49 protein-coding genes (2 of these 49 only partly in view) are annotated in these 57,671 nt (G+C 69.2%); 29 read left to right on the top strand and 20 right to left on the bottom strand.

The genetic code is table 11. From position 1 onward, the window contains the following. A protein-coding gene (locus AW272_RS12680; RefSeq protein ID WP_083958251.1) for a DEAD/DEAH box helicase crosses the window boundary here: on the bottom strand, positions 1 to 1,608 show its 5' portion. It extends 1,212 nt beyond the left edge of the window; only the first 1,608 of its 2,820 coding nucleotides appear in the window; it begins with the start codon at positions 1,606 to 1,608; its stop codon lies beyond the left edge, outside the window. 146 nt (positions 1,609 to 1,754) lie between these two features. Here AW272_RS12680 and AW272_RS12675 point away from each other — a divergent pair, with 146 nt between their 5' ends. The 10 genes from AW272_RS12675 (at position 1,755) to AW272_RS12635 (ending at position 12,853) form a co-directional block, all read left to right on the top strand. Next, positions 1,755 to 2,147, top strand: coding sequence for a hypothetical protein (locus tag AW272_RS12675; protein WP_066364008.1), 393 nt, complete (start codon positions 1,755 to 1,757; stop codon positions 2,145 to 2,147). 1 nt (position 2,148) lies between these two features. Beyond that, positions 2,149 to 4,557, top strand: coding sequence for a DUF4132 domain-containing protein (locus AW272_RS12670; RefSeq protein ID WP_066364007.1), 2,409 nt, complete (start codon positions 2,149 to 2,151; stop codon positions 4,555 to 4,557). A gap of 5 nt (positions 4,558 to 4,562) precedes the next feature. Then, the gene (locus AW272_RS12665) at positions 4,563 to 6,590 is read left to right on the top strand and encodes a DUF4132 domain-containing protein (protein WP_157518515.1); all 2,028 of its coding nucleotides are present in this window, start codon (positions 4,563 to 4,565) and stop codon (positions 6,588 to 6,590) included. A 34-nt stretch (positions 6,591 to 6,624) separates the two neighbouring features. After that, positions 6,625 to 6,861, top strand: coding sequence for a hypothetical protein (locus AW272_RS41985; protein WP_157518514.1), 237 nt, complete (start codon positions 6,625 to 6,627; stop codon positions 6,859 to 6,861). 53 nt (positions 6,862 to 6,914) lie between these two features. Continuing rightward, positions 6,915 to 8,126 carry an ROK family protein gene (locus tag AW272_RS12660; protein ID WP_157518513.1) on the top strand — a complete coding sequence of 404 codons (1,212 nt, stop codon included), beginning with the start codon at positions 6,915 to 6,917 and terminating at the stop codon, positions 8,124 to 8,126. Between the two features lie 152 nt (positions 8,127 to 8,278). Further along, complete coding sequence (locus AW272_RS12655) at positions 8,279 to 9,550, top strand: extracellular solute-binding protein (protein WP_066364001.1); 1,272 nt, start codon at positions 8,279 to 8,281, stop codon at positions 9,548 to 9,550. A 14-nt stretch (positions 9,551 to 9,564) separates the two neighbouring features. Then, a complete protein-coding gene (locus tag AW272_RS12650; RefSeq protein WP_218010873.1) occupies positions 9,565 to 10,443 on the top strand; it encodes a carbohydrate ABC transporter permease in 879 nt (292 codons plus the stop codon). Next, the gene (locus AW272_RS12645; RefSeq protein ID WP_066363997.1) at positions 10,440 to 11,252 is read left to right on the top strand and encodes a carbohydrate ABC transporter permease; all 813 of its coding nucleotides are present in this window, start codon (positions 10,440 to 10,442) and stop codon (positions 11,250 to 11,252) included. The genes AW272_RS12650 and AW272_RS12645 overlap by 4 nt, the downstream gene beginning before the upstream one ends. A 12-nt stretch (positions 11,253 to 11,264) precedes the next feature. After that, entirely contained in the window at positions 11,265 to 12,245 is a 981-nt protein-coding gene (locus tag AW272_RS12640; protein WP_439649142.1) for an aldo/keto reductase, read from the top strand. Continuing rightward, on the top strand, positions 12,242 to 12,853 hold the full coding sequence (locus AW272_RS12635; protein ID WP_157518512.1) for a carbohydrate-binding protein: 612 nt from the start codon (positions 12,242 to 12,244) through the stop codon (positions 12,851 to 12,853). The genes AW272_RS12640 and AW272_RS12635 overlap by 4 nt, the downstream gene beginning before the upstream one ends. Here the strand turns inward: AW272_RS12635 and AW272_RS41980 are convergent, their stop codons facing one another. Further along, positions 12,854 to 13,393, bottom strand: coding sequence for a hypothetical protein (locus AW272_RS41980; protein WP_157518511.1), 540 nt, complete (start codon positions 13,391 to 13,393; stop codon positions 12,854 to 12,856). It abuts the gene before it with no gap. Positions 13,394 to 13,665: 272 nt separating this feature from the next. Here AW272_RS41980 and AW272_RS12625 point away from each other — a divergent pair, with 272 nt between their 5' ends. Next, a complete protein-coding gene (locus AW272_RS12625) occupies positions 13,666 to 13,938 on the top strand; it encodes a hypothetical protein (RefSeq protein ID WP_066363991.1) in 273 nt (90 codons plus the stop codon). Here the strand turns inward: AW272_RS12625 and AW272_RS12620 are convergent. Both AW272_RS12620 and AW272_RS12615 read right to left on the bottom strand, forming a co-directional pair. Then, entirely contained in the window at positions 13,924 to 14,622 is a 699-nt protein-coding gene (locus tag AW272_RS12620; RefSeq protein WP_066363990.1) for a hypothetical protein, read from the bottom strand. The two genes, AW272_RS12625 and AW272_RS12620, sit on opposite strands and share 15 nt — an antisense overlap. 20 nt (positions 14,623 to 14,642) lie before the next feature. Next, on the bottom strand, positions 14,643 to 15,044 hold the full coding sequence (locus AW272_RS12615; protein WP_066363988.1) for an ATP-binding protein: 402 nt from the start codon (positions 15,042 to 15,044) through the stop codon (positions 14,643 to 14,645). Between the two features lie 149 nt (positions 15,045 to 15,193). Here AW272_RS12615 and AW272_RS12610 point away from each other — a divergent pair, with 149 nt between their 5' ends. Further along, the gene (locus AW272_RS12610) at positions 15,194 to 16,594 is read left to right on the top strand and encodes an NsdA family TPR-like regulatory protein (protein WP_066363986.1); all 1,401 of its coding nucleotides are present in this window, start codon (positions 15,194 to 15,196) and stop codon (positions 16,592 to 16,594) included. Here AW272_RS12610 and AW272_RS12605 read toward each other — a convergent pair. From AW272_RS12605 to AW272_RS12575, 7 genes are all read right to left on the bottom strand, one after another. Continuing rightward, entirely contained in the window at positions 16,545 to 17,105 is a 561-nt protein-coding gene (locus AW272_RS12605; protein ID WP_066363985.1) for an NUDIX domain-containing protein, read from the bottom strand. The genes AW272_RS12610 and AW272_RS12605 overlap by 50 nt on opposite strands. Beyond that, complete coding sequence (locus tag AW272_RS12600; RefSeq protein ID WP_066364688.1) at positions 17,089 to 18,540, bottom strand: glycoside hydrolase family 130 protein; 1,452 nt, start codon at positions 18,538 to 18,540, stop codon at positions 17,089 to 17,091. Before AW272_RS12600 ends, AW272_RS12605 begins: the two co-directional genes overlap by 17 nt. A gap of 35 nt (positions 18,541 to 18,575) precedes the next feature. Further along, complete coding sequence (locus AW272_RS12595; RefSeq protein WP_066363984.1) at positions 18,576 to 19,580, bottom strand: glycosyltransferase; 1,005 nt, start codon at positions 19,578 to 19,580, stop codon at positions 18,576 to 18,578. Next, positions 19,577 to 20,692, bottom strand: a complete 1,116-nt coding sequence (locus tag AW272_RS12590) for a glycosyltransferase (RefSeq protein ID WP_066363982.1) — start codon at positions 20,690 to 20,692, stop codon at positions 19,577 to 19,579. Before AW272_RS12590 ends, AW272_RS12595 begins: the two co-directional genes overlap by 4 nt. A 178-nt stretch (positions 20,693 to 20,870) precedes the next feature. After that, positions 20,871 to 21,887, bottom strand: a complete 1,017-nt coding sequence (locus AW272_RS12585; protein ID WP_066363981.1) for a glycosyltransferase family 4 protein — start codon at positions 21,885 to 21,887, stop codon at positions 20,871 to 20,873. A 177-nt stretch (positions 21,888 to 22,064) separates the two neighbouring features. Then, positions 22,065 to 24,431 carry a glycoside hydrolase family 9 protein gene (locus tag AW272_RS12580; protein ID WP_066363980.1) on the bottom strand — a complete coding sequence of 789 codons (2,367 nt, stop codon included), beginning with the start codon at positions 24,429 to 24,431 and terminating at the stop codon, positions 22,065 to 22,067. 350 nt (positions 24,432 to 24,781) lie between these two features. Next, the gene (locus AW272_RS12575; protein WP_083958249.1) at positions 24,782 to 27,553 is read right to left on the bottom strand and encodes a glycoside hydrolase family 48 protein; all 2,772 of its coding nucleotides are present in this window, start codon (positions 27,551 to 27,553) and stop codon (positions 24,782 to 24,784) included. Positions 27,554 to 27,768: 215 nt separating this feature from the next. Between AW272_RS12575 and AW272_RS12570 the strand changes: the two genes are divergently transcribed. After that, positions 27,769 to 28,110, top strand: coding sequence for a hypothetical protein (locus tag AW272_RS12570; protein WP_157518510.1), 342 nt, complete (start codon positions 27,769 to 27,771; stop codon positions 28,108 to 28,110). A gap of 72 nt (positions 28,111 to 28,182) precedes the next feature. Here AW272_RS12570 and AW272_RS12565 read toward each other — a convergent pair whose 3' ends face one another. From AW272_RS12565 to AW272_RS12550, 4 genes are all read right to left on the bottom strand, one after another. Continuing rightward, entirely contained in the window at positions 28,183 to 31,077 is a 2,895-nt protein-coding gene (locus tag AW272_RS12565) for a carbohydrate-binding protein (protein ID WP_066363977.1), read from the bottom strand. A gap of 267 nt (positions 31,078 to 31,344) precedes the next feature. Further along, positions 31,345 to 32,931: a hypothetical protein gene (locus AW272_RS12560; protein ID WP_066363976.1), complete on the bottom strand. Its 1,587-nt coding sequence runs from the start codon at positions 32,929 to 32,931 to the stop codon at positions 31,345 to 31,347. A 13-nt stretch (positions 32,932 to 32,944) separates the two neighbouring features. Beyond that, positions 32,945 to 33,577 carry a DUF47 domain-containing protein gene (locus AW272_RS12555; RefSeq protein ID WP_066363975.1) on the bottom strand — a complete coding sequence of 211 codons (633 nt, stop codon included), beginning with the start codon at positions 33,575 to 33,577 and terminating at the stop codon, positions 32,945 to 32,947. Further along, positions 33,574 to 34,494 carry an inorganic phosphate transporter gene (locus AW272_RS12550; RefSeq protein ID WP_245657472.1) on the bottom strand — a complete coding sequence of 307 codons (921 nt, stop codon included), beginning with the start codon at positions 34,492 to 34,494 and terminating at the stop codon, positions 33,574 to 33,576. The genes AW272_RS12555 and AW272_RS12550 overlap by 4 nt, the downstream gene beginning before the upstream one ends. Positions 34,495 to 34,603: 109 nt before the next feature. Between AW272_RS12550 and AW272_RS12545 the strand changes: the two genes are divergently transcribed. Together AW272_RS12545 and AW272_RS12540 are read left to right on the top strand one after the other, a co-directional pair. Continuing rightward, entirely contained in the window at positions 34,604 to 35,119 is a 516-nt protein-coding gene (locus tag AW272_RS12545) for a MaoC family dehydratase (RefSeq protein WP_066363973.1), read from the top strand. After that, a complete protein-coding gene (locus AW272_RS12540; RefSeq protein ID WP_066363972.1) occupies positions 35,116 to 36,270 on the top strand; it encodes an acyl-CoA dehydrogenase family protein in 1,155 nt (384 codons plus the stop codon). The genes AW272_RS12545 and AW272_RS12540 overlap by 4 nt, the downstream gene beginning before the upstream one ends. 117 nt (positions 36,271 to 36,387) lie before the next feature. On the opposite strand, the gene AW272_RS12535 is transcribed toward AW272_RS12540, so the two are convergent. Further along, positions 36,388 to 38,634 carry a hypothetical protein gene (locus AW272_RS12535; RefSeq protein WP_066363970.1) on the bottom strand — a complete coding sequence of 749 codons (2,247 nt, stop codon included), beginning with the start codon at positions 38,632 to 38,634 and terminating at the stop codon, positions 36,388 to 36,390. A gap of 274 nt (positions 38,635 to 38,908) precedes the next feature. Here AW272_RS12535 and AW272_RS12530 point away from each other — a divergent pair, with 274 nt between their 5' ends. The 3 genes from AW272_RS12530 (at position 38,909) to AW272_RS12520 (ending at position 41,706) form a co-directional block, all read left to right on the top strand. Then, positions 38,909 to 40,192: a glycosyltransferase family protein gene (locus AW272_RS12530; RefSeq protein WP_157518509.1), complete on the top strand. Its 1,284-nt coding sequence runs from the start codon at positions 38,909 to 38,911 to the stop codon at positions 40,190 to 40,192. A gap of 473 nt (positions 40,193 to 40,665) precedes the next feature. Next, complete coding sequence (locus AW272_RS12525; RefSeq protein WP_157518508.1) at positions 40,666 to 41,184, top strand: hypothetical protein; 519 nt, start codon at positions 40,666 to 40,668, stop codon at positions 41,182 to 41,184. Between the two features lie 114 nt (positions 41,185 to 41,298). Then, positions 41,299 to 41,706 carry an HIT family protein gene (locus AW272_RS12520; RefSeq protein WP_157518507.1) on the top strand — a complete coding sequence of 136 codons (408 nt, stop codon included), beginning with the start codon at positions 41,299 to 41,301 and terminating at the stop codon, positions 41,704 to 41,706. Here AW272_RS12520 and AW272_RS12515 read toward each other — a convergent pair. After that, positions 41,694 to 42,365 carry a response regulator gene (locus AW272_RS12515; protein WP_066363965.1) on the bottom strand — a complete coding sequence of 224 codons (672 nt, stop codon included), beginning with the start codon at positions 42,363 to 42,365 and terminating at the stop codon, positions 41,694 to 41,696. The two genes, AW272_RS12520 and AW272_RS12515, sit on opposite strands and share 13 nt — an antisense overlap. Before the next feature lie 100 nt (positions 42,366 to 42,465). After that, positions 42,466 to 44,031: a sensor histidine kinase gene (locus AW272_RS12510; RefSeq protein ID WP_066363964.1), complete on the bottom strand. Its 1,566-nt coding sequence runs from the start codon at positions 44,029 to 44,031 to the stop codon at positions 42,466 to 42,468. 113 nt (positions 44,032 to 44,144) lie between these two features. Here AW272_RS12510 and AW272_RS12505 point away from each other — a divergent pair, with 113 nt between their 5' ends. From AW272_RS12505 to AW272_RS12465, 9 genes are all read left to right on the top strand, one after another. Further along, on the top strand, positions 44,145 to 45,512 hold the full coding sequence (locus AW272_RS12505; RefSeq protein WP_066363963.1) for a cation:dicarboxylate symporter family transporter: 1,368 nt from the start codon (positions 44,145 to 44,147) through the stop codon (positions 45,510 to 45,512). Between the two features lie 10 nt (positions 45,513 to 45,522). Next, positions 45,523 to 46,698, top strand: coding sequence for a sensor histidine kinase (locus tag AW272_RS12500; protein ID WP_218010872.1), 1,176 nt, complete (start codon positions 45,523 to 45,525; stop codon positions 46,696 to 46,698). Between the two features lie 210 nt (positions 46,699 to 46,908). Then, positions 46,909 to 47,661 carry a LytR/AlgR family response regulator transcription factor gene (locus AW272_RS12495; RefSeq protein WP_066363962.1) on the top strand — a complete coding sequence of 251 codons (753 nt, stop codon included), beginning with the start codon at positions 46,909 to 46,911 and terminating at the stop codon, positions 47,659 to 47,661. Further along, positions 47,658 to 48,026, top strand: coding sequence for a hypothetical protein (locus tag AW272_RS12490; protein WP_066363961.1), 369 nt, complete (start codon positions 47,658 to 47,660; stop codon positions 48,024 to 48,026). Before AW272_RS12495 ends, AW272_RS12490 begins: the two co-directional genes overlap by 4 nt. Beyond that, positions 48,023 to 49,510 (top strand): sodium/solute symporter, encoded by a 1,488-nt coding sequence (locus tag AW272_RS12485; RefSeq protein ID WP_066363959.1) that lies wholly within the window; start codon positions 48,023 to 48,025, stop codon positions 49,508 to 49,510. Before AW272_RS12490 ends, AW272_RS12485 begins: the two co-directional genes overlap by 4 nt. Positions 49,511 to 49,694: 184 nt before the next feature. After that, positions 49,695 to 50,024 carry a DUF485 domain-containing protein gene (locus tag AW272_RS12480; RefSeq protein WP_083958247.1) on the top strand — a complete coding sequence of 110 codons (330 nt, stop codon included), beginning with the start codon at positions 49,695 to 49,697 and terminating at the stop codon, positions 50,022 to 50,024. After that, entirely contained in the window at positions 50,025 to 51,635 is a 1,611-nt protein-coding gene (locus tag AW272_RS12475; RefSeq protein ID WP_066363955.1) for a monocarboxylic acid transporter, read from the top strand. It begins immediately after the preceding gene. Between the two features lie 119 nt (positions 51,636 to 51,754). Continuing rightward, on the top strand, positions 51,755 to 52,303 hold the full coding sequence (locus AW272_RS12470; protein ID WP_066363954.1) for a TetR/AcrR family transcriptional regulator: 549 nt from the start codon (positions 51,755 to 51,757) through the stop codon (positions 52,301 to 52,303). A gap of 48 nt (positions 52,304 to 52,351) precedes the next feature. After that, on the top strand, positions 52,352 to 52,942 hold the full coding sequence (locus AW272_RS12465; protein ID WP_066363953.1) for a DUF998 domain-containing protein: 591 nt from the start codon (positions 52,352 to 52,354) through the stop codon (positions 52,940 to 52,942). On the opposite strand, the gene AW272_RS12460 is transcribed toward AW272_RS12465, so the two are convergent. After that, a complete protein-coding gene (locus tag AW272_RS12460) occupies positions 52,907 to 54,010 on the bottom strand; it encodes a glycoside hydrolase family 53 protein (protein ID WP_066363952.1) in 1,104 nt (367 codons plus the stop codon). The genes AW272_RS12465 and AW272_RS12460 overlap by 36 nt on opposite strands. A gap of 21 nt (positions 54,011 to 54,031) precedes the next feature. Beyond that, the gene (locus AW272_RS12455) at positions 54,032 to 55,975 is read right to left on the bottom strand and encodes a beta-galactosidase (RefSeq protein ID WP_066363948.1); all 1,944 of its coding nucleotides are present in this window, start codon (positions 55,973 to 55,975) and stop codon (positions 54,032 to 54,034) included. A 149-nt stretch (positions 55,976 to 56,124) separates the two neighbouring features. On the opposite strand from AW272_RS12455, the gene AW272_RS12450 reads away from it, so the two are divergent. Next, entirely contained in the window at positions 56,125 to 57,423 is a 1,299-nt protein-coding gene (locus AW272_RS12450; RefSeq protein WP_066363947.1) for an ABC transporter substrate-binding protein, read from the top strand. Continuing rightward, a protein-coding gene (locus AW272_RS12445; protein WP_083958246.1) for a carbohydrate ABC transporter permease crosses the window boundary here: on the top strand, positions 57,424 to 57,671 show its beginning. The gene runs 706 nt beyond the window's last position; the window shows 248 of its 954 coding nt (coding positions 1–248); the start codon lies at positions 57,424 to 57,426; its stop codon lies off the right edge, out of view.

The raw sequence follows: 57,671 nt of genomic DNA, 5'->3' as shown, positions 1-57,671 counted from the left end.
GCTGAGCAGCGACATCGGGCAGACCAGCAGCGTCGGCGCCGGTTCCCCGCGCTCCCGCTCGGCCAGCAACAACGACAGCGTCGTGATCGTCTTGCCGAGACCCATGTCGTCGGCCAGCACCCCGCCCAGCCCCAGGTCGGACAGGAAGCTCAGCCAGGACAGACCTCTCTGCTGGTACGGCCGGAGCGTCGCCGTCAGCGTCTTGGGCACCGGAACCGGCTCCAGCCGCCGATCGGCCTCGCCCGACAGCAGGTCGCCGAGCAGCCCGTCGGCGTCGACCGCCGTGATCGGGAGGTCGTCGTCACCGCCGAGCACGACCTCGTTGATGACCTCACGCGCGGACAGCTCACCCTCTCTCCGCTGCTCCAGGATCTTCAACGCGGCTTTGAGCTGCCGGTCGTCTAGCTCGACCCACTGGCCGCGTATCCGCACTAACGGGACTTTCAGCCGGGCCAGCTCGGCCAGTTCGGCCTCGGAGATGATCTCGTCGCCCACGGCGAGATCGACCCGGAAGTCGACGATCTGGTCGAGCCCGAACCCCTGGCCTCCCACCGCCTTCGGTCCCTGTCGGGTACGAGTGGTGAGCTTGAGCCCCAGCCTCGTCTTGCCCGCCCAGACGGGCAGACGCACCCCGAACCCGGCCGCGCTCAGCAGCGGCGCGGCGTTCTTGAGGAAGGCGAACGCGCCCCGGGTGTCGAGCGGGAGCCCCTCCGGCTGGGGGTCGCGGAGCGCCCGGTCGAGCTCCGGATAGAGCCGCACCGCCCGGCCCAGCCCCGCGAGCAGCTCGTCTTCCGCGACGGCCCCCGGGAGACGCGCCCCGCGCCAGACCTCGGCGGCCGGAAGGTCGAGGCTCGGATCCTCGGACGACTGGAGCGAGAAACCGATCTCCCACCCGTCGTCGCCGATTTCTTTGAGCGTGAAGGCGGCCCTGGCCGGACCGTCGAAGGCGTGGGCCGCGTCGTGCCACCGGTCGAGCTCCCCGCGCAGGTCGGCGAGGTCGCCCTCCAGGTGCGTGTCGTCGCCGATGAGCTTCACGGCCCACTGGTCGGCGACGGGACTGCGCCTGCCCGGCCGGTGGCCCATGAGGATGCGGTCGGGGAGGTCTTTCCTGACGGCCCGGTCGGCCAGGCGCATCAGCGCCTCGGCCAGCAGTTCCCGGACCGGCCGGGTGTCGGCCGCCCGGAACACGGGCGGCATCGCGGCGGCGAGTTCGGCGGCCCTGGTCGCGTCGGCGCCGGTCAGCACGGGCCGCCAGCGGGCCTCACGCCCCACCAGGCCCGGCAGCACGCGCCCGCGTCTGACGAGGTCACGCGCGAAGTCGTCGAGGGCGGCGAGGAAACGTACCGAACCGGAAGGCTCTTCCAGCTCGGGCGAGGTGTCGGGGAAGACCGCCGGCAGGGACCACTCGCGGAGATGGGTCGCCGTGGTGAACGAGGAGTGCACCGGCCCGTCGGCGTCGGACGGGAGCCGGAGAACGATCTCCTCGGGCACCCCGTCGAGCTCCTGCGGCGGCTCGGCGAAGGGATGGTGTTCGGACGTCGCGGGGCGCGGCGAACCTTCCGCCCAGAATCCGGCCCGCCCCCCGGCCCAGACCGCGTGCACTGGCATCAGGCCAAGTTACCTCCCGTCCAGACCCCTTCGAGTACGGCGGCGACGGGCTGTGCGGGCTGACCAGGCCGGGTGCTTTTTTGTCGGTCGGCGCTGTTATCAATTGCGGCATCACATGATCGCTTCACGAGGACGGATGCCCCCCGATGGCCTTGGTGACGTTTCGAGATGAGACCGCGACCGGTCGCGCGCTGGCCGAGTTCTCCCTCCCTGACCTGCCCGAGCGCATCTCGGCCCGGGAACTGGTCCGGTTGCGCGTGCGGGAGGAGGTGGCGCGCTACAACGCCGCCCCTACCGATCACTTTCGCGGCCTGGTGAAGCCGACCGAGGCCGAGGCCGAGCTGAACGGCTACCGGATGCGGTCGGCGCGGCGGCTCGACTGGGAGAAGCAGGCCGACGCGGCCGAGGTGGCGTTCGGCCGCAACGGCTTCCTGCTGTTGATCGGCGACCGCCAGATCCTCGACCTGGATGTGGAGATCGACCTGATCGCCGACCCGATCGTGTCCTTCGTCAAGCTGGTGCCTCTGGTGGGCGGCTGACATGGGCGTGCTCGACGGTCTTCCGGCCCGGCACCGCGACTGGCTCGACGAAATCGACCCGGCGACGCTGGAGCTGTTCGCCGCTTTCGACGACACACTGCTGTGCGCCCAGGACCGCCACCTCTTCGTCGACCACCGTCTCCTGAAAGAGCACTCCGCCGCCTGGGGCGAGATCGAGTGGCGGACGATGGCCCTGTGGGCGCATCTGCTCGCCCACACCGCCAACGGCGTCGCCACCGAGGACATCGTCTGGAGACTGGCTCAGCGGAAGCTGCGCTGGACTCCACAGCAACGTGACCTGCTGTGGCGGGCCACGAACAGCTGGCCCGACCCGCCACGGAACGATTACCGCTACCGCATCCCGATGGCAGCCATCAAAGGCCTGACCGCCGAGGAGCGGGAACCCCTGCTGTCTCGTCTCCTCCAGGCGCAGAAGGACATGAAGGAGACGTCCTACTCTCCTGAGTGGACGACCCGGCGCATCCTCGATGATCTCCTCGCCGGCCACCTGGCCGTCGACCCGGTCGAGGCCGCCCACTCCCTGATTCCCGCCTGCGACCCCTTCGCCGCCCTGCTGCGCGACGAGTACGCCGCGCGTCTCGGCACGACCGGTGCGCTCCCACTGCTGCGCCACTGGGCCACCGCGACCTCCGCGACACCGCCCAGGGGCTGGACCGACCGCGCCCGCGACCTGCTCACTCCCGCGAACACCGCGCTCCTACGCGAGATCCTCGGCCGGGTTCCCGCCTACCGGGAGAAGCACTGGGGCTACCGCGATGTCGTCACCTATCTCGACAAGCGCACCGCCGACCTGCTCCGCGGCATGCTCTGGACCTGCGAGGTCATCGACGAGCCCTGGGTGATCGGCCTGCTCGGTCAGGTCGCCCTGGCCACCGGCATCGGGATGGGCGGCTCCGGCCCCAACTCGCGCAACGAGCGGGTCGCCAACGCGGCGCTCAACGTGCTCGACCGGCTCGGCGGGCTCGAGGTCGTCGCCCCGCTCGCCCTGGTGCAGGCGAAGGTCCGCAGGAAGAGCATCCTGACCAAGGTCGCCGGGATCCTGGAGTCGATCGGCACCCGGGAGGGGATGTCGCCCGACCACCTCCTCGAACGCACCGTGCCTGCTTTCGGCCTGGGCGCCGACGGCACCCGCACCTCACAGGGGCTGACGCTGTCGGTGACCGGCGCGATCACCTACGAGGGCCGCAAGACCGTCCCCAAGAGCGTCGACCGTGAGCTGCTGGCCGAGTTCCGGGCCACGTCCAAGGAGCTGAATAAGGCGCTGCCCGCCGAGCGGTTCCGCATCGAGCGAGCGCTGGCCGCCGAGCGGATCTGGCGCTGGCGCGACGTCCGCGCGCTCTACCTCGACCACCCGGTCACCGGCGCCTACGCCCGCACCCTCATCTGGGAGATCCTCCAAGGTCCGGCCGGACTGCCCGTCCGGGTCGACGGTGAGTGGGAGCTGACCGACCCGGCCGGACGCCGGATCCAGCCCGACCCCGAGACCCCGGTCCTGCTGTGGCACCCGCTGTCCCACACCGCCGACGAGGTGCGGATCTGGCGCGACCATCTGCTGGACAAGGGTCTGCGCCAGTCGTTCAAGCAGGCCTTCCGCGAGGTCTATCTGCTCACCCCCGCCGAGGAGGGCACCCGCGACCACTCGCGCCGCTTCGCCGACCACCTGCTGCGCTACGGCCAGGCCAAGGCGCTGCTCACCGAACGCGGCTGGAGCGGCATGTCGCTGGGCTGGTGGGATGGGGAGGGCGGGTCCGACCGGTGCACCGCCACCAAGCGGCTGCCCAGCGGGCTGACCGTCGCCTGGGACTTCCACCTGGGCGCGCACGACGTCGACCGCGAGGACTTCGGCGCCACCGCGTCCATCTGTGTCAGCGGTGATCTGCGCTTCTACGACGGCGACTACCACCAGTACTACGACCGTGCCGTCCTGGTCCCGGTGACCGAGGTCCCGGCGCTCGACCTGTCGGAGGCGCTGCGCGACGCCGACCTCGCCGTGGGGGTCACCTCGACGGGCCTCGACCCGGAGGGCGAGGGCGACTACTGGCGGTCCTACGGCTTCGGTGACCTCGCCGAGAGCGCGCGAATCAGGCGTGACGCGCTGACCCGGCTGCTGCCCCGCCTGGCCATCGCCGACCGTTGCGTCCTGACCGACCGGTTCCTGGCGGTGCGGGGTGAACTGCGCACCTACAAGATCCACCTGGGCTCCGGGAACATCCTGATGGAGCCCAACGACGCCTACCTGTGCATCGTCCCGACCGGCGGTGGCGACCGGGTGTTCCTGCCGTTCGAGGAGGAGGGCGGCATGTTGTCGATCGTGCTGTCCAAGGCGTTCCTCCTGGCCGCCGACACCGGGATCACCGACCCGAGCATCACCCGCCAGATCCGACCCTGACCGAAATGACGGACATGGAACTCTCTCCTCTCGCGAACCGCCTCTACCGCGTGCTCGAAGGAACCGCCCAGGACACGACCACTCTGGCCGGGGCGAACATCCCGGACATGCGGGTGATGGCGGCCCCGGCTCGCGAACTGGTCGAGAACAGACTGAATGATTCCCATCCACGCCTGGGGACGTGGCCCACCATGGTCGCGGCGGGGATGGGCGGTATGGACGCCGAACTGGCCGCCCATCTCGCCGGGCGGCAGGGCGCCATCGCGGTCGCCGAGAACGCGGTGATATTCGGCTGGGACGTCGAAGGGCGGGCGCTGTTCGCCGAACTGGTGCGCAGCGTCGCCGGTCAGATGCCCCTCCCACCTCTGCCGGCCGGCGGGCTCGACTGGCTGGCGGCTCAGCCCGGCTACCTCGACTTCGCCCGCATCGCGCTGGAGTCGGCCCAGGCCAGGGCCTTGGCGATCCAGGCGGGCGAGATCCCGTACACGACCAAGGCCTTCGACGAGGCGGAGATCGCGAGCCTCGGCCGGGCCGCCCGGCTGGCGCTCCACCGCGACGAGGAGTGGCTGCCCGAACTGCTCGACAGTCTCGTACGCGGCATCGCGGTCGCTCCCACCCAGGCCAAGACCCTGCCCTCCCAAGGGTTGCTGTTCGAGATCGCCCGCGCGGTCGAGGAGCGGCCGACCCCCGAGGCGATCTCCTCGTTGCGCACCGCCCGCCGGATCACCCGGCACGCGGGGGTGCCCAAGGAGCTCGACAAGAAGTTCAAGCGCATCGAGCCCGCGCTGGCCGAACGGCTGGACGTGGCGTTCCGGATGCCCGACGGGCGGCTTCGCGAGCAGGTCGGCGAGCACACCGCGGTGATCTCCGCTGAAGGCGAGCTGTCCTGGTGGCACGGCGACAGGAAGCTCAAGTCGGTGCCCGCGGCGGTCAGGCGCGACCATCCCGAGGAGGCCAAGCGGCTGAAAGACCTGGCCAAGCAGGCCGCCCAGCAGCAGGTCACCCTGGCCAGGGCGCTGGAGGCCGGATACACCGGCGAGACGCCGCCGCCCTACCGGCAGCTGACCGGCAACCCCGTCACCGACCGCCTGATCTGGGAGTTCGAGGTCGCTCCCGGGGAGTGGCAGGCGAGTCTCGGGCTGACCGTGCCCGACGTGCCCGTCCGGCTGTGGCACCCGGCGCGGGCGTCGGTGGAAGAGGTGCGGGCCTGGCGGGAGGTCGTCCAGGACAAGGAGATCCGGCAGCCGTTCAAGCAGGCGTTCCGCGAGGTCTACCTGCTGACCCCCGCCGAAGAGGCGACCCGTCACTACTCCAACCGGTTCGCCGATCACATCGTCGTCTATCCAAGGCTGCGGGCGCTGTTCAAGGATCGCGGCTGGACGTCCCGCTACCTGGGCTTCTGGGACGGCGGTCACGACGACGGATCGGCCCAGCGGATCATGGCGGGCGGGCAGTGGCGGGCGGCCTACAGCCACAGCCTCTACGAAGAGGGCTACGCGCGCACCCATGATGTCCACTTCCACCGGCTCGACCGGGGATCCTGGCGCGAGACGCCGTTACCGGAGGTCCCGCCGCTGGTCTTCAGCGAGGCCATGCGCGACCTCGACCTGTTCGTCGCGGTCACCTCTATCGCGACCGACCCTCAGTGGGCCGACCGGGAGCCGGGCGAGATGCGCGGCTACTGGCAGAACGGCGCGTTCGCCGAGCTGTCGTCCTCGGCCGAGGTCCGCCGCGACGCCCTGGCCCGGCTGCTGCCCCGCCTGGCCATCTCCGACCGCTGCGTCCTGACCGACCGGTTCCTGGTGGTCCGGGGCGACCTGCGGACCTACAAGATCCACCTGGGTTCGGCGAACATTCTGATGGAACCCAACGACGCCTACTTGTGCATCGTCGCCGGATTGGGGACGTCCACGGGCCTGTTCCTCCCGTTCGAGGAGGACGGCCGGTTGTCGCTCATCCTGAGCAAGGCCTTCCTCCTGGCGGACGACACCGCGATCGACGACCCCTCGATCGCCCGCCAGATCCGAGCGTGACCCCTCCGCCAGGCGACCGATCTACAGGAAGGACATGAACAGGTCCACGGCCGACACGAGTGCCGCTCCGGCGAGGCTGACGACCAGGACCAGACTGACGACTTTCACCCAGGGCTTCACCCGGGCCATGCTGGGTCGTGCCCGCGCGTTACGCAAATCGCCGCGCGGCCCGGCCGGGCCCGGGGAGCGCGCCGTTACCGACCATGCGGGAGCGCCGGTGCTGATCCACGCGGATGTGCCGGTGCTCGCCTCGGAGATGGGCGGGTGCTGAGCTCCGCGGGCATGTAATACGCTCGGGCCCGGAGTTTCGAAGGAGGGAATCGGGTGTCCCGTCGCGTGAGCACACCGTCGGCGGCTCAGATCCGGTTCGTCAACGCCGCCGCCGTCTACGACGCCATGCGTCCGCTCGACTCCTGCACCGCCAAAGACCTCATGTCGATCACGGGGCTGTCCCGGCCGACCGTCCACACGACGTGTGACTGGCTCATCGGCCAAGGTCTGGTCGTCGAACTCGACAGCGACCCGGGGCCTGACTCCCAGCCGGGCCGCCCGGCGCGCCGTTATCGCACCAACCCCCGGGCCGGGTTCGTGATCGCGATCGACATCCGGGAGAGCCGGATCGTCGCCGCCGTCGCCGACCTGGCCGGCGCCGTCTGCGCCGAGCTGGCGCGGGAGATCGAGACCGACGGGGAACTCCGCTCCCAGGCCACGGTGCACGCCCCGGCCATCGCCGCCGAGCTGTTGGAACTGGCCGAGCTCACCCCGAATCAGGTGTGGCAGGTCTGCGTCAGCATTCCGGCTCCGGTCCAGTCGAATGGCTACGACCCGGGCACGGCCGCCGCCTATCGGTCCAGTGCCCGTGACGTCATCGCCGAGCTGGAGAGCCACCTGCCGTGGCCGATGGTCGCCGAGAACGACGCCAACCTCGCCATGATCGGCGAGCAGTGGCAGGGCTCCGCGCGTGACCGGGCCAACGCCGTGCTGCTCGACGTCTGTGAGAACGGCTTCGGGGCCGGGCTGATCGTCAACGGCGCGCTGGTGCGCGGCAGCAACGGCTTCGCGGGGGAGATGACCTCGGTCGACCTGCTGTCGGGCATGGGCCCGGCCGGGGGAGTGCTGCGCAAGGCCGCCCAGCTCGGTGCTGCCGCCCTCCACGAATCGACAGCGCTGGCCGAGCTGGCCGGGGGCGATCCGGCCAACGTCACCACCGACATGATCTTCAAAGCGGGCGACGCCGTGTCGGCCCGGGTCATCGACGAGGTCGGGGCCATCGTGGCGCGGCCGATCGCGATGCTGGCCACGTTGCTCGATCCCGAGCTCGTGGTCATCTGCGGGCTGCCCGCCGACGCGGCGGCCCGGCTGATGCCGGCCATCGAGACGCAGACCGCCGCGCTCTACCGGCGGCTGGCCGCTCCCGCACCCGAGCTGGCGCTGGCCGAGCTCGGGGGCCGGGCGACCGTGCTCGGCGCGATCCGCCGGGCCGTCGTCGAGGTCGAGAGCCGCCTGTTCGGCGTCTCGCCGTTCCCCGCCGCCTGAACCTTTACCGGCCGGCCGTAACGGTTAGTACCGGACATAAATTAACCTCTGAGGATGGTTGACGCAGGTGTGGCCTGGGTCTATGGTTACGAAAAATATTTAATAAATACCTCTTCTTAACACTGCGGTAACGCACCCCCAAGGGACTGCACGTGAGAAACCCCACCCTGAAGGCCGCCTCGGCCGCCCTGCTCGCCCTCGCCGCCCTGGCCGCCTGTGGCCGTGACGCCACCCCGGAAGCCGCGCCCGCTCAGAACGCTCCGGGGCAGAGCGCCGCGCCCGCCACGCTGCTCGTCTGGGCGATGGGCACCGACGGCGACAACCTGCCCAAGCTGACCTCGAAGTTCGAGGCCGAGAACCCCGGCTACAAGGTCGAGGTCACCTCGATCCCGTGGCAGGACGCGGCGGCCAAGTTCCGCACCGCCCAGGCCGGCGGCGTCACCCCCGACATCGCCCAGGTCGGCACCACCCTGATGGGCGGCATCACCGACGCCTTCCAGGAGGTGCCCGCGGGCACCGACACCAGCGTCTACTTCCAGGGCCCGCTGAAGTCGGCCCAGGTCGGCGCCCAGACGGTCGGGGTGCCGTGGGTGGTCGACACACGCGTCCTCTACTACCGCACCGACCTGGCGAAGAAGGCCGGGTTCGACGGTCCGCCCAAGACGTGGGACGAGCTCAAGGCCATGGCCAAGGGCATGCAGGAGAAGGCCGGCGCGAAGTGGGGCATCCGCATGTCCACCACGCCCGACCAGGAACTGCAGAACTCGCTGGCCTTCCCGTGGTCCAACGGCGGCCAGATCGTCTCGGCCGACGGCGCGAAGTGGACGCTGAACGACCCGGCCGTCGTCGACGGCGTGAAGTTCTACCAGAGCCTGTTCACCGAGAAGATCGCAGACCCGGCCCCCGACAGCGGCGCGGGCGCGGCCGAGTCGGCCTTCGTCAGCGGCGACCTGGGCATCCTGGTCGCGGGTCCCGGCGAGTCGACCGCCCTCGACGAGGCCGGCGGTGACGGCTTCAAGGACAAGTACGCCCTGGCCACCTTCCCCGTCCAGAAGAGCGGCACCTCCTTCGCCGGTGGTTCCGACCTGGTCGTGTTCAAGGCCAGCAAGAACGGCCCCGCCGCCTGGAAGTTCGTCGAGTGGCTGTCCAAGCCCGAGGTCCAGGTCGAGTGGTACAAGATCAGCGGCGCGCTCCCGGCCGTGCAGTCGGCCTGGCAGGACCCCGCGCTGTCGGGCGACCCCCGCCTGGGCGTGTTCGGCGAGCAGCTCAAGGACACCAACTCGCCGCCGCCGAACGCCACCTGGCTCCAGGTCGCCGACGTGCTCGGCCAGCAGATGGAGCAGGTCGTGAAGAACGGCAAGGACCCGGCCGCCGCGCTCGGAGAGGCGCAGGCCGCGGCCGACTCGATCGGGACCGGTAGCTGACCTCGATGGCCGCCATGTCGACAAGGCGACGCCAGGGGGTGATCGCGTGGGCGTTCGCGCTGCCGTTCGTGCTGCTGTTCGGCGCCTTCACCTTCATCCCTCTGGTGTCGTCGTTCGGGATGTCGTTCACCGACTTCCACAGCTCCGACGTCCAGACGCCGTTCGCGATCGACTTCGTCGGGCTCGACCAGTACGTCAAGCTGTTCCAGACGCCGCAGTTCCTGCGGTCGATGTGGACGACGGCCTACTACGTGATCGTCGGCATCCCCCTCACGATGGGTGTGGCGCTGGGCCTGGCGGTGGCGCTGAACAGCGGGATCAACCGGTTCCGGACCGCTTTCCGCACCGGTTTCTACACCCCGGTCGTGACGAGCATCGTCGCGGTGGCCGTGGTGTGGCGGTTCATCCTCCAGCAGGAGGGCCCGCTCAACACCGTCCTCGGCCTGGTGGGTATCGACGGCCCCGACTGGCTCAACAGCACGACCTGGGCGATGCCCGCCATGATCATCATGGGTGTCTGGCGCAACATGGGCACCCTGATGGTCATCTTCCTGGCCGGTCTCCAGACCATCCCGACCGAGCTCGACGAGGCCGCGCGCACCGACGGCGCCGGGCCGCTGAAGAGGTTCACCAGCATCACGCTGCCGCTGATGCGGCCGACCCTGCTGTTCGGGGCGGTGCTGCTGTCGGTCTGGTACCTGCAGTTCTTCGAGGAACCCTTCGTCATGACCCAGGGCGGCCCGCTCGACGCGACGCTCTCGGTCAGCTACTTCGCCTACAAACAGTTCGGATTCGGCAACTACGCCTTCGCCTCCGCGGCCAGCTACGTCCTCTTCGTGGCGATCGCGCTGCTCAGCATGGTGATGTTCCGGGCGCTGAGGTCGAAAAAATGACTCGTCGATCAATCGTCTACCTGGGCCTCGTGGTGGCCGTCGTCGCCACCCTGCTGCCCTTCATCTGGATGTTGCTCGGGTCGTTCAAGACCCAGGGCGAGATCCTGCGCAACCCCTCGGGCTTCTGGCCGCAGGCCCCGACGGCAGGCAACTACGCCACCTGGTTCACCGAGTTGCACCTCGGGCAGTTCTTCCTGAACAGCGTGGTCGTCGCGGCGGTCACGGTGGTCGGGAACCTGCTGTTCTGCTCGATGGTCGGCTACGCCCTGGCCAAGTTCGAGTTCCGCGGCAAGCGGTTCATCTTCACCCTCGTGATGATCACGTTGATGGTGCCGGGCGTCGTGACGTTCGTGCCGCTGTTCGTGCTGGTCGCGAAGCTGGGGCTGACGAACACGTACACGGCCCTGATCCTGCCGTTCCTCACGTCGCCGCTGGGCGTGTTCATGATGCGGCAGTTCATCGCCGACATCCCCGACGCCCTGCTGGAGGCCGCCCGCATCGACGGCGCCGGTGAGCTGCGGATCTTCGCCCGGATCGTGCTGCCACTGTGCGGGCCGCCGCTGGCCACGCTCGGGATCCTGACCTTCCTCGGGTCGTGGAACAACTTCCTGTGGCCGCTCGTGGCGGCCCAGACCCAGGACATGTACACCCTTCCGGTGGCCCTGTCCCTCTACTCCACCGGGCAGATCGCCACCCAGTACGGACTACTCCTGGCCGGATCCGTGCTGGTCATCGCCCCGATCGTGCTCGTCTTCGTCTTCCTCCAGCGCTACTTCACCCAGGGCATCGCGACCGTGGGCGTCCGTTAGAAAGGCACTTCCTTGTCTCGGTACGACGAGATGACCTACCGCCGGCTCGGCAACTCCGGCCTGCTGCTGCCGCAGATCTCCCTGGGCCTGTGGCAGAACTTCGGCGACGACGGCCCCCTGGAACGCCACCGCCAGATCATCACCCACGCCTTCGACCGAGGTGTCACCCACTTCGACCTGGCCAACAACTACGGCAACCCGCCCGGCTCGGCGGAGGCCACCTTCGGGACGGTCCTGCGGGACGACCTTTCGAAGCACCGGGACGAGCTGGTCATCTCCTCCAAGGCGGGCTACCGCATGTGGCCCGGACCCTATGGGGAGTGGGGCTCGCGCAAGTACCTGATCGCCAGCCTCGACCAGTCGCTCAGACGCATGGGCCTCGACTACGTCGACGTCTTCTACAGCCACCGCCCCGACCCGAACACCCCGCTGGAGGAGACCCTCGGCGCGCTCTCGGACATCGTCCGTTCCGGCCGCGCCCTGTACGTCGGCCTCTCGAACTACGACGCCGAGCAGACCGCCCTGGCGTCCAAGATCCTGGACGTCCCCCTGACGGTCCACCAGCCGCGCTACTCGATGCTCGACCGGACCCCGGAACAGGGCCTGCTCGACGTCCTCGGCGGCCGGGGCATCGGCTGCGTGGCCTTCTCCCCGCTCGCCCAGGGCCTGCTGACCAGCCGTTATCTCGACGGAACCCCGGGCGACTCCCGGATGGCACGCGGAGACTCCCTGCGGGAATCGGTACTCAACGAGGGCCTGCTGACCACCCTGCGCGGCCTGAACGCGGTGGCGGAGGAGCGCGGCCAGTCGCTCGCCCAGCTCGCCCTCACCTGGGCGCTGCGCGACGACCGCGTCACCTCGCTGATCGTCGGCGCCAGCAGCGTCGCCCAGTTCGACGACAACCTCGCCGCCCTGGACGGCGCCCCCCTGACCGACGACGAGCTCACCCGGATCGACACCCTGCTGGCCCCCGTGGCCGGCGCCGACCTGTGAGCCGCCCGTTCACCGGCGCGCCGCAGCGGATCCCCGGCCGGGTGATGTGCGCCTTCTACGACCTGGGCGGAGAAGGCGTCGCCTACCACGACCGCCACCACCGCAACCACGGCAGCGGCGGCCTCAACCCGATCGACGGCAGCTACCTGAACGACTTCCGCGCCGACGAGAACGTCGGGACCAGCTACACCAAACCCGACGGCATCGACAACCACCCCTACCAGTCGCACCGCCCCGACATGGGCATGCTCTATGTGGGCTGGACGACCCCGGGCAACTGGCTGCGCTACACCGTCGAGGTGGCCGAACCGGGGGAGTACGAGGCGACGCTGCTCTACGCGGCGGCGAAGGACGGCTCCATCAGGATCGACCTCGACGACGACATCGGCGGCGAGGTGGAACTGCCGTCGACCGGCGCCGACGACGACATCGAGTGGCGCCGGTGGCACCACTGGGCGCTGGTCAGGTTCGAGCTGCCCTGGCTGGCGGCGGGCCGGCACGTGCTGACCCTGCGGACGACCCGCACCGGCGAGATGAACTACGCCTACCTCGACTTCAGCCGTCTCGGCGGGCGCGCGAACGGTACTCTCGCACCTCCGCCGTCGTGATCAGCCCGTCTTCGATGGCGCGGGCCGGCAGCGCGTCCTTGGACGCGCGCCAGCCCGGTCGCCTCGAGCTCGGCCCGCTTCTCCGACAGTGCGATGGCCCTGCGCGCGTTGGCCTCCAAGGCGTGCGCGCCCGCGCTGTAGCCGAGCTGGAGGGTGACGCTCCCGGCGATGACCATGAGGAACTTCGCCACCGAGGCCTGGTCGAGCGACCCCCAGCGTCAGCGCGATGACCATGAGGGCCGCGTTGGCGGCCAGGAAGCCGACCAGCTCCGACTGCCGACGCCGCCAGAAGATCAGGCACCCGAGCCACCCGACCGACCCCCACCCCCAGTTGGCCGGGCCCACCAATCCGTCGGGAGCCGTGGCGGCCATGAGGGTGACGTCGACGGTGAGCGCGAGAAGGGCGTACCAGAACCAGAGAACCGGCACCCGGTCCCTGACCAGCAGTGACCAGCCCGCGAGCACCCCGACGACGAGATGCGCCAGCCACGCGGCCGCGACCGGGATCCGCCACGGACCGTAGCCGGGCCAGTTGGCCATGGTCGATGTGAGGTCGAAGCCGATGTGCCAGGCGGCGGCGCAGACGACGGCCGATCTTCCCCGCCTGAGCGTGGCGCCGCGCGTGCTCGGCGATGGCGCTCCGGCCCAGCGTGGTCACGGTCGCCACCTCGGAAGAAAGCGCCTGGCGGCCGATCATGGTCGCCACGCGAGGAGCACACTGGTCCGTACGCTGCCCTGAGCGACCGCCGTCCTCGGCCCCCGCCATCCGGGCCCCGGCCAGGTGGCACCCCGCCACGAGAAGGCCGCACGGGATGGAGAGCCGCCCCCGCCAGGCCAGGCCCGCCATCACGAAGGTCATCGTGACCAGCCCGGCGACCCAGCTCGTGCCGCCGGAGACCATGTCCGCCGCGACCAGGGCACCCTGCCCGAGCGAGAGCGCGCAGGTCAGCGCCACCTATCCGGCCATCAGCCAGGGCCGGAACCCGCGCGTCAGCACGACCCGCACGAACACCGCGACCCAGAGCGTGTTCACCACGACCGCGACCGTCGTCAGTGCGCGGAGCACCGAGTCAGCCCAGCAGTAGCCTGACCAGTTCCCCGACGCCCAGCGCCAGCCCTATCGAGACGATGGCCAGCAGGATCGAGTAGAGGCAGCCGGTGTGGCCGCTGATCGGCTTGCTCTCGGCGGCGCCCGGGCCGGGCCCCTTCCACAACGGTCTCGGCTCCAGGACCAGGAAGAGCAGCGCGCCGATCTCCCCGACGGTGAACAGCCAGAACCACGCCCACCGGTTCCCCAGCCGGGGCCGCGAACCCACCATCACGACGAACGCGATCACCCAGGCGGCGGCCAGCCACGGCAGGAATCCGACGCCGGGGAACCAGAAGGGCCACTCCGGCAGAATCGAGCCGCTGTTGCGATTGTCCAAGTGCTCGGCCAACGGCCGGATCCGACTGCGATCGAGATCGGCGTCGAGCCGCTCCGGCGTGTACGGCCCCCCGTCGCCCGCCAGCTTTTCCGGCGGCGCCTCATGCCAGATCAGCGGCGACTCCGACCAGTGCAACTGCCAGATGCCGCCGGAGTCGCCCCGCCACGTCACCCGGTCGACCTCGCCGGCGGTCAGCGCCGCGCGGAACTGGCCGAACGTACGGGCCGACGGCCGGGACGTGGCGCTGACGACCAGCGCGCCGTAGAGCAGGACCAGCAGCAGCGCTATGCGAAGACCGAATTGGACCCGGTATAAGACGCGATTAGGCGATTCCGATTCCACACTTCGTATCTAACCCCCGATCACAGCGCTTGACGCGCCTCGATGCTCATCAGGGCCCAGACCCATTTGCCCCGGCGGGGGATCGGTGTGGTCCCGTGCTTCACCGACAGCGTCTCGACGATGAACAGGCCGCGGTGGTCCTCCGCGTCGTCGCCGGGCAGCCCGGGGATCCCGGGAAGGTTCGGGGAGCAGTCCCAGCAACTCAGGACGAGGCCGTCGGTCCGTAGCTCGGCCTGGACCGCGATGCGGGTGCCGGGCGCCTCCGCGACGGCGTTGGTGGCCAGTTCGTCGATGACCAGACGTGAGTCGTCGACGAGCTGGTCGAGTTCCCAGGCCAGGAGGGTCGAGGCCACCGCGTGGCGGATGACGCCGAGGCTCCGTTCCTCGGCGGGCAGTGCCAGCAGCATCCTGCGGTCGGTCATTGTCACAGGACAGCCGAAATCATGCTCAACCCGTAAGGCGTGAACCAGAGGCGGGGGAGTGCACGGGGGGCGTGCACGTATGCGAAACCGGATGTAGCGCACAGTGATGCGTGTGACACTGTCCGCATCCGAGGCGTTCGGAGGCAGTGATGGGCAGACAGCCCAAACCACCCAACACCCGTCTGGCCGGGCTGGCCGACGAGGCCGGGTTGTCGAACAAGGGACTCGCGCGCCGCGTCGTCGCACACGGCGGGACCAGAGGTCTGGACGGGCTGCGCTACAACCACAGCTCGGTGGCTCGCTGGTATGAGGGCGAGCAGCCGAAGGAGCCGGTCCCCGAGCTCATCGCCGAGGTCCTGACGACCGCGCTCGGGCGGCAGGTCACCGCCGACGACATCGGGATGAGCAGCAGCACGGTCACCGCCGAAGTCGGGCTGGAGACCGACGGGCGGTGGACGGATCGAGTCCGGGCAGTGACCGGGCTTTGGAGGGAAGACGTGCGACGACGCCAATTTCTCACCGACGCCACCATCGCCGTGGCGGCGTCGTCCACCGCCGCCCTGAGGTGGCTCACCGCGCCCGGGGCCGAGCCCCCGATCGGGCGCGGGCTGCGCCGCGTCGGGCCCGCCGACGTCGCGGCCATCCGCGAGGTGACCCGGACGTACCGCTCCCTCGACAACCGGCTCGGCGGGGTCCGGATCCGGAGCGTGGTCGTCAACTACCTGAACAACGAGGTGAGCCCGCTGCTGCGGCACGGGAGGTACGGCGACGAGATCGGGCGCTCGCTGGCCGGGGCCGCCGCCGAACTCGCGCAGCTGGCCGGGTGGCTGAGCTACGACGCCGAGTCGCACGGTCTGGCCCAGCGCCACCTGCTGCAGGCGCTATCCCTCGCCGAGTCGGCCGGCGACAGCGCCCTGTGCGGGGAGATCCTGGCGGCCATCAGCCACCAGAGCGTCTACCTCGCCCAGCCGGCCACCGCGATCGACGTCGCGCGCACCGGCCAGGCGGCGGCCCGGCGCGCCGGGCTGCCCACGCTGCTCACCGAATGCATCGTTCTGGAGGCCCACGGCCACGCCGCCCGGGGCGACGCCCGCGCCTGCGCCGCCGCGCTCGTCCGGGCCGAGAAGACGTTCGACCAGGCGAACCGGGCGGACGTGCCGGCCTGGCTCACCTACTTCGACGCGGCCTATCTGGACGCGAAATTCGCCCAGTGCTTCCGCGACCTGGGCCACGGCGACATGGCCGAGCGCCACGCGAGACTGTCGCTCAACATGGACGGACGGTACGCGCGGGGCCGGGCGTTCAACCAGATCCTGCTCGCCGTGGCGCACGTCCAGCAGGGGCGGATCGACCAGGCCTGCGCCGAGGGCCGCACGGCGGTGGAGCTGGTCAGCGGCCTCAACTCTCACCGCGCGGTCGGCAACCTCAAAGACCTGTTCCGCCGGCTGCACCCCTATCGGGAGACCGCCGAGGTGCGCGAACTGACCGACCACGTGAACGTCACGCTGCCGGACCTGCTGCGGCCAGCAGGGCATGTTGCACACCGATGACCGTCGCCGCGCCCAGGATCTGGCCCGATGAGATCATCTCGCGCGCCTTCGCCAGCGGGATCCACTGGACGTATTCGGCCTCGTCCACATCGGGCTCCCCGACCTGCTCGGCGCCGCGCGCCAGATAGAGGTCCTGCGGATAGTCGGCGTTCCCGATGGCGGGCTGGAAGCTGAGGACCTTCTCCAGACGGCGCGGACGCCACCCGGTCTCCTCCTCCACCTCGCGGGCCGCCGCGGCGGGTTCGTCCTCCCCCTCGTCGACGTAACCGCCGGGGAGTTCCCAGACCCAGGCGTCGACGATGAACCGGTGCCGCCACATCAGCAGCACGTTCTCGGCGGCGTCGTCGAGGACGACCGTCATCGCGCAGCGCCGCATCCGCATCACGTACTGCTCGAAGGTGACCCCGTTCGGCAGTTCCACCGAGGCGATGCTCAGTTTGATGTGGGGGGTGTCGTCGACGACCCGTTCACCGTGGATCGTCCACTTGCTGCGCTCAGGGAGAATCGCCACGGACCGAACCGTACCCGGAAGGTCTCAGGGCCTTGACGAGGGACTCCAGGGGGACGGTCGCGAAGCCGATGCGATTGTCGCTCGCGCCGTACGGAATCCACACGACACCCTCGTGCAGCAGGCCGCCACAGGAGTACAGGACGTTGGGGACGTACCCCTCGCGCTCGGAACCCTGGGCGGTCAGGAGCGGGCTGGGCAGCTCGGCGATGACCTTTTCCGGTTCGTCGAGGTCGAGCAGGAGGGCGCCCAGCGCGTAGTCGCGCATCGGGCCGACGCCGTGGGTCAGCACGAGCCAGCCGTGCTCGGTCTCGATGGGCGATCCGCAGTTGCCCACCTGGATCAGTTCCCAGCCGTGGAGCGGGCTGTGGAGCGGCACCGATGTCTGCCACATGTGCTGGTCGTCGAGGGCGGTCAGGCCGATGGTCTCGCCGTCGGAGCGGCACAGCGCCAGGGTGCGCCCGCCCACGGGCCGGGGGAACAGGGCCAGGCCCTTGTTGGCGGAGGCCGGGCCGCGCATCGGGGTGATCTCGAAGCTGCACAGGTCGTCGCTGGCGATCAGCTGGGAGCGGATGTGCCGCCCGTCGTAAGCGGTGTACGTGGCCAGGTAGGACCCATCCGAAGTCTTGACGAAACGGGCGTCCTCCATGCCGTTCGACTCGGCCGCGGTCGCCGGCCAGAGCACCCGCCGGTGCAGGGGGAGGTCGGCCGGGAAGGTCACCGCGTAGTCGGCGCGGGTCGCCCGGCGCAGTTCGTCGAGGGTCCGCTGCGTGGTCGTCCGGGTGAGCAGATCGGCGGGCAGCCGGGCGATGGCCTGCTCGAACTCGTCGTCGGTGAAGATCTCCGGCAGCGACTCCAGCATGGTGGCCGAGGCCTCGTCGTCCCAGGCGTGGTCCGAGAGCCCGGCGGCGAGCAGGTCTCGCCGATGCCGGGTCGGCTGCCTGCTCCCGACGGACAGCGGGCCGCGGCGGTCGTCGAGGACCAGCGTTGGTCCGGGGCCGAGCACGCCGGTGACGAAGCCGATGGACGACAGGTGCCCCTCGCCGATCTGCCGCAGGCTGATCGCCACCCGGAGGTGTCCCGGGTCGAGGCCGCCCTGGTCGGGGTGGGGGACCATCGAGGGATTGCACAGCGCGGCCCCCTCGACGGCGTACTCGTGGCTGAAGTAGGCGCCGACGAGGAGGCGGGTGGCCGGGGAGAGCTCGGCGTCCCGGGGGATCCGGTGGCCGACCAGGTCGCAGTGGTGGGCGAAGGTCGCCTCGAGGTCGTCGTGCCGGTCGCCGAAGCGGGCCAGCGTCGCGTCGAGCAGGGCCGCCGTCGCGTCCTCGTCGAGGAGCATGACCCGCTCGATGAGCGCGGCGGCGCGGGTGCGGGTGACGGCGCCGTCCTCGCCCGGCACGAACAGCTTGACGATCACCCGGCGGGGGTCGGGGGCCATCGTCACTGGGAGCCGGGTGGCCAGGTCGTCGCAGGTCAGGACAGCTCCTCGTGGCGTTGCATGGTGGAGATCAGCGCGATGGTGGACTCGGCTCCCTGGTTGAGGTTGGGACCGTGCTCGGTCAGGCCGTCGTAGCCGCCGCCGGTCGACGGGTCCCACATCAGGGTGTCGGCGTCGTTGGCGCCCTGGAACCAGTCGGCCGCGCGCCTGATCCCGTCCTGCCACAGCAGGTCGCCCGTCGCCAGCGCGGCGGCGGCGCAGGCGTCGGCGAGCGCGGCCACCTCGATCGGCTGCTGGTCGAAGCGGGCACGGGGTTCGCCCCGCCGCCAGCCGGAGACGGCCACCACCGAAAAGCGGTCGTCGCGCGTCTGCACGTCGCACAGCCAGGCGAGCGACCGCAGGCCGCTGTCGAGCAGCTGTTTGTCGCCGCTCAGTTCCCCGGCCACGATGAGCACCTCGGCCAGCGCGGCGTTCGCGTAGGTGAGCCGCGGTTCGGGCCACGGCCAGTCGGGATCCTCCGTCGGCGTGCCGACGGCCTGCGCGGCGTCGGTCAGCAGGGCGGCGGCCACGGAGCTGTCCGGGTCGGCCCGCAGGACCTCCGCCGCGCCGAGCCCGGCGAACGCCATGGCGCGCGCATCGGAGGACCGTTGTTCCGCGCCGGCGACGAAGGCCACCAGCGCCTCTTCGCGCACCCACGGCGCGGCGCTGCGGGCCGCGGCGGTGCCCAGGCCCCACATCGCGCGGCCCCACCAGTCGCCGAGCCCCGGCTCGTCGATCCAGCGCCGGTCGAACCCGAGCCGGTTGCGGAACGCGCCGGACGAGCCCTGCGCGTGAGTGAGGAAGGACAGATACGTCTCGGCCAGCCGGATCAGCCGATACGACGGCCGCTCCTCCCGGCTGACGACGACCAGTCCCCTGGAGACGTCGTCGGTGCAGTATCCGTGTTCGCGCCGGACGACGGCATGGCGCGCGTGCTCGTACAGACCGGTGTCGTCGCTCAGCCGGACGAGATGCCGGAATCCGGGAGTCGGAGAGGTCATCGCATCGCCGGAGTCGGCCGTTCGGCGAGCAGCGACGCGACGAGACCGGCATACCGGTCGGCGACCGCGGGCCACAGGGGCGCGGAGGCCAGCGCGTGGGTCCGCCCGGTCAGTTCGTCGGCCAGCCCCGGCTCGGTGAGGACCCGGCGCACGGCGTCGGCGAGCGCGGCGTGGTCACGGTGCGGAACCAGCAGCCCCGGACCGTCGGTCAGCAGCTCGACGGCGTGCGGGAACGAGGTGGCGACCACGGGGACCCCGGCGGCCACGGCCTCGATCAGCACACCCGAGGTGACCTGCTCGGTCGAGTCGTAAGGCAGCACGACGACATCAGCGGACCGGACCAGCCTGCTCAGCGACTCCTGGTCGCGATAGACCGGGTCGTGCCGGACGGAGGAGGACACCCCGAGCCGGTCGGCGATCTCGTAGAGGCCGTCCCGATACGCCTCGCCCTGGTGCTCCAGCACCTTGGGGTGCGTCTTTCCCGCGATCGTGTACGTCGGCGCCAGGTCACCCAGGTGCGCCAGCGCCCGGACCGCCCACTCGATGCCCTTGCCGGGACCGATCAGCCCCCAGGTCAGCAGGTGCGGCCGGGCCCGTCGCTGGGCGGGCACGCGCATGTGGTCGGCGGTCCCGTGCGGGATGACGGAGATCTTGGCCGGGTCGACCCGATATCCCGCCAGCAGCCGGTCGCGGGCGGTGGCGGTCATGGTCACGACCGCGCCGGCGGCTTCGACGATCTCCTCCAGCAGGATCTTCTGCTGGTTGGTCGGCCGGACCAGCACGGTGTGCAGCACCACGACACTCGGCACGCCCAGACACCGCAGCAACGGCAGCAGGTCCTGGCCGTCCGGGCCCGGGTAGATGCCGTATTCGTGCTGGACGATCGCCACATCGAACCGTTCGAGCGCCTCGGCGGCGTTGCTCCAGCCGCCGAACTCGCGGGCGGCCCAGGTGTGCACGACGCCCGGCAGGGGCTGCTCGTCGTCGCCTTCCGCGGTGACGCGGACGATCCCGGTGCCCCCGTTGAGATGGGCGGCCAGCGCGGAGTTGAAGGTGGCCAGACCGCATCGGGTGGGCGGGTGCGTGCTGAGGAAGCCGTAAGTGACGGCCAAGGGTTTGCCTTCCGGTAGATGCCCGCACACGGTGATGCCATCGCGGGCTCGCTCGATGAAGTCGGCGTAGGTTTGCCTGAGCGGAGAGTTCCGACCGAATCACCGAGGGCCCGCCCTCGTGCGGGGGCCCGGCTGCCGCGTTCCTCGACCGATGGCGGGAAACCGCGACTGTGCCAGACTACCCGTCGCTACTGTGTCCTAACGTTTCGCGATATACACGCAGATAATTGGTGACCATCTGGTCGACGCCGAACCGGCCCTCCGCGTGCGCCCGGCAGCCTTCCCGATCGATCGTCTTCACCCGCCCGACCGCCTCGACGGCCTCGTCGGCCGAATCGACCAGGAACCCCGTCACCCCCGGGTCCACGACCTCGGCCATCGACCCCCGGCGGTAGGCGACGACGGGCGTGCCGCACGCCATCGCCTCGACCACCGACAGCCCGAACGGCTCGTCGAACGCGATGGGATGCAGGAGGGCGGCCCCGCCGCCGAGGACCTCCCCGCGCTTGTCCGGCCCGACCGACCCCAGGAACCTGACCTGATCGCCGTCGATCATCGGCGCGACCTGCTCCTCGAAATACCGTTCGTCCTGGACGATCCCGCAGATCGTCAGCGGCATCCCGGCCCGGCGGGCGATCTCGATGGCGGTATGGGTGCCCTTGTCGGGGTGGATGCGCCCGAAACTGATCAGTCCCGGGCCGCCCTCGGGCGAGAAGGGGAACGCGCCGAAGTCGATGCCGTGGTGAACGGTGGCGACGTAGTCGAGGTCGGGGGAGCGGTCGGAGTCCGAGATGGAGACGTAGGCCGACGCGGCCCGCGCGTAGGCGGGCAGGATGAGCGGCCCGGAGAAGCCGTGGATGGTGGTGAGCAGCGGCGCCCGGCAGTGATCGGCGAAGGCCAGCGGCAGCCAGTCGAGATGACTGTGGACGAGATCGAACTCGGCGGACCGGCTGAACACGTGCGCGACGTGCAGAGCCTCCCAGATGCGCCCGTCGACGGACGGATCGTCGGCGTAGCCGCGCGGGAGGACCCCGTCGAGCTTGGCCGAGGTGACCGAATCGAGGGTGGCGAACAGGGTCACGTCGACGCCCCGGGCGACGAGCCCTTCGGCGAGCAGGCTCGTGACCTGCTCCCACGGACCGTAGTGAAGCGGTGGTGTACGCCAGGCGACCGGGCCCAGCAGAGCGACCTTCACGAATCGCGGATCAGGGTCCGATGGCTCATCGCGCACCTCCCGGTGTGCCGGAGATCTCCGACGCTACACCTCGCCCCACGTGGAAAGCCCCGCCCCCCTGCGGAATGAGGGGCGGGGCCGTTTTGGGGGCCCGCCTCCCCCAGAGGGGTCCGTCTGGGGGAGGCGGGCGGCTTGGGGTCAGGCGGGGGTGCAGGTGAGCGTCGGGGTCCCGTTGGCGCCGGACCAGTTGCCGTTGAAGCCGAACGCGGTCGACGTGTTCGGGGTCAGGTTGCCGTTGTAGGAGAGGTTCCGGACCGCCACGGCCGAGCCGGTCTGGGTGTGCTGGCCGTTCCAGAGCTGCGAGATGGTCTGGCCGTTGGGCCAGGTCCAGTTCACGGTCCACCCGGTGATGTTGACCGCACCGGAGTTCCGCACCGACACCTCGGCCCCGAACCCGACGTTCCACTGGTCGGTGACCCGGTAGGTCGCCGCACAGGCCTTACCGCCGGGGGAGGGCGACGGACTCGGCGACGGGCTCGGTGAAGGCGAAGGTGAAGGTGAAGGTGAAGGGCTGGGGGAGGGGCTGGGCGACGGCGAAGGGCTGGGCGAGGGGGACGGGCTGGGGGAGGGCGAAGGTGACGGGCTGGGCGACGGTGAGGGGCCCGTGCCGGGCACGTTGCCCCAGATCTTGGTCGTCCCCGCGTACAGCGGGATGTTGTCGACCCGGACCGGGGTCGAGCCCGGCGTCGTGGAGACGCCCACGTACGACCAGTCGTTCGCCGCGCTCCACTGCTTCGAGCTCGCGATCCGGAACTGGACCTCGCGCCGGTGCTGCGACTGACCGGCCGGTGCGATGTTCTGCCCGGCGCAGTTGATCGTCACGTAGTAGATCGCGCCGGAGTGCTGGGTGGGACCGGTGGGCGCGCTGCACTGGTTGTAGTTCGCCGTCATCGTGATGTCGGCGGGCGTCGTGTCCCCGTCCAGGGTGAAGTAGTAGCGGAACGCGCCGTTGGTCAGGTTACGGGCCGGCCAGCCCGACTGGTTCCGGACCATCACCTTGACCTCGGTGAAGTTGGTCCCGGTGGCGTTCACGGAGGCCTCGGTGAAGATCTCGGCCTCGGGGGCCGGGACGGCCGTGGGGAAGTTGGACAGCGGCGTCCCGCCGTACTCGCCGTAGAGGCGGGCGAGGGCGCTGGTGAAGCCCGCGTTGTAGTCGGTCGCGACCTCGTTCATCACGTAGTCGTCGCGCTTGTCGGTGTAGGCGTCGTTCGGGTCCGGGGGGCCGCCGACCAGGGCGCCGTACAGGGTGTGGCGGGTTTCGACCGGGTTGGTCATCTGGTCGGTCCAGGAGCCGTGCGCGGTGCGGTGGTGCGGGTTCTTCGGCGGGTTGGCGCCGAACCCGATCACGTACGAGGAGTTGCGCGGGTTGTCGCCCAGCGCGTAGTCGATCTGGCGCTTCGCGAAGTCGTGGTAGCGCGCCTTACGCGTGGCGTCGGTGATCGAATCGCTGTGGACGAGAGCCGCGAAGGCGGTGTTGGCGGCGTACCGGAGAGAACCCCAGCGGTCCAGGACCGCCTGACCTCCCGGCGAGTAGGCCACCCGCTGACCGTTGACCCCGACGGTCCAGAAGTCGAGCCAGCGGTTCGCGTCGTCGAGGTACTGCTGCTTGCCGGTCAGCTTGGCCAGCAGCACATAGGCGCCGTAGGACTTGTCGTCCCACGCGATCGTCCACTTGTACGACTTGGTCGTCGACTGCGGCTCGGTGCCCAGGTTGGCGTAGCCGGCTTCGGCCTTGGCCAGGTAGGAGGCCTCCCCGGTCGCCCGGTAGAGCCAGAGCGCGCCCCACACGATCTCGTCGTTGAAGCCGCTCCACGAGCGGTAGTAGCCCGCCGCGTCGGTGATGCAGTCGCTGTAGGCGCGCCTGACGTTCTCGGCGAACGTGTAGAGCTGCCGCGCGTGGGTCACCAGCGTGTTGGCGTACGTCGCGTCGGTGGGCCGGAACACGATCGACGAGGCCGCCATCGCGGCCGCCGTCTCCCCGGCCAGGTCGGCGCCGCCGCAGCTCGCGTCGATCTTGTACGAAGGACGGTTCATCTGCATGGCCTCTGCGGGCCCCCACCAGGCGTGGTCGAGCCCACCGTTGCCGACCTGCCCGTAGAGCACGTTGGCCGAGGGGTGCGCCTTGATGAAGTAGTCGTTGACGAACCGCAGGTTGTTCGTCAGGTGCGTGAGCTGGCTGCCGTACGCGGCCCGGTTCTCGACCGCCCCCCACGCCAGCATCGTCGTGGCCGCCGCCATCGGGAGCCCGAACTTGACGTGGTCCCCGGCGTCGTACCAGCCACCGGTCAGGTCGAGCCCGACGTCGGCGCCGTCGGTCAGCCCGGAGGGCCCGCGCCACGAGACTCGGTTCCAGGAGGGCAGCGGCCCGGCCTGCTGGGCCTCGTAGAACAGGATCGACTTCTGCAGCGCCTCGCCGTAGTTGAACACGGCGGCCGAGGCCTGTTGCGGTTGAAGGGTGACCGCGGCGACCAGGGCCACGGCCGCGATGCGGAGCGTTCGGCGCATAGAAGCGTCCTTACGGGGCGGAGGGTGTCGGGGGTGCGACAGCGGGTCAGGCGCCGTCGCACCCCTGGCCTTCGGAGCGTGGGAGCGCTCCCAAATCGAATTTCCTGGACCGGGGGACGGATGTCAATCAAGCACCGTAAGGCTCACCCGGACCGCGCGCCGCGTTTGCGCTCCGGGCTGGGCTTATGCCGTTCAGGGCCTGTGACCAGTGCCTTTGCGCGCTGAAACTTTCACTTCCCGGGCGCGGGCGTACCGGAGAAAAGAAGGAGCCCCCTCGGGAGGGGGCTCCTGTCGTGCTGGTACAGGGGAGCGACGGCGGGTCCGGCGCCGTCACCCCCCAGCTCGCGGGATCAGCCGTTCGGGAAGAGGCGGCCGAATTCGCCCATGGCGACGGCTACGTCGACCTGGGCCCAGAAACGGTGGTAGGTGAAGGTCGGGGCCGGGCCGGTCCCGTCCAGGTAGGACTGGACCTTGGGCCAGTCGGGGTCGTCCTTGTAGAAGGAGCGGATCGACAGGAAGGTCGAGTTCTGGTTGATCGGGTCGCCGTTCGGCATCGTGCCGGTCCAGCCCGGGGGCACGTAGATCGGGTCGTCGATGCGGTTGTAGTCGGCCTTCGTCTCCGGGACCGACACGCCCTTGGCGTCCTGGACCAGCCACAGGCCGTCGAGGATCGCCTTGGCCATGTTCTTGGCGCCCGTGTGGTTGGCGCGGGCGGCGTAGTACATCAGGACCTTCGCGTACGAACCCGCGACGCCCACATCCGTCGTGTGGTCGGCCACGGTGACGTGCAGCCCCGGGTTGGCCGGGGGCATGCCGGTGGGCGAGTTCCAGTTGCCGACGGGGGCGCCGGACCAGCGCAGCGTCGACGGGATCTGGTAGGTCCCGTTGGCGTTGATGATGGTGTTCGACATCGCCCAGGAGACCCACTTGTCGAGGATCGTCTTGGCGTCGGCGTTGCCGCTGGCGTAGTAGAGCGACGCGACGCGCTCCATCGACCAGGCCTGGAAGCCGAACCACTGGTTCGACGGCGGGTCGTGGTAGACCGGCTGCCAGTCATAGGTCATGCCGTGGAACTTCGGCAGGTTCGACGGCGGGGTCGCGTAGTGACCCTGCCACGAGTTGGTCGCACCGCCGGCGATGGCGCCCTCGTCCGACTGCAGCCACTTGTAGAACTGCAGCTGACGGGTGAGCGAGGTCGCCCAGTCAGAGGCGCCGGTCGCCGAGCGGGGGCGCAGGTCGGTCTGGGTCGACAGGGCCCAGGCGGCCAGCGGGTTCTGGTAGCCGCCATGGTTGTGCGACGAACCGATCCGCCAGGCCCAGCCGGCCGACGCGTCGGTCGCGCCGCCCCACGCGTAGTACCAGCTCAGCAGGTAGTTGGAGGAGTTCTTGCCGGTGCCGGCCGGGCACGAGGTGCTGGTGCAGCCGGGCTGCTTGAAGTACTTGTCGTACATGCCGTAGCGCAGGTAGTCGCCCATCTTCGCGGCCTTGGCGACCGTGGCGGAGACCTGCGAGCCCTTGCCCTGGGCCTTGGCCCACTCGTTGGCGTAGTAGGCCACCTGCACGGCGCGGGCGTCGGCGTCGGGGGCGTTGGTGTACTTCCACTGCTTGGCGTAGCTGCTGTCCTTGATGAACAGGTCGAGGTAGCCGTTGGGGCCACCGTGCGCGAAGGTGTCGCACGACGGCTGCGGGATGGTCTCGAAGACCGACTCCTCGGGGCCGCGCTGGTAGGTGTTGATGTAGACCGGCTTGGTCGTCTCGTCGCCGCAGCGGCCGAAGCCGTAGGTGTTGTCGACGTCCAGCAGCCAGTGCATGCCGTAGATGTCGCTGGTGCCGTACGTCGACCGCAGCTCGGCCGCGATCGGGTCGACGCCGACCGAGACGCCCTGGGTGATCTGCGACGGGTAGGAGCTGATGGCGTCGAACTCGCCGGCGTAGGTCGCCGGGCTGCTCGCGTTGTAGAACGAGTTGGTCGGCTGGTCCTGCGTGGAGGGGATGATGTACCTCTCCATCGACGCCCACGCGGTGTTGAACTTGGACCAGTCGCCGGTGACCTGGCCGTACACGGCCTCCAGCCACAGGTAGTAGCTGTAGGCCTCCGACGTGGTCTCGTGCCCGTGGTCCGGGGCCTCGACCAGGAGCGTCTCGACCGAGTGGTAGGGCACGCCCTCCGGCGAGAAGTAGCCGTTCGCCGGGTCGTGGATCTTGTTGTAGAGCGAGGTGAACCGCTCGACGTACTGGTTGCCCGGCGTGCCGTCGTCGTCGGCCTCGGTGGCGTCCAGGAACGAGGAGAAGTACCAGACCCCGCCCCCGTTCGTCGACAGGGACCATCGGGCGGTGCCGCCGGTCGTGTCGGAGTCCTGCGCGGCGCTCACCGTGACGATCTGGGGGACGTTCCAGTTGCTCGGCGTGAAGGTCAGCGTCGTGGACGCCGTGGTCAGGTCGGCGTCACCGCCGGTCGCCTTCGACAGGGAGACCGTGACGTTCGAGTTCGGCTGCAGTGACAGCGACACCCCGGCCGTGGCGGACCCGCCCTCGGGGACCAGCACCGACGTCGGCGAGACTCGGACGAACCCATCGGGCTGCGGGCTCGGGCTCGGGCTCGGACTGGGGCTCGGGCTCGGGGAAGGGCTCGGGCTCGGCGAGGGGCTCGGCGACGGCGACGGCGACGGCGACGGCGACGGGCTCGGGGAAGGGACGCCGCCGCAGACCACGTTGTTCACGCGGAAGCTGGTGGGCTTGGGGTTGCTCCCGGACCAGGTCCCGTTGAAGCCCAGCGACAGGGTCGCGCCGCTCGGGAGGGAGTTGTTCCACGGCATGTTGGCCGCCGTGACGTTGGCGCCCGACTGGGTCCAGTTCGCCGACCAGCCCTGAGTGACGCGCTGGCCGGAGTTGGGGAAGGTGAAGCCCAGGTTCCAGCTGCTCAGAGCGTCGCCGGTGTTCCTGACCGTGACGTTGGCGGTGAATCCGCCTTGGCCGGGGCTGGTGGTCCAGTCATTGGTCACGTACGTCACGTCGCACGTCACGGCGGCGGACGCCGGTTGCGCGACCATGGTCACGGCACCCGTGCAGAGGGCCACCACGGCCGCCCACAGGGCACGTTTGCGATAGGCACGTATCGCCATTGTCGGAGGTACTCCAAGCTCTCAGGGGGCACAGGGGGATGGGAGCGCTCCCACCGCACAGCATGCCCGGATAGCCCGAATCCCTGTCAATCGACGTCCGCATTCGCCGCCCTTTGCCCTGCGTGAAGTTGAAACTTTCACCTCATCTGTCAAAGCGTGTGAGGGCGTCACCTGCGGGTAGTCGCGCGCGCATGGCCAACGAGAGACTGAACGATATGACCGACGCCGCCAAGGTGACCGCCGCCAAGATCGAGGGCGCTTTCCACGAGACCGCCGCCAAGGTCGCCGCGACCGTCGAGGACAAGATGCCCGAGGTGCGGGAAGCCGCCCAGAAGGCGGTCGCGAGCGTCGAGGAGCACATCCCCGACACCGTGAAGGAGAAGGTGCGCGGCGCCGGCGAGGTCGTGTCGGCCAAGGCCGCCGAAGTGACCCCCGACCAGTTCAAGGACGCCGCCGACCGCCTGACGGCCGAGGCGAAGAAGCGCCCCGGCGTGGCGATCGCGGTGGGCATCGCGGCGCTGTTCGTGCTGCGGAAGGTCATGCGCCGCAAGCGTTGATCAGGTGGTTCGCGGTTGGGGGCCGCCGGGCAGGCTTCCCGGCGGCCCGTTTCTCCGTGCCGGACATCGTGATCACGTGAACTCGATCCAGTTGATGCTCACGATGTCGCCGGGCCGGGCGGCCTTGCAGCGCAGCACCACCGTGTGCTTTCCGGTGAAGCGATTGATGGCCTCCACCTCCGTCTTCCAGTTCTGCCAGTCACCCGTGAGGGGGATGCCGAGCGTGCCGATGGGTGTGACGCCGTCGAGGAGAACCTCGATCTGCCCGCCGGCGCTCTCCGTCAGCCCGCTCGCCAGCCGGATCCGGATGCTGCTCGCCGTCTTGGGGCCGAGGTCGATGTCGTAGGAGAGCCGGTCGCCCCTGCTGATCCCGGTGACCGCGCTGAACCCGCCCGTGACGTCCCCGGTGGGTTCGCGACGCACGCCGGTGCCGGTGGCCGACTCGGCCTCGATCCGGCGGCCGAGGTCTCCTGCGGGGACCTCTGCCGGCGAACTCACCAACCTGTTGGCGAAGGGCGCGCCGACGGTGGTGACCACCGCGATCGTCAGAGCCGACAGCGGTGCGGCCAGCCCGCGCACGCTCAGCAGCCCACGGATCCGGTGCCACGGCTCCCGGGCGAGCCGCATCAGCCGTCCCTCCCAGAACAGCCCGAGGACGACCGCGAGGAGGGTCACCTCCCCCATGACGATCGCGAGCAGCCTGAGTCTGTCGCCGGGCGGCTCCGCGCCGAAGAGTTCGGGCAGGATGGCCGCCACTTCGACGAGCAGGACGGCGACCAGGAGATTCGCGGCCTTGGAGAGGGGATGGTCACCGCGGATCCGCGGATAGAAGTACCCGTAGATCAGCCCGAAGAGGGGCAGCCCGAGGAACATGCGCGTCCCCAGCAGATGGGTGACGGCGTCGGTCGGCTCGGCGAAGGGCCGCTTGTAGACCAGAGTGAACGGCACCGTCACCGCGAGGGCCACCAGTAGTCCGGCGACGCCGTTCTGCCAGGGCGTGCGCCCGCCCGAGGTGGCGAAGGCCAGGTCGGGGTCGACGGCGCCCGGATGGTCGGAGGCGATCGCCCCTTCGAGCGCGGTGCGCTGTTCCTCGAACGACGCGGCGGTCATCTCCCCGGTGCCGAGCCGCGTCCGCCCGGTGCGGTACAGGTGGCGCAGCGCCAGGCGCATGAACCGGCGATGGATCGCCGCGGCGACGACCGCGGCGTGCGCTTCGGTGGTGATCGCGGCGAATTCGGGCGGACGCTTGGCCGCCGCTCCTGACAACAACCACCAGACGGCCGCCAGCGCGACCAGAGACGCCAGTCCGATGCTGCCGATCCCCGCCGGATACAGATAGAACACCATCGCCAGGAACGCCACCGACGCACGGGTCTCGCCCAAGGCGACCGCCGCGGGCAGCCGCCCGAGCCGCCGGAGGCGGAGCATCAGCAGGATGACCAGGAGCAACGGCGCGGTGAAGGTTGCCAGACGTAGCCAGTCCAGGGAGCCTTGCACGCTCCACTGCGCGACGTGAACGGCGGCGGCGCCCATGACCAGCGCGAGCGCGTGCGTTCCCGTCCAGCCGCCCGCGCTCACCGCGATGGCCGCGGCCAGGACGACGAGCCAGATGAGCGTGCCGGCGATCGCCGCCAGTTCGAGCGGCAGGCTCGGCGCCCGCCCGCCCGCCGAGAGGATCAGGCCGAGAGTCGCGAACGTCACCCCGGCGACGGGCAACGCCATGCGGCGCCACGACCGGATCACGGTGAACAACACGGGCAGCGCGACGACCGGCAGGACCGCGATCCATTCCACGGACTCCAGACTCCACGACAATGCCGTCACCATCAGTGCCACCCCGGCGGCCAGTAGGACCGCCGAGCCGATGAGCACATCGCGACGAGCCCAACGTGGCGGCCCGACCCTGCGCACCGCGTGGTTGACCGCGAGCGCGCACACCAGCGCCACCCAGATCAGCGCCCCCGCGTAACCTGCCCAGTCCGAGTTGAGGAGAAAGGCGGACGCGAAGTACAGCGTGACGGTCCCGGCCACCAGGAACCGGTTGAGGCGCCGCCGCCACCAGGCTCGCCCCAGCCACTGCACGACCAGCACAAGTAGTGCGAGAACGGTCGCCGCCATCGGTAACCCCTCCCGCACGATGGACAGATCGGGAGCGGCGGCCTCGGGGGGCTCAGCCGCCCTGTCGGTCAGTGTGCCGCCTTGGGTCAGATATGCGGTGAAGTCCGGTATGTCCGCGCCAGGCTGGGCCAGCGCGATGCTGGTCGCCACACCGCCGACGAGGTCCAGAGCTCCTGTGCTCAGCCTGGCGGGAACCTGTCCGACCACGCCGATCACATCCCAGCCCTCGAAGCGGATCTGGACGATGTGCGACCCGACCACCGCTTCCGTGTACGAGTCCGAGCCGCTCCACGCGGCCAGCTCCAGCCCCAACAGCGGTTCCTTCTCCGGGAAACTGCTGTATCCCAGGCCGCGGACGGTGACGACGGCACCTCCTCCGGTGTCCGGTGTCACTTGCGGCGGATAAAAAAAGGTCTGCAGGTATTTGGTGGTGGCATCCGTGTCTATGGACCCGAGTCCCGACTGGATGAACGCCGTGCTGAATTCCACTGCGTCCGGCGATCTGGCATCCGCGAGAAGCGGGTCGCCCTCCTTCAGGCGGAGGGTGTGCACGATCGAGACCTTGACGAATTCAGACCCGGCGGGTGGAGGGTCCGGTACCACCATGTATCTCTTGAGCTCGTCCATGAGGGGAAAATCATCGGCTTGCGCCCGCGTCGCCGGTTCCACCGTCACCCTGGTCCTGGCACTGCGGGCCGGGTGCCCGGCTTCGCCCCATCCGTCGAAGCTCGCATAGGCGAATTCCGTGGGGTCGCCGCCGAGTTCGAGCATGACACAGGGGTCCGTGTCGGGTACGGCCTCGGGGGTCTCCGCCACCGGGACGGGGTCGCCGGTGGAGGTGACGGTCACGGTCGGACAGGGGGCGGACGCGACCGGGTCGTGCGATGACGTCGCCTCAGGGAATCCCCCGGCCGCCCAGAAAGAACCGCCGACAATGACCAAAAACATCAAGGCGCCGAAAAGCGCACGCCGCGAGGTCGGTGAGAAAAAAGAATTTATCGCTGGATTCGGCTCATCGGCCATACCGCCAATTGCTACCAAACAAAGCGGGCGATATCCAGGCTGGTTCGCCGGCGAGGACTTTCCGGAATTAAGGGAACGGCCCAGCCCGGACGATCAGCTGCCTGGGCCGGGCCGCAGGACCCGGGTGCCGCCCGCGATGAGCGCCGTGGCCAGGATCCAGCCCGCCGCGATGAGGGCGTTGGCCACCCAGATCGTCCAGCCGGTGGGCTCCCAGGCGGCCCGTTGCTCGAACAGGCTCACCGGCACCAGGTGGTCGAGGGTGTAGACGAAGGCGTTGAAGTGGCGGGGGCGCTCGTCCAGGCTGATCTGGACGGGGTTGACCAGGGAGAAGACGACCGTCCCCGCCGTGAGCAGCGCGCCCAGCCACGCCCCGGCCAGCCAGGGGCGGAAGCCGTAACCGACGACGGCGTCGAGCACGAAGCCCCAGGCCCGCCCCGTCACGCGTAACGTGCGCCGGCGGGCGCGCTGTTTGGCCAGCAGGACCCGGCGGGAGTCGGGCTCGTGGCCGATCCGGCGGTAGTAGGCGGCCAGTTGCTCGTAGGGCTGCGGGCGGTAGCCGACGGGGTGTCGGGTCAGCCACGCCAGGCGGTCGCGGAGCGTCGCGGGGCTGCGGAGAGATTCGTACACGAGCCCGTCGAGACGGACCGAGCCCGGATAGCTCTCCGGACGGTCGGCGAGCAGCCCGACCCGCGTGTATCCGAGGTCGACCCCGCCCTCGATCGACTCTGGCGTGAGCAGGAGTTCGCCGACCTCGAGATGCCGGGTCTGCACGACCAGGCCCTCCTTGGCTTTGAGCCGAGCCCCGTTGAACGACAGGGTGCCGCTGATCCGGGCGACGCGCAGGCTGATCTCGCCTTCGGCGGAGAATCCCTCGGCCATGTTCATGACCGTGGCGTGCAGGTAGTCGGCGTGGACGGCGTAGCGACCGGTGGCGGTGATCGTGGTGTCCTGGAGCCACAGGCCGCCGTTGAAGCGGGCGCCTGTCAGCCGCAGCCCACCAGTGACCGTCATGCCGCGCAGGAACGCGCCGCCCTCCACCACCAGCCCGCCGGCCCAGAGCGCGGTGTGCTTCTGGTCCTGTTCGCGCGGGTCGCCGGGGTAGCGGGCGCTCGACCATCCCGCGTTCTCGGGGGTCCAGCCGCCGGGGCAGCCGAGCCGGCATCCCGACATCCGTAACTGCCCGCTGACGTGGGCGTTGTCGAGCCGGATGCCCTCCTTCAGCGTGCTGCCGCCGACGTCGAGAACACCGTCGATCCGGGCCCGCCCAGCCCTGAGCCGCAGGATCTCGCAGTCGCGGAAGCGCAGGGCCCGCGTCTGCGCCTCGACCAGGTCGATCACCCCGGCGACCCGACAGTTGATCAGATGCAGGGTCGAGGTCACCTCGGCCCCGGAAAGGTCGAGATCCCCGACGATCCTGGCACCGATCAACCGGATCGCGGCCACCTGCCCCGGCGCGGCGGGCCGCACTCCGAGCAGCAGGGCCCGGATCACCTCGGCCCGCACGACGCGGTCGCGACCTGCCCGGAGGGTGGTCAGACCTCCGTAGGCCGATGAGAGCCGATCGGCCCAGGTGGCCTGCCCCTGTTCTTCGTGGACGTCGACCCATTCTCCCGTCGGGTAAGCCGCTACCAACCTCTTCTCCGCCGAGGTGAGCCGCCGGAAGGGGAGTGATCTTCGCATGCCCCGACTGTATTCACCGTTTCATCGCGCCGTCGGCGATGGCGTCGGCCGCCTCGCGGATCGCGGTGCCCACGATCTCCAGGCGGCGCACCAGCTCGCGTTCCCGCAGCGCCTCGGGGGTGACCTCCGCCGACAGGATGCGCGCGATCTCGTACTGATACATCCGCTTGATCGTGCCGCCGGCCTTCTTGGCCTCCAGCGCGTCGTGGCCGACCGCCGACGAGCGGGTGGCCAGGTCACGCACCGACTTCTCCAGCGCGTCGACGCCGACGATGACCTGGTCGAGCATGGGCGCGAACCGCTGGCGGCCGCGCACCCGGTAAAGATGCGATTCCCGGACGAAGTCGCGCAGCGAGTCGAGGATGTCGTCGATCGACCGGGACAGCCGGAACAGGTCCTCCCGGTCGATCGGGGTGATCAGGGCCCCGGACAGTTCGGCGACCAGGCGGGCCCGGCAGGTGTCGCCCCGGTGCTCGATCTCCCGCATCGCCTGGTGGGCCTTGGTGCGGCCGATCTCGCCGCCGCTCATGGCGATGGCCAGCCACGCGCCCTCCCTGGTCGCCTCCAACTGGCCGATGAGTGCCTCCGACAGGGTGCTGTCCATGCGCCCCCGCATCATGCCGACCACCCGCCGGAACCGCCTCAAGCGGCCACCCCCCTGATCATCAGTCCGGCCGCCAGCCCCAGGAGGCCGCTGACCGGCAGCGTCAACGTCCAGGCGAGCACGATCTTCATCGTCGCCGCCCACCGCACCCGGCGGACGCTGTCGGCGACCCCCGCGCCGACGAAGCCGCCCGCGATGGCCTGCGTCATGCTCACCGGCGCTCCCGCCGCCGCGCAGCCGATCACCGACAGCCCGCTGCCCAGCCCGGCGGCCACCGCGTGCAGCTGACGGGCGGGCAGCAGTTGCCGGCTGAGGGTCCGCGCCGCACGCGGCAGCCCGTAGACGGCGCCGACCGCGAAGAGCGCCGCGACCAGCAGACAGACCAGGGGAGGAGCTCCGCCCACCCCGAGCCCGACGAGGAAGACGGCCAGCATCTTCTGCCCGTCGTTGGCGGCATAGGCGAGACACTGCATCGCGAACCCGCCCCAGTGCAGCCGCGGCAGCGACTGCGCCCGCCCCAGCGACACCACCCGGCTGGCGAGCACCGCCACCGTGGCCCCGACGAAGGGCGCGGCGATCCCCGCTCCCAGCACGAGCCCCACCGCACCCGCCGACACGGGCAGCCCGAGGCCGACGGCCGCCCCCGTCAGCCCGCCGACGATGGCCAGCGTCAGACTGGTCGGCCACCCCCGGCTGCTCAGGACCAGGACCACCACCAGCGCGCAGACGACCGCGACGGTCATCGCGACCTGCCCGGCCGCCCCGGGCAGTGAGGCGAGCCGAGTGGTGAAGGTGGCGGCCACCCGTGAAGTGAGCATCGGCACCGCGGCCACTGCGGCGACCAGGACGAAGAGCGCCACCAGCGGGCGCACACCGGGGACCCGGAGACCGGCGCCGAGCAGGGCGCCGCCGTCGTTGACCCCTGAAACGATTGCGAAAACTCCGGCGAGAACAGCCAATGAGGCAGACAAATATCTCCTCGTTTGCCTTTTGTTCACCATTTGTTTACCTAGTGATTCCCGGCCGAGGGGGTGATCACTCCGGGGAAGATCTGGGGACGATAGGGAAGTGACCGTGTATCCAGCCCAACTCGGGCGTTACTACGAGGATTTCGTCGTCGGCGACGTCTACCAGCACCCCTTGGGCCGCACGATCTCCGAGGCCGACAACACCTGGTTCACCCTGCTGACGATGAACACCAACCAGAACCACTTCAACGCCCACTTCGCCGCGAAGGCTCCCGTCGGCAAGATCATCGTGAACTCGGGCCTGTCGGTCGCGATCGTGCTGGGCCTGTCGGTCATCGACGTCAGCCAGAACGCCTCGATGAACCTGGGATGGGACGAGATCCGGCTGACGCATCCCGTCTTCATCGGGGACACGTTGTATGCGGAGTCGCTGGTCGAGGCCGTGAGGGAATCCGCGTCGCGGCCCTACGCGGGCATCGTGACCTGCCGGACCCGCGGCCTGAACCAGGACGGCGACGAGGTCATGTCGTGGCGTCGGTCGGTCATGGTCTACAAGCGGGACGCGCCCCACGACAAGGGCTTCTTCCCGGTCGCGAAGAACGGGCCGCTGGCATGAACTTCGACCTGACCGAGGAACAGCGCCTCTTCCAGCAGACGCTGCGTGAGTTCGTCGACGACGAGATCGTGCCGGTCGCGGTCGAATGGGAACGGTCGGGGCGGTATCCGGCGGAGATCGTGTCATCGTTCAAGGCGCTTGGCCTTTTCGGGATGACGGTTCCCGAGGAGTACGGAGGGCTCTCACTTGATCGGGTTTCCTTCGCCCTCGTGTTCGAGGAGATCGCACGCGGGTGGATGGGAGTGGCGGGGATTCTCGGGTCGCATTCCCTGGCTACGTGGATGGTGGCCCAATACGGGACCGCTTCTCAGAAAGAGGAATTCCTGCCGGGGTGGGCGTCGGGCGAACGGCGTACCGGAATCGCTCTGACCGAACCTGGGGCCGGCACCGACCTGCAGGGAATCACCACCCGCGCGGTCCGCGACGGTGACCACTATGTGGTGACCGGCACCAAGACGTGGATCACGAACGCCCGCCACGCCGACCCGCTGCCCGTGCTGGTGAAGACCTCGGCGGAGACGCCGGCGCACAAGGGCATGTCGGTGCTCCTGATCGACCAGAGCGACCTTCAGGTCAGCCGTGACCTGCCGAAACTCGGCTATAAGGGGACGGAGACGTGCGAGGTCGTCATCGACGGGGCGCTTGTCCCTGTCGAGCGACTGCTGGGCGGGGTCGAGGGCCGGGGGCTGCAGCAGGTGCTGGCGGCGCTCGAACTCGGGCGCATCAACATCGCGGCCCGCGCGGTGGGGGTGGCGCAGTGCGCTTACGACGCCGCATTGACGTATTCGAAGGAACGAACCGCGTTCGGCCAGCCGATCTCCGAATTCCAGGCCGTTCAGTTGAAGCTGGCCGACATGGCGACCGAGATCCAGGCCGCGCGGTTGATGACCTATTGGGCGGCGACCCGGTCGGAGCAGGGCGCGGTGACGGGTGAGGCGGCCATGGCGAAGTATTTCGCCTCGGAAATGGCGCTGACCACGACGATGGAGGCCATGCGCATCCATGGTGGCTATGGATATTCGCAGGAGTTCGTGCTCGAACGCCTCTACCGCGACGCACCGCTGATGGCCATCGGCGAGGGCACGAACGACATCCAGCGGATGGTCATCGCCCGCGCTCTGCTGAAGGGCACGCTCAAGGTCGGCTGGTGAGTCGGTTGGGAGCTCGACGGCTCGGATCTCCCTGCGGGTGTGTTCAGCGTTCGATGCGCGTCATGTGAAGTGGGTGGTGGGTGCGTTTCAGACACCGGGATCCCGGCGCGGAGCTGGTCACACTTTGAAGTACTGGTTGAAGCCCTCGTCGTCCAGCCCCCCGAAGACGGAGGGAATCACGAGAAAGAGCAACGCGAACAGCGGTACGACAGCGAGGACGTTCTGCCGAACTACATGCCGTTCCAGCCCGGCGAGCGCCCGGTCCTCGTCCGGGGTCACGCCCCGGCCGGCGGTGGCCGCCTGCGCGTGGATCCGCTCGCGCTGCTGGCGGACATGGGCCAGATTGTTCTTCATCACGTACTTATACGCGTCCCCCATCAGCGCGAGGTAAAAAAGTACGAGCCCCCACCAGTTGGCCAGCCCCTGCACGTGCGCGAAGAAGAACGTCGGCACCCACGCCGCGCTGACAGCGAGCACCAGCACGACGAAACTGTCCTGCAGGATGCCGTGGAGCGGCCGGTTCGGAGTGAACTGCCGCGGCGGGCGCACGCCGGGCAACGTAAGCGCGGCAAGGGCAGGGATCAGCAGGCAGGCGGCGGCGCCGACGAGTAAGCCGACCAAGCCGGGCACGACACCGCGGCTGGTGTCAGCGGCGGACGACTGCAGCGCCGGGCCGGTCATCCACACAGTCGTCGCCGCGCCGGCGATGCCGCACGCCACGGCGACCAAACGTTCCCCCCACCCGATGGCCACGTTCTGCAGGTATCCGGCGTTGCTGATGATCCCTTCGGTGACGAAGCAGAACGTCACGAAGCCCGCCAGGGCGGACAGCGTCAGCGGCAGCCAGCCCGCGAATCCCTGCTCGCCGATCGACGCCGCCAGGGCGGCGGCGAAGCCGAGGCACAGCGCTATGACCAGGGCGTGTCGGGTGCCGCGGCCGATCGGCAACGCGGCGGTGAGGGCGAGTCCGGCACACGTCACGGCGATGATCGCGACCACGCCACCGAGGCGGAGCGCGTCCGCCCAGGAGACCGACCCCGCAATCCAGTCGGCGGCCGGGGTCGTGCTCCCGGCGAAGACGATACTGGCCAGAACAGCGCCAACGTAGGCGACCGCGATCCCGGCGTACGCCCGCATCTTGAACTGGCCGAGGCGCGGCGCTACCGGGCCGTCCTGCTCGGCCTCGATGACCGGCTTGAACTGGGCCCGAATGGACCGGCCGGTAACTGTCACGAAGAGGGCGGCGGCCATTACCCCGGTCAAGTTGACGGCCAGGGGGTTCGCCGGCTGGTGGGCGGCGAAGTACTGGCCCGTCAGCGCGTATCCGACCACTGGCACCATGCCGAGGGGAATCACCCAGGTCCACAGCGGATCCGCCCGGTCATCGCGAAGTAGCCGGAGCGCGAGGGTCGCTGTCAGGACGAGCACGACGCCGACGACGGCGACCGTGATGAGCCGAGGTGGCTCCGCCGCGGCCATCACAGCCTGATGGATCGGTCCGACGGCGCATACGAGCAGGATCGCGGAAAGGACGCACCGCTGAGCCACGGTGGCCGCAGCGAGTGCGCCGGCGGCGAAGACGCCTGTCAGCCCGGCGATAACCACGACCAGCGCGATCCACAGGTCGTACCGCGGGTCGCGCGGGAACGCATAGGCGAGCGCGCCCGCCGGCAGCAGCGCCGTGATCACCAGCTGGGCGGCCCGGCCGAGCAACCGGCCCCGTGTGGCGAGCCCGAGCAGCACGAGGGCCAGCACCGCACTTGTGCCGAGGTGCAGTGCCAGCAGTTGCGGCACGTCACGAGGGGTCGCGGCGTTGTCCACGGCGAGGAGCGCCATGAAGCCGAATGCCGTGGCCAAAGTGCCGACCGCACCCAGAGACCGGATCCGTGACTCGACCACCGCGATCCCCTCGTCGCGCAGCCGCGCAACAACGGCGATCGCGGCGCCCCCCAGAAACGCCATGACCAGTGCGAAGAAGGCAGCATGCCACCAGCCGGGCATAGTGAAGTAGTGCGCCTGCGGCAGCGTCCAGTTGACCCGTGGCTGTGGGTTCAGCAGCCACTGCGCCTGAACTGCGGCGCCAGCTAGGAAAAAGACCACTGAGGTGAACGCGACGACCCGGCGGCGGAACGCGGCGACGCCGCCCGACGCACGCACGAACGCGTAGCTCAGCAGAGGCAACAGCAGGCCATCCCCGATGGTGGCGGCCCGGAACGTGAACAGCCCCGGCAGGCCGTCGGTACCCAGGCCGAACCCCGAGAACACGGTGAGCGCGCCGAAGCCCAGGACGGCGACTCCGACGGCGACCGGGAGTGCGGCGGAACGCGGCGCGAGAAGGCTTTGGTCGACAGGCGCAACAGCCATGCGGGCGACTCCCGGAAGCGTATTCAGGCGAGTAGGAACAAGCGGGTTCTTCCTGGACGGTTGGTGACCCGTCGCGGATGACGCGCACACCCAGCTATGGCTGTCGGTCAAATGACCGACACACGCTCCTGCCGCAGCTTGCCATGGACTCTGCTGCCAGCTTTCAGTATGGCTGAAGTAGCACGGTCCGATTCGCGAGGGGGCTCGTCATACCCTGGTGCGGAGCCGGCACTGTCTATCTTTGTGTAATACGGTGATCCTCTTCCGAGGAGACATGGTGAGTGCAGCGAAAGTCATCGTGGTGGCTCCACCGGCGGTCGCATGCGAAAATCCTGCCGAAATGCGATACGGAGGCGTCGAAAGGGTCGCCTGGCGGCTGGTGCGGATGTTGACAGCGCTCGGCTGTGATGTGGTGCCCGTTGCCTCCGCCGACAGTGACTTCAGTTCCTCTGTCACGACGCGCGGATTGTCACCGGTCCCATCCTGGTGTCGGCCGGATCGGACGCCCCAGGTATACGCCGAGGACACTACGGCGCTGCTCGACCGCTTCGGTGATCATGTGCGACGGGTTGTCGAGGCGGAACGGGCTGACGCGGTCCTGATGCTGGGCCCCAGTCTTCCGGTCCTGCGGGAGACATTGACCGCCGCCCGAGCGGCTGATTCCCGTGCGGCCGTAGTCCTGCACAATGGTCCGGTTGACAACGTCGACACGATGCCATTGCTCGCCGCCGCCGACGTCACGATCTTCTGCCTCTGTGAGGCTCAGCGCTCTTCTTTCGGCGCGTTGGCGCAGCGGATGGAAGTCGTGACGGACGGCATTCCGGTTGATACGGTGCCCTTCTCTGGCGACCCCGCGCTGACACGGAATCGACTTTCCCGTGACCCCGCATATGCTGGCTTGCAGCTTCGCGCCGAGCGTCCACTGGTTGGTCAAATCGACTATTTCCATGTGAACAAGGCCATGCTGACCACACTCCAGATCTTTCTCGACTCGGGGCTGTGGCGCACTCACGATCTGCTGCTCGCCGGCGGGCCCGGGTGGCAGTTGCCGAGCCGGTCGAACTCCGCCGAGGAGCCTTACCTGAATCAGATGCGCGCCTTCGTGACACGAAATGATCTTGATGGTTGCGTGCGCGTCCATGGCGAGCTGACCGGCGTCCAGGCTGCCGAGCTGTACGGTGCGATGGATGTCTGCGTCAGTCCAGTACGACTTGAGAGCCGGTCGGAATCCCGGGACGCCGAGTCATACGGTCAAGGACGTGCGATCGCCAACAGCGCCGGCACGCCGGTGCTCATGTCCACTGCCTACGACCGCTCTTTCAGCGCCCGGCCGGAGTTCCGGTTCGATAGCGCCGAGCAGGGTGCCCAGTTGCTCGGTGACCTTACCGTCTCCGCCGAGACGCGCCACGAGATGAGGGCCTTCGCCGAGCGTCGTGATTCGATGGCTCCGGCCCTGGCTCGCTATGCCCAGTTCGTCGGGCTTCATCGGACCCAGGACGACGTGGCGCAGGCGGTGGCACAGGTAGTAGACAGCGAGGTCAACCGAGGTCGGCACTGAGTCATCGGTCGCGTGCCTGCCATGTGGTGCCGCTTCCCGGCATCGCGGCCTGCTCGTGAGTTCGGACGCCGACTGGGGGCCTCGGGAGGTGCCATCGTCTCGGCTGAGAGGCCGCGTAGAGCAGTTCGCCCGCAGCTGGAGTGCTCGCTGCCGATTTCGGTCAACATTTCCAGGGTTTCCTGTATTCGCAATGCTTGTCCACGCTGGCGCCGCAATGCGTAAAAGTAGGCATACAAATCTGGAAAATCTTGTTTGATCATGAAATTGTCACGTTTTGGGTGGTGATGGCGTCTGGTCCCGGGACTACGGGCACTGTCGATATCGCCTTGCGGGCGACGAAACGGGAATAAAGGACGCATATTAGGATAAAGTCGCTTGCCTTGCTGGCCTGAGGGGATGAGCCCACACTGTCGTCATTCCATCATTAAGGGGGCCGGCGCGTGTGGGCTCAGATATTGACTCTCGCAGGAGTCGTGATCGGCGCAAGCGTTTCCTTTGTCTTCACGTCACGTGCTGAGAAGGCGCGCAACCAAAGAGAGATGCTCATCCGCTGGGATGTTCGCAGATATGAGGCGTTTGCGGACTATATCGGTGCGGTCACTCAGATGGCCCGGGTGGCTGGCCAGCTCACTCAGGGGCGCGGTTGGGATGAGATCGCCTGCCCGATCGACCAGGAAGTCGGAATCGCCGCGATGGATCGGTTTGAGAACACTCGCACAGCTGCCTATGAACGTCTGGTCATGCTCGCCAGCCAGGATTGCATAGATGCCGCCGACATTCTCAACAAGGCTGTTTGGCGGCTGGAGTGGATAGCGCGAGAGGCCGTTAACGGCTCGATAGAGGAATGGCAGCTGAGCCTGGATGCCTACACCTCGGCGTTGGACTCTTTCCAGCAGTCTGCCCGGACCTGCCTGGTACTGCCCCTGGCGTCGTTCGCACGGCAGATCCACCGTCCCGCAATCGAGCCCCCTCAGGTTGCCGGAGCAGAATAGAGCGATGCAGCAGCACCCGGCCGGCCGGGCCGGGACCCGACATCGACGCCCGTTGGAGATCTGGACGTGACCCCCAGCCACGACGCGGATCCGACACAAACTAGTCTCGCGTGGGTGAGCGACTGCCTGTTCTGCGAGATGGTGGCCGGCGAGAAGGACACCGTCGGTGTCTACGAGGACGACGTCGTGTTCGCCTTCCTCGACCATCGGCCCGTCTTCAAGGGCCATGTCCTGGTCGTGCCGAAGACTCACGTCGTGACGCTGCTCGACCTCGTCGAGGTCGGTCCCTACTTCGAGCGCGTTCAGGCCATCACCCGTGCCGTCATGACTGGGCTTGAGGCGAAGGGCAGCTTCGTCGCGCTCAACAACGTCGTCTCCCAGTCGGTCGCGCACCTGCACACCCATGTCGTCCCGCGTAACCCGAAGGACGGCCTCAAGGGCTTCTTCTGGCCGCGTACCAAATACGCCTCCGATGAGGAGGCGCGGGAGTACGCCGCGAAGATCCGCGCTCAGATGAGCTGATAGACCAGCTCAGGCCGCCCGATCCCGCCATATTGCGGCAGCCGCCTGGCCGCCCCGCTCTCCGTGAGGTGTTCCAGATAGCGGCGCGCCGTCACCCGTGACACCCCGACCGAGCCGGCGACCGCTGCCGCCGACAGGCCGTCGACGGTGCGGCGGAGCTCGGCGACCACGGCCTCCAGGGTCGGCTGGGTCAGGCCTTTCGGCAGGTGGGAGCGGCCGGGGCCGCGCAGGGTGGCCAGCATGTCGTCGACCTCGCCCTGGCCGCTCGCCTCGCCGGAGGCGTCGGCCGAGGAGCGGAACTTCGCGTACTGGCGCAGTTTGTCGTTCAGTGCGGCGAAGGTGAACGGCTTCAGGACGTACTGCGCCACCCCCGCCGACACCGCTGACCGGACCATCGACAGGTCGCGGGCCGAGGTGATGACGATGACGTCGCAGAGGATCCCGGCGCCTCTGATCGCCCGGCACACCTCCAGGCCGTGCATGTCGGGCAGGTAGAGGTCGAGCAGCACCAGGTCGACGGGCTGCCGCCGCAGGAACCGCAGCGCGTCGCCGCCCGATCTGACCACTCCGGCCACCTCGAACCCCGGCACCCGTTCCACGTAGACGCGGTTGGCCTCGGCGGTGATCTCCTCATCCTCGACGACGAGCACCGAGATCATGTTGCGGTCCTCTCCTGTGACGACCGGGGCATCGCAGTCATCGCGCGACCCTTTCCGCTCGTGGAGACGGGGATCGAACCCTCACACTTGAGCGTCGGCCTCATGATGCGGTCCTCTCCGGCAAGGGCAGTCGTACGGTGAAAACCGCACCCTGATCTGCGGAGACCTCGATCGTGCCGCCCAACCGCCGCACGGCTTGGACGGCCAGTGGGAGGCCCAGGCCGCGTCCGGTGCCCTTGGTCGTCCACCCTCGCTGGTAGGCCTCCTCGACGCGGGCCGGATCCAGTCCCGGTCCGCTGTCGGCGACCCGGATCTCACAAGAGGAGTCAGACGCCCCTACGTGTACCTCCACCCGAGCGGGTGGCGCGCCGGCCATTGCCGCGTCGACCGCGTTGTCGATCAGGTTGCCCAGGATGGCCACCAGGTCATGCGGGTCCAGGCCCACGTCGTCGAGTTCGCTCTCGGGGCTGATTGACAGTTCCACCCCACGCTCGGCCGCCTGCGCCGACTTCCCGAGAAGCAGCGCCGCCAGCACCGGTTCACGCACGGCCGCCACGACTCGGTCGGTGAGTTCCTGGGCCGCTTGGAGTTCCTCGGTCGCGAAGGTCACGGCCTCTTCGGGGCGGCCCAGTTCCACCAGGGTGATCACGGTGTGCAGGCGGTTGGCCGACTCGTGGGCCGCAGACCGCAGGGCGTCGGCGAAGCCGCGTTCGGCGTCGAGTTGGCCCGTCACGTCCTGGAGTTCGGTGTGGTCGCGCAGGGTCACGACGGTGCCGAGGGATCGGGTGCCGGAACGGACCGCCGCCACGCTCACGAGCAGGACCCGGTCGCCGGTCAGGTGGATCTCGTCGGTGCGGTCGCCGCCCGAGGACAACAACTCCGTGAGGGAGGGTGGGAGGCCCAGGTCCACAACCGGCCTCCCTTCGGCGTCAGGTGGAAGGCCGAGGAGTTCGCGGGCGCCGTCGTTGCACAGTGTCAGCACGTTCCGGCCGTCTACCAGCAACAATCCTTCTCGGACGGCGTGCAGGATCGCCTCGTGGTAGTCGTACATCAAGGTCAGTTCCTGGGTTCCGAGGTCGTGGGTGTGGCGGCGGAGGCGGCGGCCGGCCAGGTAGGTGCCGGCGGTTCCGGCGGCCAGGCCCAGCAGGCCGGCGAGGACGCCGGCCTCCAGTTGCTCCCGGAGGCGGCCGCCGATGTTCTCGACAGTTATACCGGCGCTCACCAGGCCTCTGACCTGACCCGAAGCATCCTGTACGGGTGTGATCGTGCGCATCGACGGGCCCAGCGTCCCCGTGTAGGTCTCGCTGACCGTCTGCCCGGCGGCGGGGATGGTGCCCAGGTACTGCCGCCCTATCTCCGCGGGGGTCGGATGCGTGTAGCGGATCCCCGAAGGGCTCATGATCGTGATGAAGCCCACCCCCGTCTCCAGACGCACCTTCTCGGTATACGGCTGCAGCAGGGCGGTCGGGTCAGGGCCGCCCAGCGCCGCCAGCACCGACGGGGCCGACGCCACGCTCACCGCGACCGCCTTGGTCACGGCGGTCGCGTCCTCCGCCACCAGGTCGCGGGTCTGGAGCACGCCCATCACGGTCCCGGCCGCGACGGTCGCCACCACGACGACGATCTGGAGCGCGAACATCTGCCGCGCCAGGCTCCACCGCCGCATCGCCTTCACCTCTCCTGACTCAGTCCAGTGAACGAAATGTACGCAATAGTGACCCAGGTCACTCCCCGGGCAGATAGTCGGCCCATCGAACAACCCAGGGAGAGTGAATTGCCATGTCCGCACCAGCGGAGTCCCCCCAGGCAGCAGCCCCCGAGCGGCGCGACAAGACCCGTTACCTCTATCTCGCGGTCATCGTCGCGGCCGTCGCCGGGATCGCCGTCGGATTCATCGCCCCGGACCTCGGGGTCGCGCTGAAGCCGCTGGGCACCGCCTTCGTGGCGTTGATCAAGATGATGATCAGCCCGATCATCTTCTGCACCATCGTGCTCGGCATCGGCTCGGTCGCCAAAGCCGCCAAGGTCGGCCGGGTCGGCGGGCTCGCCCTCGGATACTTCCTGGTGATGTCGACGGTCGCCCTCGCGATCGGCCTGATCGTGGGCAACATCGTCGACCCCGGACAGGGCCTGCAGCTTACCGACTCGGCGCGTGAGGCCGCGGCGGCCGAGGCGGCCAAGGGCGGGGAGAGCGACACCGTCACGTTCCTGCTCGGCATCATCCCCGCCACCCTCGTGTCGGCGTTCACCGAGGGGTCGGTGCTGCAGACGCTGCTGGTCGCGCTGCTCGCCGGGTTCGCCCTTCAGGCCATGGGGTCGCGGGCGAAGCCGATCCTCAACGGGATCGAGCACATCCAGCGGCTCGTCTTCCGCATCCTCGCCATGATCATGTGGGCCGCGCCGGTCGGCGCGTTCGGGGCGATGGCGGCGGTGGTCGGCGCCACCGGGGTCGACGCGCTGACCAGTCTCGGCGTGATCATGCTCAGCTTCTACGCGACCTGTCTGCTGTTCGTGTTCCTGGTGCTCGGGCCGATGCTGCGTCTGGTCGCGCGGGTCAACATCCTGTCGCTGTTCGGGTATCTGCGGCGGGAGTTCCTGCTGATCCTGTCGACCTCCTCGTCCGAGTCGGCGCTGCCGCGGCTGATCGCGAAGATGGAGCACCTCGGGGTCAGCCGTCCGGTCGTCGGCATCACCGTGCCGACCGGCTACTCGTTCAACCTCGACGGGACCGCGATCTACCTGACGATGGCCACCCTGTTCGTGGCCAGCGCGACCGGGGCTCCTCTGTCGTTCGGTGAGCAGGTCTCGCTGCTGGTCTTCATGATGATCGCGTCCAAGGGCGCGGCCGGGGTCACCGGCGCGGGCCTCGCCACGCTCGCCAGTGGGCTGCAGTCGCACCGGCCCGAGCTGGTCGACGGGGTCGGGCTCATCGTCGGCATCGACCGGTTCATGTCGGAGGCCCGCGCGCTGACCAACTTCGCCGGGAACGCCGTCGCGACCGTCCTCATCGGGAGCTGGACCGGGGAGTTCGACCGGGAACGGGCTCAGGAGGTGCTCTCCGGCCGCGATCCGTTCGACGAGACCACGCTGCTGGACGATGAGCACGAAAACGTCTCAGAAGAGAAGGTTCCCGAACCGGTCCGGTAGGGTTCGCGACGTGGAGCCCCTGGTCGCCGTCCTGGTGGTCGTAGCCCTGGTCGGTGTCCCTGCGGTCGTGCTCTGGCGAGTGCTGCGCGGCCGCCGGGAGCTCGGCAGCGGGCCGGCCGAACGGGCCACGTTCGAGACCCTGCACACCGCCAGTCTCGCGGCGCCCCCGCTCCGGGCCGGGCTCACCCAGGCGGGTGTGCTGAAGGCTTCACGTCATCTGCGGCAACTCCTCGGTTCACCGGCGATAGCGATCACCAACGCCGAGGAGTTGCTGGTCTACGACGGGACCGGCGACCACCACGCGCGCGAGGCGTTCGACCACGCCAAGAGCACGCTCGCGGACGGCCGCATCCAGGTCCTCCAGCTCTCCTGCACGCTGCCCGAATGCCCGATCAGGCACGCGGTGGTCGTCCCGCTCACCACCGACGAGCGGGTGGTGGGCTCGCTGGCCGCCTACGGCGACCACACCTCCGCCGGTCTGGTCCGGGCCGTGCAGGAAGTGGCGCGGTGGGTGGACTCGCAGCTCGCGCTCGCGGAACTCGACCGGTCGCGCACGCTGCTCATGGAGGCTGAGGTACGAGCCCTCCGGGCCCAGATCTCGCCCCACTTCATCTACAACTCCCTCACGACGATCGCCTCGTTCGTGCGGACCGACCCGGAGCGCGCCCGGGAGCTCCTGATCGACTTCGCCGACTTCACGCGTTATTCGTTCCGGAGGCACGGCGACTACACCACGCTCGCCGAGGAGCTGCGGTCGATCGACCGCTACCTCACGCTGGAGCGGGCCCGGTTCGGCGACCAGTTGCAGGTCACGCTGCGGATCGCGCCCGAGGTGCTGGCTGTCGCGGTGCCGTTCCTGTGCATCCAGCCGCTCGTGGAGAACGCGGTCCGGCACGGGCTCGAAAGCAAGCCGGGCGTCGGGCGGATCACGATCATCGCCGAGGACGCCGGGGCGGAGTGCTCGATCACCGTCGAGGACGACGGGCTCGGGATGGACCCCGAACACCTCAGAAAGGTGCTCGCGGGGGAGGAGCGCGCGACGGGCGTCGGCCTGGCCAACGTCGACGAGCGGCTCCGCCAGGTCTACGGTGACGAGTTCGGGCTGGTCGTCGAGACGGGCAAGGGCGCCGGGACGAAGGTCGCCATGCGCATGCCGAAATACCGGCCGGGGGTGGCCGTCCGCTAGCGAACGATCCACTCGGATGGTCATGGATCGCTCGTCGCCGGGCGAACCGGGAGCGAGTGGTTGGCGCCGCTCACGGTGCGAGCCGGGGGCGGTGGTCGGGGCCCGGTGGGCGGGGCCGTAACAGAGAAAAAGTTTTCGTTGTGACGATTCATTGACTTCCAAATGCTGATTTATCACGCTCTAGGGACTCATCGAGTGAAGGGATAACACGTGAGCGGCTTGCGGGTGCTTGCTGTGGATGATGAACAGCACGCCCTTGAAGATCTGGCCTATCTCCTGCGCGCCGATCCCCGTATCGGCGAGGTGCAGACCGCCCGCGACGGGGCCGCCGCGCTGAAGCTGCTCGACCGGGCCATGGCCGAAGGCCGCCCCATCGACGCGGTGTTCCTCGACATCCGCATGCGCGGGCTCGACGGGGTGGTGCTGGGGCGGTTGCTCACCCAGTTCTCGCGTCCGCCGAAGGTCGTCTTCGTGACGGCCTATGAGGACCACGCCGTCGACGCCTTCGAGCTGAAGGCCGAAGACTACCTGCTCAAGCCGGTGCGGCCCGATCGTCTGGCCGAGGCGATCCGGCGTGTCTGCGCGGGCAGCGAGGCCTACACCGAGCCGGAGACCAGCGACACCATCCCGGTCGAGCTGGGCGGGGTGACCCGGTTCGTCGCCTCCACCGAGGTGCGTTACGTGGAGGCCCGTGGCGACTACGCCCGCCTCCACACGGCCACCGGCAGTCATCTCGTCCGCATCCCGCTCGCCGCCCTCGAGGAACGCTGGGCCTCGGCGGGGTTCCTGCGCGTGCACCGCAGCCATCTCGTCGCGGTCAAGCACATCGACGAGCTGCACATCGACTCGGGCCGCTGCGTGGTCCGCATCGGTGACACCGAGATCCCCGTCAGCCGCCGCCACACCCGCGAACTCCGCGACCTGCTGGTGCGGCGCGCCCGCCGGGCCAAGCCCGACCAATGACCAAGTCCCGCCGGGAGACCGTCACCAGCCCGCGCACGAGCGCCGCGCGGCGGCCCCGCTATCCCGTCACCCGGGAGATCGACGAGCAGACCCGGCTCGGCGAGGTCTACATGAGCTCGCTGATCCGCACGCAGTTGCGGCTGGCCCTGTTCGTCTGCACGCTGCTGGCCTGTGTCATAGGGGGGCTGCCCTTACTGTTCCTGCTGGTCCCGTCGCTGCGCGAGGTCGTCGTGCTGGGGCTGCCGCTGCCGTGGCTGGTGCTCGCCGGGCTCATCTACCCCGCGTTCGTCATCGGGGCCTGGCTGTACGTCAGGGCGGCCGAACGCAACGAACGGCGGTTCGCCGAGCTGGTGGAGGGCGATTGAGTTCCCTCGTCGCGATCGTGCTGGTGGTGCTCGCGGCGGTGTTGATCGGGGCGTTCGGGGTCAGGGTCTCGCGGACCACCTCTGACTTCTACGTCGCCTCGCGGACCGTCACCCCGCTCTGGAACGCCTCGGCGATCGGCGGGGAGTATCTGTCGGCGGCCTCGTTCCTGGGCATCGCCGGGCTCATCCTCACCTACGGCGCGGACATGCTGTGGCTGCCGGTCGGGTGGACCGGCGGCTACCTAGTGCTGCTGGTGCTGGTGTCGGCGCCGCTGCGGCGGTCGGGGGCGTACACGCTGCCCGACTTCGCCGAGGCGCGGCTGGAGTCGATGGTGGTGCGGCGCGTGTCGAGCGTGCTCGTCGTGCTCATCGGGTGGCTCTATCTGATGCCGCAGTTCCAGAGCGCCGGCATGGTCTTCCGGGCGATCACCGGGGCGCCCTCGTGGGCCGGTGGGCTGCTGGTCGCGGGCGTCGTCGCGGTGAACGTGCTCTCGGGCGGGATGAAGTCGATCACGTTCGTGCAGGCGTTCCAGTATTGGCTGAAGCTGACTGCGCTGGCCGTGCCGCTCGTGTTCATGCTGCTGGCGTGGCGGGCCGACGGGTCGCCGGGGCTCCAGCCGGGCGACCCCTGGGCGCTGCCGCTGCACGGGCGGGAACATCCCGTCTACGCGACGTATTCGCTGATCCTGGCCACTTTCCTGGGCACGATGGGGCTGCCGCACGTGCTCGTGCGGTTCTACACCAACCCCGACGGACGGGCCGCCCGGCGGACCACCCTGGTTGTGCTGTCGCTGCTGGGAGCCTTCTACCTGCTGCCGTCGATCTACGGCTATCTCGGCCGGGTCTACCTGCCGCCGCTCGACGGGCCCGACTCCGTGGTGCTGGCGCTGCCGGGGCATCTCGTCGGCGGGGTCGCGGGGGAGCTGCTGACCGCGCTGGTCACCGGCGGGGCGTTCGCGGCGTTCCTGTCCACCTCGTCGGGGCTGGCCGTCTCGGTCGCGGGTGTGCTGGGGCAGGACATCCTGCGGTTCACCGACGGCGTGCGGTCGTTCCGGGTGGCGACCGTCATCGGGGTCGCGGTGCCGTTCGGGCTGGCGGTCATCGCGCGGGCGCTGCCGGTGGCCGACGTCGTCGGGCTGGCGTTCGCGGTGGCGGCCTCGTCGTTCTGCCCGCTGCTCGTGCTCGGCATCTGGTGGCGGCGGCTCACCACGTCGGGCGCGGTGGCCGGACTGCTGGCCGGAGGCGGGCTCGCGGCGGTGGCCGGGCTCGTGACCATCGTGGGCGGGCCGCACGGTGGGTGGGCCGGGGCGTTGCTGGCCCAGCCGGCCGCCTGGACGGTGCCGATCTCGTTCTCCGTCATGGTCGTCGTCTCGCTGCTCACCCCCGCCCGGGTGCCGCCCAACGTGACGCGCACGATGGTACGTCTCCACACACCCGAGACACTTGACGTGGACCGGGGCGATTGGCGTCCACGGTCGTCATAACGGACAGTTGAGGTCGGCCGAAAAGGCTGCCGTTCGTCGTGGATAGGGGACCATTCGGCGCAAGCCGTACAACACTGAGCGCCTTTGCTCGTCGGCTCGGCGAAGGACGGGTCTCCGTATCTCCTCCGGAGGTAGCGTCCACTCCTACCTTGTGGGTGATCCAGATCACAGCGTGGGAGGTCTCGTGACGACTCAGCATCATGACTCGTCGGTATATGAGCAGATAAGAGCGACGGATCGGTTCCAGGAGCTGCGCCGGCGCTATCGCTCATGGGCGTTCCCGATGACGGTCGCCTTTTTGGTTTGGTACCTGCTGTACGTCGTGCTGTCCGCGTTCGCGCGCGACTTCATGGCCATCAAAGTGCTGGGCAACATCAACATCGCGTTGATCTTCGGACTGCTCCAGTTCGTTTCCACCTTCGCCATCTCGTGGGCGTACGCACGGCATTCGGCCGCCAAGCTCGACCCCCTGGCCGACGAGCTTCGCGGTGAGATCGAGAAGGTGGAGAAGTAAATGAGCCACACGACACTCGCCACCGTCCTGTTCCTGCTCTTCGTGGTCGGGACGCTGGGAATCACCTTCTGGGCCAGCCGCCAGAACAAGACCGCGGCCGACTACTACGCCGGCGGGCGCTCGTTCAGCGCGGCGCAGAACGGCCTGGCCATCGGCGGCGACTACATGTCGGCCGCCTCGTTCCTCGGCATCGCCGGCCTGATCGCCCTCTACGGCTACGACGGCTTCCTCTACTCCATCGGCTTCCTGGTGGCGTGGCTCGTCGCGCTGCTGCTGGTCGCCGAGCTGATGCGGAACTCCGGCAAGTACACGATGGCCGACGTGCTGGCCTTCCGGATGAGCCCCCGGCCCGTCCGCACCGCCGCCGGCGTCTCCACCATCGTGGTGTCGATCTTCTACCTGCTCGCCCAGATGGTCGGCGCGGGCGCCCTGGTCGGCCTGCTGCTCGGCATCACCTCCGACTCGGGCAAGGCGCTGACCATCGTCGGCGTCGGCATCCTGATGATCGTGTACGTCGTCGTCGGCGGCATGAAGGGCACCACCTGGGTCCAGATCGTCAAGGCCGTGCTGCTGATGAGCGGCGCGACCCTGGTGACCCTGCTGGTCCTGGGCAAGTACGGCTTCAACCTGTCCGGCCTGATGGGCGAGGCCGCGGAGAAGAGCGGGAAGGCCGCGGCCTTCCTGGAGCCGGGCCTGCGCTACGGCACCGAGGCCCAGGGCATCTGGGGCAAGTTCGACCTGATCAGCTTGGGCCTTGCTCTGGTTCTCGGTACGGCGGGTCTGCCGCACATCCTCATCCGCTTCTACACCGTGCCCACCGCCAAGGACGCCCGTAAGTCGGTCCTGTGGGGCATCGGCATCATCGGCACCTTCTACCTGCTCACCCTGGTCCTGGGCTTCGGCGCGGCGGCCATGGTCGGCAGCGACGCGATCAGGGCCGAGAACCCGGCCGGCAACACGGCGGCGCCACAGCTCGCCCTGGCGATCGGCGAGGCCATCTTCGGCGAGGTCGGCGGCACGATCCTGCTGGCTGTCATCGCCGCCGTCGCCTTCGCCACGATCCTCGCGGTCGTCGCCGGTCTGACCCTCGCCAGCTCCTCCAGCTTCGCCCACGACCTCTACGCGCACGTCTTCAAGCGCGGCAACGTCTCGGAGAAGCAGGAGATCCTGGTCGCCCGCATCTCCGCGTTCGTCATCGGCGCGGTGGCGATCGGCCTGGGCATCCTGGCGCAGGCGCAGAACGTGGCCTTCCTGGTCGCCCTGGCCTTCGCCATCGCGGCCTCGGGCAACCTGCCCGCGATCCTCTACAGCCTGTTCTGGAAGAGGTTCAACACCTCCGGCGCGGTCGCCTCGATCTACGGCGGACTCGGTTCCGCCCTGATCCTGGTGATCTTCTCGCCGGTCGTGTCGGGCCGCCCGACCTCGCTGATCAAGGACGTGGACTTCCACTGGTTCCCGATGGAGAACCCGGGTCTGTTCTCGATCCCGATCGGCTTCCTGTGCGGCTACATCGCCACGCGGATGAGCAAGGAGTTCAACGAGTCGAAGTACGCCGAGATGGAGGTCCGCTCCCTCACCGGCGTCGGTGCCGAGAAGGCGTCCAGCCACTGATAGCTCCTCCAGGAGAGAGAGGCCCTCGGGACCCGCCCCCGGGGGCTTCTCGCTTGTGTAAGGCGGGTATCCCTTTTCCGGCATGTCGGGCCGGTGGGGACAACGGTTATGGTCGGCGCGTGGACAGCCCTTCGGACGCGCGCAGCCGGATCCTCGACGCCGCCGAGGAACTGTTCGCCGGCGGCGGCTACGACGCCACCCCGACCGCCCGCATCGCCCAGGTCGCGGGGGTGCCCAAAGGGCTCGTGTTCCACTACTTCCCCCGCAAGATCGACGTTTTGGTCTCCCTGGTCGACGAACGCACCCTCGTCACCGAGGAAGACCCCGAGCCGCAGCCCGACGACCCCGCCCGCGCGCTGTCCCGGCTGGCCCGCCGCATCCCCCTGACGGCCTCGCCGTCGATGCGCCGCATCCTGTTCCGCGAGGCCGACACGCACCGGTCGGTGAAGGACCGCATCCACGGCCTGAACAGTGAGATCATCCGCCGGACCCGGTTCGCCCTGGAACTGGCCCTGCCCGGCGGCCGGGGAGACGCGGCCCGGCTCGAAGCAGCGGCGGCGACGTTCGCGGCGGTGCTGCTCTACCAGGAGAGCATCAGCCACCTGACCGGCCACACGATCGACGCCGACGTCGTGGCCGACCTGATCGCGACGGCCCTGTTTGGCTGATTTCGGCTAGAGGTGTCGAAAAACGCCGTTCCCGTTCGAGGAGAAGGCATGAACCGAATCATGCTGACCCTCGGCGCCCTCGCCGGCCCCTTCTACGTCGTCGTCTCCCTCCTCGAAATCGTCACCCGTGACGGCTTCGACCCCCTGCGCGAGCCGTGGAGCGCCCTGTCCCTGGGCGATCTCGGCTGGATCCACGTCGCCAACCTCGCGCTCTCCGGCCTGGCTGTCATCGCCGGAGCGTCCGCGTTCACCGGGCTGCTCAGGGTCCTTTTCTCTCTGTACGGCCTGAGCCTCCTGGGCGCCGGAATCTTCACGATCGACCCCGTCGGCAGTGAGGTGAGCGTCTCCGGCACCCTCCACTTCGTCTGCGGCGCGATCGGCTTCACCGCCATCACGGTCGCGGCCCTCGTCCTGGCCCGCCGGTTCCGCGCCGAGGGTGAGCCCGGCTGGGCCCTCGGCTCAGCTCTCGGCGGGATCTTCTTCATCGCGGGCTTCGCCGCGATGGCCTCGGCGGGCGGAGCCGGTTGGAGCCTGCTCCTGTTCACCGCCGGGGTCATCGTGATCTCGGCCTGGTTCACCGCGATCTGCGTGCGACTCCTCAGGTCACCGGCCGGTGCCCAGAGTGCGCAGGCCCGGTAGGGCGCGGTCGGTGTAGTCGAACAGGGCCTGGTTCTCCCAGCCGTTGCCCGAACTCGGGTCGGCCGGGTCCCAGCCGTTGCCGGGCACGCCCGTCCAGGTCGCCTCCCAGTAGAAGAGGCCCAGGCCCAGCCCGTTGGGGACGGCCCTGATGATGTCGTACATCTTCTTCAGGAACGCCACCTGGCCCTGCGGGGTCGCCGGATAGCCCGGGTAGGGCTCGGCGGACAGGATGATGTTCTCCCAGCCGTCCTTGTCGGCCGTGGTGAACGGGTAGGCGGTCTCGGCCACGACGACCGGTTTGCCGTAGCGGGTGGCGACGTCGTTGAGGTTGGCCTGGAAGGCTTCGAAGGTTCCGTGCCAGTACGGGTAGTAGGACAGGCCGATCACGTCATAGCGGATGCCGTGGGTGGCGGCGTTGTCGAACCACCAGCGGTAGAGGCCGTTGTCGCCGCCGTTGGCCAGATGGATGATCACCTTGGTGTTACGGGAGACGGCCTTGACGGCGTCGTATCCGGCGTTGAGCAGGCCGGCCATGCCGGGCCAGTCGGTGTACTGCCCGTCGGGCCAGAGCAGGCCGCCGTTGAGTTCGTTGCCGATCTGGACCAGGTCGGCGGTCGCGCCCTGCCGTTTCAACGTGTTCAGGACGTCGAAGGTGTGGTCGTACACGGCCTGTCTGAGCTGGTCGTAGGGGAGGGCGGCCCAGGCGGCGGGCTTGTTCTGCTTGCCGGGGTCGGCCCACGAGTCGGAGTAGTGGAAGTCGACCAGCACCTTCATGCCGAGCGCCTTGGCCCGTTTCGCGACGGCGACCACGTGGGCCTTGTCGTTGTAGCCGTCGGCCGGGTACACCCAGACCTTGAGCCGGATGTGGTTCACGCCGGCCTGCTGCATGATCCGCAGCGCGTCACCGTGTCTACCGCCCGGGTCGCGGTAGACACCCCCGTACACCTCGGACTTGGCGAGGCTGGAGACGTCGGCGCCGCGGATCGGTACTGGCGGCCCGGCCTGCGCGGGTGCTGGTAACCCGAGCAGACCGAGAGTGGCCGCGAGGGCCACGAGCGTGCGTTTCACCTGGTTCCTCCGGTTGGGGCGTCAGGGGGTGCGCACGACGCACACCCCACCGGCGGGCACCTCCCCGGTGAAGGGGGCACCCGAGATCAGGTCCGCGCCGACCACGCCCGGGACCGGGGCGGCGGCGTCGGCGTGGTTGATGAGGAAGACATAGGGGCCGCGCTCGACCATTTCGAGGGCGTCAGGGAGCTCGCCCGGCCGGGTGACACCGGCTCTGACGACGATCTCGGCGAGGAGTTCCCGCAGGTCGTCGGGGGCGGTCGCGATGTACCAGGCGACGCCCGCGCCGAGGTTGTGCCTGGTCACGGCCGCGTGTCCGGCATCCGGCCCGGTGGCGAAGCTCTGGACGGTCCGCGCTCCGGCGGGACGCACCCGCTCGGACCAGATCCGCCCGACCCCGTCGGGCCTGCCGAGGGCGACGGTCTCGTCGTCCCTGAGGGGGTGGAACTCTTCCACGCTCAGGCCGAGCACCTCGCGCAGCACGCCCGGGTAGGCGCCCGGGTGAATCGTGTCGTGCTCGTTGACGATCCCGGAGAAATACGACACCACGAGGCTGCCGCCGTCTTCGACGTAGCGCTGGAGGTTCTTCGCCGAGCCTTCGGTGAGCAGGTAGGCGCTCGGTGCCACGACCAGCCGATATCCCGAAATATCGGCCGATGGATGGACGAAATCCACCGTCACGTGCTCCCGCCACAGCGCCGCGTAGTACGCCTCCACCCGTTCCAGGAACCGCAGCTCAGTGGACGGACGCCAGTCCAGTTCGAGGGCCCAGTACGACTCCCAGTCCCACACGATCGCGACCTCGGCGCTCACCCGGCTCCCCGCCACCTCGGCCAGCCGGCCGACCTCCGCGCCCAGGCGCACCACGTCGCGCCAGAGCGCCGAGTCGGTGCCGGCGTGCGGGACCATCGCCGAGTGGAACTTCTCGGCGCCGAACCGGGAGGCCCGCCACTGGAAGAACATCACCGCGTCGGAGCCCCTGGCCACGTGGGCGAGGCTGTTGCGGCGCATCTCGCCTGGACGTTTGGCGACACCCCACCGCTGCCAGTTGACCGCGCCGGTGGAGTGCTCCATCAGCAGCCACGGGCCGCCCCCGGCGAGCGAGCGGCTGAGGTCGGCCGACATGGCGAGGTGGATGTGGTTGTCGGGGCGTTCGGCGTCGAGATAGTGGTCGTTGGCGATGACGTCGACGTCGCCGGCCCACGTCCAGAGGTCCATGGACTTGCAGTTGACCGTCCCGGCGAAGTTGGTGGTCACCGGTTTGCCGGTCAGCAGTTCCTTCTGCAGCAGGTAGTGGCCCCGGTGCTCATCGTTGGCGAAGCGGGCGTAGTCGAGGCGCTGGGCGGGGTTCACCACTGTGTGGCTCCAGCGGGGGGCGTCGATCTCGGCCCAGTCGCCGTAGTGCTGACCCCAGAACGTGGTGCCCCAGGCGTGGTTGAGGGCATCGAGGGTGGCGTACCGGACCTTGAGCCATTCTCTGAACGCGGCCACGCTGGCCTCGCAGTAGCACTCGCCGAGCGGGGCGCCGTATTCGTTGTGGACGTGCCACATCACCACCGCCGGGTGGTCGCCGTAGCGCTGCGCCAGGCGGGAGACCAGTTCGGCGGTGGCGTGGCGGAACGCGGGGTGGCTGGAGCAGGCGTGCTCCCGGCCGCCGGTGCCGACCCGGCGGCCCTCCCGGGTCACGGGGCGCGAGTCTGGATGTTTCAGGGAGAACCACGGCGGCGGCGCGGCGGTCGGGGTGCCCAAGTTGACCGCGATCCCGGCCGCGTGGAGGCGGTCGACGACCTCGTCGAGCCAGCCGAACTCGTAGCGGCCCTCGGCCGGTTCGAGCAGGGCCCAGGCGAAGATGCCCAGGCTGACCATGGTCACCCCGGCCTCCCGCATCAGCCGGACGTCCTCCTCCTGCACCTCGCGCGGCCACTGTTCCGGGTTGTAGTCGCCGCCGAACGCGATGCCTGCCACGGGTCCCCCAGTGCTTTGGTTCTGTGAACGTGCACAGTAATTCACGGCGGTAGGGCCGTCCAGTTAACGAGCATGTAACGGGGCATTGACAGCAAATCGCCGTGCTTTCAGTCTGTGAACGTTCACAGAGACTCCTCCCGGAGGTTCGGATGCGTACGACACGACTGGCCTTCGCCGCGCTCGCCGTCACCCTGGCCGCCGGGTGCAGCAGCAGCGGCACCGTTGAAGAACCCCAAGCGGTCGCGCCCGCAGGCCCGGTCGCGCTGACCTACTGGACCTGGGCCCCGAACATGGACAAGATCGCCGAGGTCTGGAACCAGGCCAACCCCGACATCAAGGTCACCGTCAGCAAGCAGGCCGGCGGCGACGACGCGGCCGCCAAGTTCCTCACCGCCGCCAAGGCCGGCAACGCCCCCGATCTGGTCCAGGCCGAATACCAGCACTTACCGTCGTTCGTCGCCGCCGACGCGGTGGCCGACCTGGCCGCCGACACCGCCGCGATCAAGGGCGAGTTCAGCCAGGGACTGTGGGGCCTGGTGACCCTGGGCACCGACGGCGTCTACGCGATCCCGCAGGACAGCGGCCCGATGATGCTCTACTACCGCAAGGACCTCTTCGAGAAGTACAAGATCGCCGTCCCCAGGACCTGGGACGAATACGCCGAGGCCGCCCGCACGGTCCACAAGGCCGACCCCAAGGTCTACCTGGGCAGCTTCTCCAGCAAGGACCCCGGCTGGTTCGCGGGCCTGGCCCAGCAGGCGGGCGCCCAGTGGTGGACGATCGCCGGCGACGCCTGGAAGGTCGGCATCAACGATGCCGCGACCACGAAGGTCGCCGAGTTCTGGGGCGGCCTGGTGGCCGAGGGCGTCATCGACGACCAGCCCTACTTCACCCCCGAATGGAACAAGGCCCTCAACGAGGGCACCCAGCTCAGCTGGCCCTCGGCGGTCTGGGGCCCCGGCGTCCTGGAGAGCAACGCCCCCGACGGCAAGGGCAAATGGGCCGTCGCCCCGCTCCCGCAGTGGTCGGCGGGGGAGAACTCCAGCGGCTTCTGGGGCGGGTCGTCCACCGCGATCTCGTCCGGTACGAAGAACAAGGCCGCCGCGCTGAAGTTCGCGACCTGGCTGAACACCGACCCCGCGGCCCTCGACCTGCTGGTCAAGGAGGCCTTCATCTACCCGGCGTCCGGGAAGGGCCAGGCGTCTTTGGGCGAGCCCCCGGCGTACTTCGCCGAGAGCCAGCCCGACTTCTGGACCCAGGCCGCGGCGATCGGGGCGACGGCGCGGGGCTTCACGTTCGGTCCTAACGTCGGGGTGACGTACAACGCCTACAAGGACGGCTTCGACAAGGCCCTCCAGGACAAGTCGGCCTTCGGCGGCGCGGTGACCTTCATGCAGGAAGCCACCGTGGCCGACATGCAGAAGTCCGGCTTCACCCTGGAGGACTAGATGTCCATCCGACCTGACGGCGCTTCTCAGATCGCGTCCAGCAAAGACAGCCGCACCTCTCGGAGCGGCTCGACCCGAGAAGGTGGCGTTTCCCGGGGTGCCGCGCCTTACCTGTTCCTGGCACCCGCGATCGTGCTGTTCGTCCTGTTCTTCGCGTTGCCCATCGCCTACACCGTCTTTCTGAGCTTCCGTCGCACCCAGGTCTCCGGGCTCGGCCTGGGGCGTGGGGCCCGGCAGGAGGTGTGGGC

This window comes from Herbidospora mongoliensis (assembly GCF_001570545.1).
GTDB lineage: Bacteria > Actinomycetota > Actinomycetes > Streptosporangiales > Streptosporangiaceae > Herbidospora > Herbidospora mongoliensis.
This window is presented reverse-complemented; position numbering and strand designations above follow the sequence as displayed.

Excerpts from the sequence above, each read along its gene's own strand:
- AW272_RS12675 (WP_066364008.1), top strand. The coding sequence starts at position 1,755 with ATGGCCTTGGTGACGTTTCGAGATGAGACCGCGACCGGTCGCGCGCTG.
- AW272_RS12670 (WP_066364007.1), top strand. The coding sequence starts at position 2,149 with ATGGGCGTGCTCGACGGTCTTCCGGCCCGGCACCGCGACTGGCTCGAC.
- AW272_RS12665 (WP_157518515.1), top strand. The coding sequence starts at position 4,563 with ATGACGGACATGGAACTCTCTCCTCTCGCGAACCGCCTCTACCGCGTG.
- AW272_RS41985 (WP_157518514.1), top strand. The coding sequence starts at position 6,625 with ATGAACAGGTCCACGGCCGACACGAGTGCCGCTCCGGCGAGGCTGACG.
- AW272_RS12650 (WP_218010873.1), top strand. The coding sequence starts at position 9,565 with ATGTCGACAAGGCGACGCCAGGGGGTGATCGCGTGGGCGTTCGCGCTG.
- AW272_RS12645 (WP_066363997.1), top strand. The coding sequence starts at position 10,440 with ATGACTCGTCGATCAATCGTCTACCTGGGCCTCGTGGTGGCCGTCGTC.
- AW272_RS41980 (WP_157518511.1), bottom strand. The coding sequence starts at position 13,393 with ATGGCCAACTGGCCCGGCTACGGTCCGTGGCGGATCCCGGTCGCGGCC.
- AW272_RS12625 (WP_066363991.1), top strand. The coding sequence starts at position 13,666 with ATGGAGAGCCGCCCCCGCCAGGCCAGGCCCGCCATCACGAAGGTCATC.
- AW272_RS12615 (WP_066363988.1), bottom strand. The coding sequence starts at position 15,044 with ATGACCGACCGCAGGATGCTGCTGGCACTGCCCGCCGAGGAACGGAGC.
- AW272_RS12610 (WP_066363986.1), top strand. The coding sequence starts at position 15,194 with ATGGGCAGACAGCCCAAACCACCCAACACCCGTCTGGCCGGGCTGGCC.
- AW272_RS12600 (WP_066364688.1), bottom strand. The coding sequence starts at position 18,540 with ATGGCCCCCGACCCCCGCCGGGTGATCGTCAAGCTGTTCGTGCCGGGC.
- AW272_RS12595 (WP_066363984.1), bottom strand. The coding sequence starts at position 19,580 with ATGACCTCTCCGACTCCCGGATTCCGGCATCTCGTCCGGCTGAGCGAC.
- AW272_RS12580 (WP_066363980.1), bottom strand. The coding sequence starts at position 24,431 with ATGCGCCGAACGCTCCGCATCGCGGCCGTGGCCCTGGTCGCCGCGGTC.
- AW272_RS12575 (WP_083958249.1), bottom strand. The coding sequence starts at position 27,553 with ATGGCGATACGTGCCTATCGCAAACGTGCCCTGTGGGCGGCCGTGGTG.
- AW272_RS12570 (WP_157518510.1), top strand. The coding sequence starts at position 27,769 with ATGACCGACGCCGCCAAGGTGACCGCCGCCAAGATCGAGGGCGCTTTC.
- AW272_RS12560 (WP_066363976.1), bottom strand. The coding sequence starts at position 32,931 with ATGCGAAGATCACTCCCCTTCCGGCGGCTCACCTCGGCGGAGAAGAGG.
- AW272_RS12540 (WP_066363972.1), top strand. The coding sequence starts at position 35,116 with ATGAACTTCGACCTGACCGAGGAACAGCGCCTCTTCCAGCAGACGCTG.
- AW272_RS12535 (WP_066363970.1), bottom strand. The coding sequence starts at position 38,634 with ATGGCTGTTGCGCCTGTCGACCAAAGCCTTCTCGCGCCGCGTTCCGCC.
- AW272_RS12530 (WP_157518509.1), top strand. The coding sequence starts at position 38,909 with ATGGTGAGTGCAGCGAAAGTCATCGTGGTGGCTCCACCGGCGGTCGCA.
- AW272_RS12515 (WP_066363965.1), bottom strand. The coding sequence starts at position 42,365 with ATGATCTCGGTGCTCGTCGTCGAGGATGAGGAGATCACCGCCGAGGCC.
- AW272_RS12510 (WP_066363964.1), bottom strand. The coding sequence starts at position 44,031 with ATGCGGCGGTGGAGCCTGGCGCGGCAGATGTTCGCGCTCCAGATCGTC.
- AW272_RS12505 (WP_066363963.1), top strand. The coding sequence starts at position 44,145 with ATGTCCGCACCAGCGGAGTCCCCCCAGGCAGCAGCCCCCGAGCGGCGC.
- AW272_RS12490 (WP_066363961.1), top strand. The coding sequence starts at position 47,658 with ATGACCAAGTCCCGCCGGGAGACCGTCACCAGCCCGCGCACGAGCGCC.
- AW272_RS12475 (WP_066363955.1), top strand. The coding sequence starts at position 50,025 with ATGAGCCACACGACACTCGCCACCGTCCTGTTCCTGCTCTTCGTGGTC.
- AW272_RS12465 (WP_066363953.1), top strand. The coding sequence starts at position 52,352 with ATGAACCGAATCATGCTGACCCTCGGCGCCCTCGCCGGCCCCTTCTAC.
- AW272_RS12450 (WP_066363947.1), top strand. The coding sequence starts at position 56,125 with ATGCGTACGACACGACTGGCCTTCGCCGCGCTCGCCGTCACCCTGGCC.